The 44,159-nt window shown below is 34.9% G+C and carries 36 protein-coding genes, 4 pseudogenes and 4 other annotated features; of the genes and pseudogenes, 26 read left to right on the forward strand and 14 right to left on the reverse strand.

All coding sequences use genetic code 11. The annotated features are described in order from the left end of the window. Positions 1–115: 115 nt before the first annotated feature. A complete protein-coding gene (locus AC1DIT_RS10520; RefSeq protein ID WP_016132751.1) occupies positions 116–325 on the reverse strand; it encodes a DUF3925 family protein in 210 nt (69 codons plus the stop codon). A 224-nt stretch (positions 326–549) separates the two neighbouring features. On the opposite strand from AC1DIT_RS10520, the gene AC1DIT_RS10525 reads away from it, so the two are divergent. After that, on the forward strand, positions 550–1,026 hold the full coding sequence (locus tag AC1DIT_RS10525; RefSeq protein ID WP_016114652.1) for a glutathione peroxidase: 477 nt from the start codon (positions 550–552) through the stop codon (positions 1,024–1,026). Positions 1,027–1,126: 100 nt separating this feature from the next. Here AC1DIT_RS10525 and AC1DIT_RS10530 read toward each other — a convergent pair whose 3' ends face one another. Continuing rightward, positions 1,127–2,131: a sunset domain-containing protein gene (locus AC1DIT_RS10530; protein WP_016114653.1), complete on the reverse strand. Its 1,005-nt coding sequence runs from the start codon at positions 2,129–2,131 to the stop codon at positions 1,127–1,129. 463 nt (positions 2,132–2,594) lie between these two features. Continuing rightward, the gene (locus tag AC1DIT_RS10535; protein WP_016114654.1) at positions 2,595–3,239 is read right to left on the reverse strand and encodes a hypothetical protein; all 645 of its coding nucleotides are present in this window, start codon (positions 3,237–3,239) and stop codon (positions 2,595–2,597) included. Positions 3,240–3,348: 109 nt separating this feature from the next. Between AC1DIT_RS10535 and AC1DIT_RS10540 the strand changes: the two genes are divergently transcribed. The 4 genes from AC1DIT_RS10540 (at position 3,349) to AC1DIT_RS10555 (ending at position 7,188) form a co-directional block, all read left to right on the forward strand. Further along, on the forward strand, positions 3,349–3,996 hold the full coding sequence (locus tag AC1DIT_RS10540) for an HD domain-containing protein (RefSeq protein ID WP_016114655.1): 648 nt from the start codon (positions 3,349–3,351) through the stop codon (positions 3,994–3,996). Further along, positions 3,993–5,885 (forward strand): ABC-F family ATP-binding cassette domain-containing protein, encoded by a 1,893-nt coding sequence (locus AC1DIT_RS10545; RefSeq protein ID WP_016114656.1) that lies wholly within the window; start codon positions 3,993–3,995, stop codon positions 5,883–5,885. Before AC1DIT_RS10540 ends, AC1DIT_RS10545 begins: the two co-directional genes overlap by 4 nt. 75 nt (positions 5,886–5,960) lie before the next feature. After that, positions 5,961–6,692, forward strand: coding sequence for a Bax inhibitor-1/YccA family protein (locus AC1DIT_RS10550; protein WP_016114657.1), 732 nt, complete (start codon positions 5,961–5,963; stop codon positions 6,690–6,692). A 157-nt stretch (positions 6,693–6,849) separates the two neighbouring features. Next, a complete protein-coding gene (locus AC1DIT_RS10555) occupies positions 6,850–7,188 on the forward strand; it encodes a single-stranded DNA-binding protein (protein ID WP_476998180.1) in 339 nt (112 codons plus the stop codon). A 200-nt stretch (positions 7,189–7,388) separates the two neighbouring features. Here the strand turns inward: AC1DIT_RS10555 and AC1DIT_RS10560 are convergent, their stop codons facing one another. After that, entirely contained in the window at positions 7,389–7,754 is a 366-nt protein-coding gene (locus tag AC1DIT_RS10560; RefSeq protein ID WP_016114659.1) for a TetR/AcrR family transcriptional regulator, read from the reverse strand. 423 nt (positions 7,755–8,177) lie between these two features. Here AC1DIT_RS10560 and AC1DIT_RS10565 point away from each other — a divergent pair, with 423 nt between their 5' ends. From AC1DIT_RS10565 to AC1DIT_RS10615, 11 genes are all read left to right on the forward strand, one after another. Then, entirely contained in the window at positions 8,178–8,534 is a 357-nt protein-coding gene (locus tag AC1DIT_RS10565) for a lmo0954 family membrane protein (RefSeq protein WP_003197275.1), read from the forward strand. A gap of 44 nt (positions 8,535–8,578) precedes the next feature. After that, positions 8,579–9,229: a PspA/IM30 family protein gene (locus AC1DIT_RS10570; protein ID WP_016132752.1), complete on the forward strand. Its 651-nt coding sequence runs from the start codon at positions 8,579–8,581 to the stop codon at positions 9,227–9,229. Between the two features lie 354 nt (positions 9,230–9,583). Continuing rightward, positions 9,584–10,711: a conserved virulence factor C family protein gene (locus tag AC1DIT_RS10575; protein WP_476998181.1), complete on the forward strand. Its 1,128-nt coding sequence runs from the start codon at positions 9,584–9,586 to the stop codon at positions 10,709–10,711. 4 nt (positions 10,712–10,715) lie between these two features. After that, a complete protein-coding gene (locus tag AC1DIT_RS10580; protein WP_016114662.1) occupies positions 10,716–11,099 on the forward strand; it encodes a thiol-disulfide oxidoreductase DCC family protein in 384 nt (127 codons plus the stop codon). An 83-nt stretch (positions 11,100–11,182) separates the two neighbouring features. Then, positions 11,183–11,617: a BrxA/BrxB family bacilliredoxin gene (locus tag AC1DIT_RS10585; RefSeq protein WP_016114663.1), complete on the forward strand. Its 435-nt coding sequence runs from the start codon at positions 11,183–11,185 to the stop codon at positions 11,615–11,617. A 48-nt stretch (positions 11,618–11,665) separates the two neighbouring features. Further along, on the forward strand, positions 11,666–12,442 hold the full coding sequence (locus AC1DIT_RS10590; RefSeq protein ID WP_016114664.1) for a class I SAM-dependent methyltransferase: 777 nt from the start codon (positions 11,666–11,668) through the stop codon (positions 12,440–12,442). Positions 12,443–12,482: 40 nt separating this feature from the next. After that, positions 12,483–12,697, forward strand: a binding site (T-box leader). Positions 12,698–12,742: 45 nt separating this feature from the next. Further along, positions 12,743–14,431 (forward strand): arginine--tRNA ligase, encoded by a 1,689-nt coding sequence (gene argS / locus AC1DIT_RS10595; protein ID WP_016114665.1) that lies wholly within the window; start codon positions 12,743–12,745, stop codon positions 14,429–14,431. A gap of 270 nt (positions 14,432–14,701) precedes the next feature. After that, positions 14,702–15,331: a Type 1 glutamine amidotransferase-like domain-containing protein gene (locus AC1DIT_RS10600; protein ID WP_016114666.1), complete on the forward strand. Its 630-nt coding sequence runs from the start codon at positions 14,702–14,704 to the stop codon at positions 15,329–15,331. 175 nt (positions 15,332–15,506) lie between these two features. Beyond that, positions 15,507–16,388: a methyltransferase domain-containing protein gene (locus AC1DIT_RS10605; protein WP_016114667.1), complete on the forward strand. Its 882-nt coding sequence runs from the start codon at positions 15,507–15,509 to the stop codon at positions 16,386–16,388. 280 nt (positions 16,389–16,668) lie between these two features. Next, positions 16,669–17,496 carry a DegV family protein gene (locus AC1DIT_RS10610; RefSeq protein ID WP_016114668.1) on the forward strand — a complete coding sequence of 276 codons (828 nt, stop codon included), beginning with the start codon at positions 16,669–16,671 and terminating at the stop codon, positions 17,494–17,496. Positions 17,497–17,746: 250 nt separating this feature from the next. Next, entirely contained in the window at positions 17,747–18,607 is an 861-nt protein-coding gene (locus AC1DIT_RS10615; protein ID WP_016131361.1) for an MBL fold metallo-hydrolase, read from the forward strand. Positions 18,608–18,700: 93 nt separating this feature from the next. On the opposite strand, the gene AC1DIT_RS10620 is transcribed toward AC1DIT_RS10615, so the two are convergent. Next, complete coding sequence (locus tag AC1DIT_RS10620; RefSeq protein WP_476998185.1) at positions 18,701–19,663, reverse strand: MFS transporter; 963 nt, start codon at positions 19,661–19,663, stop codon at positions 18,701–18,703. Positions 19,664–19,768: 105 nt separating this feature from the next. Here AC1DIT_RS10620 and AC1DIT_RS10625 point away from each other — a divergent pair. The 4 genes and pseudogenes from AC1DIT_RS10625 to AC1DIT_RS10640 all read left to right on the forward strand — a co-directional run. After that, a pseudogene (locus AC1DIT_RS10625) lies at positions 19,769–22,468 on the forward strand (tetratricopeptide repeat protein); the annotation flags it as partial. A 123-nt stretch (positions 22,469–22,591) separates the two neighbouring features. Further along, positions 22,592–22,831, forward strand: a binding site (T-box leader). 54 nt (positions 22,832–22,885) lie between these two features. Then, positions 22,886–25,987, forward strand: coding sequence for an isoleucine--tRNA ligase (ileS, locus tag AC1DIT_RS10630; protein WP_476998182.1), 3,102 nt, complete (start codon positions 22,886–22,888; stop codon positions 25,985–25,987). Positions 25,988–26,480: 493 nt separating this feature from the next. Next, positions 26,481–26,711, forward strand: a complete 231-nt coding sequence (locus AC1DIT_RS10635) for a hypothetical protein (RefSeq protein ID WP_016114674.1) — start codon at positions 26,481–26,483, stop codon at positions 26,709–26,711. A gap of 177 nt (positions 26,712–26,888) precedes the next feature. Further along, positions 26,889–27,137: pseudogene (locus tag AC1DIT_RS10640) on the forward strand (sensor histidine kinase); the annotation flags it as partial. 22 nt (positions 27,138–27,159) lie between these two features. On the opposite strand, the pseudogene AC1DIT_RS10645 reads toward AC1DIT_RS10640, so the two are convergent. Next, positions 27,160–27,690, reverse strand: a pseudogene (locus AC1DIT_RS10645) (DUF418 domain-containing protein); the annotation flags it as partial. Then, the gene (locus AC1DIT_RS10650; protein ID WP_016114675.1) at positions 27,666–28,271 is read right to left on the reverse strand and encodes a TetR/AcrR family transcriptional regulator; all 606 of its coding nucleotides are present in this window, start codon (positions 28,269–28,271) and stop codon (positions 27,666–27,668) included. The gene AC1DIT_RS10650 and the pseudogene AC1DIT_RS10645, both read right to left, overlap by 25 nt. Before the next feature lie 389 nt (positions 28,272–28,660). Between AC1DIT_RS10650 and AC1DIT_RS10655 the strand changes: the two genes are divergently transcribed. Continuing rightward, the gene (locus tag AC1DIT_RS10655; protein ID WP_016114676.1) at positions 28,661–30,172 is read left to right on the forward strand and encodes a M36 family metallopeptidase; all 1,512 of its coding nucleotides are present in this window, start codon (positions 28,661–28,663) and stop codon (positions 30,170–30,172) included. A gap of 120 nt (positions 30,173–30,292) precedes the next feature. Here AC1DIT_RS10655 and AC1DIT_RS10660 read toward each other — a convergent pair whose 3' ends face one another. Continuing rightward, positions 30,293–31,786 carry an NAD(P)/FAD-dependent oxidoreductase gene (locus AC1DIT_RS10660; RefSeq protein WP_016132755.1) on the reverse strand — a complete coding sequence of 498 codons (1,494 nt, stop codon included), beginning with the start codon at positions 31,784–31,786 and terminating at the stop codon, positions 30,293–30,295. 317 nt (positions 31,787–32,103) lie between these two features. Next, entirely contained in the window at positions 32,104–32,583 is a 480-nt protein-coding gene (locus tag AC1DIT_RS10665; RefSeq protein WP_016114678.1) for a hypothetical protein, read from the reverse strand. Positions 32,584–32,853: 270 nt separating this feature from the next. Then, positions 32,854–33,065: a binding site (T-box leader), on the forward strand. A 105-nt stretch (positions 33,066–33,170) separates the two neighbouring features. Between AC1DIT_RS10665 and aspS the strand changes: the two genes are divergently transcribed. Both aspS and AC1DIT_RS10675 read left to right on the forward strand, forming a co-directional pair. Next, the gene (aspS, locus tag AC1DIT_RS10670) at positions 33,171–34,469 is read left to right on the forward strand and encodes an aspartate--tRNA(Asn) ligase (RefSeq protein ID WP_016131363.1); all 1,299 of its coding nucleotides are present in this window, start codon (positions 33,171–33,173) and stop codon (positions 34,467–34,469) included. A gap of 474 nt (positions 34,470–34,943) precedes the next feature. Continuing rightward, positions 34,944–35,193: a binding site (T-box leader), on the forward strand. Positions 35,194–35,310: 117 nt separating this feature from the next. Continuing rightward, complete coding sequence (locus tag AC1DIT_RS10675) at positions 35,311–36,651, forward strand: sodium-dependent transporter (protein WP_016131364.1); 1,341 nt, start codon at positions 35,311–35,313, stop codon at positions 36,649–36,651. 105 nt (positions 36,652–36,756) lie between these two features. Here AC1DIT_RS10675 and AC1DIT_RS10680 read toward each other — a convergent pair whose 3' ends face one another. From AC1DIT_RS10680 to AC1DIT_RS10690, 3 genes are read right to left on the reverse strand one after another with little or no spacing between them, the layout of a single operon-like run. Further along, positions 36,757–37,458, reverse strand: a complete 702-nt coding sequence (locus tag AC1DIT_RS10680) for a DUF4097 family beta strand repeat-containing protein (RefSeq protein WP_476998183.1) — start codon at positions 37,456–37,458, stop codon at positions 36,757–36,759. A 30-nt stretch (positions 37,459–37,488) separates the two neighbouring features. Beyond that, entirely contained in the window at positions 37,489–38,421 is a 933-nt protein-coding gene (locus AC1DIT_RS10685; RefSeq protein WP_016131366.1) for an ABC transporter permease, read from the reverse strand. Next, on the reverse strand, positions 38,414–39,331 hold the full coding sequence (locus AC1DIT_RS10690) for an ABC transporter ATP-binding protein (RefSeq protein ID WP_016131367.1): 918 nt from the start codon (positions 39,329–39,331) through the stop codon (positions 38,414–38,416). Before AC1DIT_RS10690 ends, AC1DIT_RS10685 begins: the two co-directional genes overlap by 8 nt. 172 nt (positions 39,332–39,503) lie before the next feature. On the opposite strand from AC1DIT_RS10690, the gene AC1DIT_RS10695 reads away from it, so the two are divergent. Together AC1DIT_RS10695 and AC1DIT_RS10700 are read left to right on the forward strand one after the other, a co-directional pair. After that, a complete protein-coding gene (locus tag AC1DIT_RS10695) occupies positions 39,504–41,282 on the forward strand; it encodes a response regulator (protein ID WP_476998184.1) in 1,779 nt (592 codons plus the stop codon). Between the two features lie 144 nt (positions 41,283–41,426). Continuing rightward, a complete protein-coding gene (locus AC1DIT_RS10700) occupies positions 41,427–42,341 on the forward strand; it encodes an alpha/beta fold hydrolase (protein WP_016131369.1) in 915 nt (304 codons plus the stop codon). 50 nt (positions 42,342–42,391) lie between these two features. Here AC1DIT_RS10700 and AC1DIT_RS10705 read toward each other — a convergent pair whose 3' ends face one another. Together AC1DIT_RS10705 and AC1DIT_RS10710 are read right to left on the reverse strand one after the other, a co-directional pair. After that, positions 42,392–42,913 carry a nucleotidyltransferase family protein gene (locus AC1DIT_RS10705; RefSeq protein ID WP_229161609.1) on the reverse strand — a complete coding sequence of 174 codons (522 nt, stop codon included), beginning with the start codon at positions 42,911–42,913 and terminating at the stop codon, positions 42,392–42,394. A 214-nt stretch (positions 42,914–43,127) separates the two neighbouring features. After that, positions 43,128–43,901, reverse strand: a complete 774-nt coding sequence (locus tag AC1DIT_RS10710) for a lipid II flippase Amj family protein (protein ID WP_016132756.1) — start codon at positions 43,899–43,901, stop codon at positions 43,128–43,130. Between the two features lie 107 nt (positions 43,902–44,008). Between AC1DIT_RS10710 and AC1DIT_RS10715 the strand changes: the two are divergent. Further along, positions 44,009–44,159: pseudogene (locus AC1DIT_RS10715) on the forward strand (IS6 family transposase); the annotation flags it as partial.

Consider the following 44,159-nt stretch of genomic DNA (forward strand, 5'->3'; position numbering starts at 1 on the left):
GGAGGATAATTGTTCTACCTTTTTCATACTAATCACTCCTTGTAGTCTTATATTCTTTTATTATAAAAGAAAAGGCAGAAAACGAAAAATCGTTTTCTGCCTTTATGTAATGTTATTATTTTGTTTGTTCTTTACTAATTGACATAATAAAGAATCCGACAAGACCACCAACTAGTGGAAGAGAAATCATTCCTGCAAGTGTAAAGTACTTGCTTAAAAATAGTCCATTTACATCCATAAACCAACCAGCAACAAATAGTAACATCATGTATAATACGAAGTAAAACTCGGGATTTGAAATCATTTCACGTTGTGCAGTTTTCATTATCAACACCATCCTTTATTCATTATAATGGAATTGAAAATGTCACAATTTAGAAGATAAACTGTCACATTTTGTTCACAATTTAATTGTAAAACTTTCCAAGCTATTTGTCTAGTAGTTTGTGTCGAATTTTTGAACAAAAATAAAGCGCTCTCATTAGACGAGGAAGTTAAATACATATATGATGAGAATAAGTATGAAATAATAGAGAGGGGCAGATATATATGAAAGTTTATGATTTTTCTGCAAAAACAATTACAGGGGAAGAAAAATCGTTACGAGAGTATGAAGGTAAAGTTCTTCTCATTGTAAATGTTGCAAGTAAATGTGGATTTACACCGCAATATAAAGGGTTACAAGCCATTTATGAAAAGTATAAAGAGCAAGGATTCGAAATCTTAGGTTTCCCATGTAACCAATTTGGAGGACAAGAACCAGGTACAGAAGAGGAGATTACAAGTTTTTGTGAATTAAATTACGGTGTATCCTTTCCGATGTTCACTAAAGTTGATGTAAAAGGTGATAACACGCATCCACTATATACATATATGACGGAGCAGGCACCGGGCATACTTGGTATGAAGGCAGTAAAGTGGAACTTTACGAAATTTTTAATAGGGCGTGATGGGAAAGTAATTGATCGTTTTGCGCCGCAGACGAAGCCGGAAGAGTTAGAGAAGGAGATTGAAAAGGTATTATAAGTTACTATTTTCTATAAAGAGTGGGAAGGAGTTTGTTCGAAAATAGCATGTTTTGTTTTTTCACCTTCCTAGAAAAAGTATTTGAAATAAAGAAAAACGTTTACTTTTTTGATTTTACATAACCAGCTGCTTGAGCATCAGCTTCTGAACAGAACCAAACGATATTATCTTTTGTAGAATCATAATATTGACCTCCAGGAACATGATATTTTTTAGAATTAGCATTTCCTTTAATTTGACCTTTACAAGAAGTGTTTGTTTCTTTATCATCACTAGGATTGTTTTGGAAAGGTTGACCATTAGATCCACCATGATTGCTAGTAGCTGAGGACGCTACAGTACTTTTCTTTTGTGAAGCTTGCTCAGCAGCTTGACGTTGTTGCTCTTCCTGCTGTTTACGAGCTTGTTCCTCAGCTTGACGCTTTTGCTCTTCCTGTTGCTTTTGAGCTTGTTCCTCAGCTTGACGCTTTTGTTCTTCCTGTTGCTTTTGAGCTTGTTCCTCAGCTTGGCGCTTTTGCTCTTCTTGTTGCTTTTGAGCTTGTTCCTCAGCTTGGCGCTTTTGCTCTTCTTGTTGTTTTAGAGCTTGTTCTTCAGCTTGACGCTTTTGTTCTTCCTGTTGCTTTTGAGCTTGTTCCTCAGCTTGACGCTTTTCACCTTCTTGCTTACGAGTCTTCTCGTCTGCTTCTTTCTTTTCTGCATCTTTTTTATCTTCTTTTTCAGTTGCAATTTTTTTATCTTTTGCTGTTACTTTCTCAGCAGAAGGAGTTGCGATACTTGTAAATACCCCAAAAGCTATAAATAAAACAGCTGTAATTAAAAACTGTTTCTTCGCCATACCAGTTTTCTTAATGATAGATAAGATTGCTAAGACAAGAAAGAAAATAAATAGGATTAAACATACATTAGCGAAAAAGTTAATAATAGGATGATCTGTTTTTTCAGTGCTTGTTATCATGACTAAAAATGAAATAATAAAACAAATAACCGCAGGTCTACCATATGTCATTGCTTTACCATCTTTCTTAAAGAATGAAATAATGCATAAGGTCAGTAGAATAAGAGCTATTAAAAATAAAATTGTACCGATATTACTCCAAAATGTCATTTTTATCCCTCCGTTTGTAAGATTTTCTTTATTGATTATATAGGAACTTAGTAGAAATTATATGATTTTCATTTAAAATAAGAAAATTAAATTAATTTCCAGGGATGTGTAGTAAATTCGTAGATTATCTAAAGGGAGGATAAATGAAATTACAATTGTAAGGTGATAATAAAGTCATTTAATAATAGACACTAAAGGATTTAGTATCGGTCTTTCTAACTCATTTATAATAATGAGTTAGAATATTCGGTAATCAAATATGTAACTAATATGCAGGTGAGTGATAAATTTGATAAAATTAGAGTATTTTACAACCTAGAAGAATTTCCGTGGGCCCCAGCAGATATACCAAATGTAGAAAAGAGAAAAGTTAGTATAAGGATATTGTTTCATATAGAGAAATAAAAAGTGCCACCTCGTACTTGATAAAGGGTGGCACTTTTGTATGTTTTATCAAACACCTTTAAAACTGTTCATTCTTCTCCCAAGATTCCACAATATAATGAGCAATTGTCGGATTAAATCCTTTTCCAACTAAGAACATAATTGCAGCAACCTCTGTCATAGCATGTTTTGCTGATGTATGTTTCGCCTCATTCATTCCATACTCTACCCATGGTTTTACGAAGTCTAACACAGGTTTCTTTAAAGATAAAAATTGTGTACCGACAACTTGTTGGATTTGTTGTTGTGTTGGCTCAGTAGGAATAGCTGTAGTAGGAGCTGGTGGCAAGATTTGTGGTTGGGTTGGATCTAATGTTGGTGTTGGTGGTGAAACGCGTGTATCCTGGTATGGTTGATACATTTGTGGTTGCTGATATGGAGCTTGTGGAGCTACGTAAGGATTCTGTTGGTACTGAGTTTCCTGACCTGGTTGTGTTACGTATGGATTTTGATGGTGTTGAGTTTCATGAGGTTGCTGAGCTGTATATGGATTTTGATGGTATTGAGCTTCTTGAGTTTGTTGTGCTAAGTATGAATTCTGTTGATATTGAAATTCTTGTTGTTGTGGTTCTTGTTCTTCAAAATGCTGCTCTTGATATCGTTGTTCTTGATTTTGAGGATAGTATGGTTGCTCTGGATAAGAGTATTTATTATTGTAGAACATTTTTATTTCCTCCTTCATGATCGTACGTACAAAACAGTCTATGGGCGGACAAGAAAATATGTGATGAAAAAATGAGAGCGTGTTACAATAAGAAATTGGGTGAAGATAAATGAAAAAACAAGAAAAAATACAAAAAACAGTTGCTTTTGTAAGGAATATTTTAGAAACAGATGCTAGTGGACATGATTGGTATCATATTGAACGTGTACATAAATTGGCGATTTCTTTGTCTGAAAAAGAAGGTGGGGATCGTTTTGTAATTGAGATGGCAGCTTTACTTCATGATGTAGCGGATGAGAAGTTAAATGAAAGTGAAGAAGCTGGTATGAAAAAAGTTTCTGATTGGCTAGAAGGATTGAATGTTACTGAAGAAGAAAATGAACATATCCTTCATATTATTACGAATATGTCATATAAAGGTGGACATGGTGGTAATATAGAAACTTTGGAAGGAAAGGTTGTTCAAGATGCGGATCGATTAGATGCACTTGGTGCAATTGGTATTGCTCGTACGTTTGCTTACGGCGGTGCAAAAGGTCGTTTAATGTATGACCCAAATATTCCACCCCGTGAAGTAATGACGAAAGAAGAGTATCGAAAAAATAATGATCCATCGTTAAATCATTTCTATGAAAAGCTTTTGAAGTTGAAAGATTTGATGAATACAGAGGCTGCAAAAAAAGAGGCTGAAGTTCGTCATCGCTATATGGAAGAGTTTATCGAACAATTTATGAAAGAGTGGAATGCACAAATATGAAAATGCTAACAGTAGAAAACGTATCAAAATCATATGGGGATAAACCATTATTTGATGGATTATCATTTAGTATTGCAGAGGGACAACGTGCAGGGATTATTGGTGTAAACGGTACAGGGAAATCTACATTATTAAAAATTATTGCGGGGATAGAGATTCCTGATACAGGTGATATGACGCATACGCGTGGGTATACAATTAGCTATTTATCACAGCAACCGGATTTTAATGAAAATTTAACAGTGCTTGAGCAAATATTCCACGGTGATACGCCGCTAATTCGCCTTCTTCGTGAATACGAACAAGCGTTATTAAACATAGAAAAAGACCCGAGTAATGAAAAAGTGCAAGAACAATTATTTGCAGTGCAGCAACGTATGGATGCGATGAATGCATGGGAAGCAAATGCGAATGCGAAGTCGCTTTTAACGAAACTCGGAATTACAGATTTCACTGCAACTGTGGGGAACTTATCTGGTGGACAAAAAAAACGTATTGCAATGGCACAGTGCTTTATTGAAACACCTGATTTATTAATTTTAGATGAGCCAACAAACCATCTTGATCATGAAACAGTCGAATGGTTAGAAGAATATTTAGCACGGTATACTGGAGCAGTTTTACTTGTAACACATGATCGTTATTTTTTAGACCGTGTTACAAATCGTATTTTTGAGCTAGATAATGGTAATTTGTATAGCTATGAAGGAAACTATAGTACATTTTTAGAAGCGAAGGCACTTCGTGAGGAACAAGAGTTAGCACAAGAATCAAAGCGCCAAAATCTATATCGCCGTGAACTTGCTTGGATTCGCCGCGGTGCGAAAGCTCGTTCTACAAAACAAAAAGCACGTATTCAGCGGTTCGAAGAGTTGAAAGAACAAGAAGGTCCAGCAGCGAAGCAATCTGTTGATATTTCACTCAGCGGGAGTCGCTTAGGAAAGAAAGTGCTTGAGTTAAAAGATGTAACGAAGAAATTTGGTGAAAAAACGGTATTACATAATTTTAATCATATTGTGAAACCAGGCGATCGAATTGGTATTATTGGGGCTAATGGTAGCGGGAAATCATCTTTATTAAATATGCTTGCAGGCAAATTATCACCTGACAGTGGTGAAATTGAAGTTGGACAAACTGTGAAAGTTGCTTATTATACGCAAGAAAATGAAGAGATGAATTTAAATCAACGTATGATTGAATATATTAAAGAAATTGCAGAAGTCATTCATACAACAGATGGTAAAGTCATTGGAGTATCCCAAATGCTTGAGCGTTTCTTATTCCAACCGCATTCACATGGAACACCACTTGGTAAACTATCTGGTGGTGAAAGAAGACGTCTGTATTTATTACGTCTTTTAATGGGAGAGCCGAATGTACTTCTATTAGATGAGCCGACCAACGATTTAGATACACAAACGTTAACAGTACTAGAAGACTATTTAGAAGATTTCCCAGGTGTCGTTCTTACGGTATCGCATGATCGCTACTTCTTAGATAAAGTAGTAGATGAATTATTTATCTTTACTGGTGGCGGAGAAGTTCGTGAATTCCTAGGAAGCTATAGTGATTACCTAGATATACAAAAGGCGCAAGAACTATTAGAAAAAGTAGAAGTACAGAAAGAAAAGAAAGTGGAAGAAGCTCCAAAGCAACAACGTAAACGTAAACTTTCCTATCACGAACAACGTGAATGGGAAACCATTGAAGATACGATTGCAGGGCTTGAAGAGAAGCTTGAAACGATTGGAGAAGAACTTGCGAATGTAGGTTCTGATTTTACAAAAGCACAGGAGCTTTCTGAAGCGCAGCAGCAAACAGAAGAAGAACTGGAAAAAGCAATGGAACGCTGGAGCGAACTGTCTGACATCGTTGAAGGTTTAAAATAAAAACAAGCTGCATATATTGAAATGTAAAGAGAAAAACTTTACACTATTGGTAGAACATATTTTAGGAGGGAAAAAATGAGAACATCTAATCCAATGTTGAAAAAAGAAAACTTTCGTAAACAAGGAGCAAGTACGTCTGCGATGACAATTGGCGGAGCTGTAGGCAAAACATTTATTATGCTTGTCTTGCTTCTTGCAACGTCTGTCTATTCATACATACAGATGTATACGGGGAAAATGCAAATGCCAGTTTTAATTGGAGCATTAATTGTGGCTGCAATTATCGCATTTGCGGCTATCTTCTTCCCGAAAATGGCACCTATTACAGCACCTATTTATGCAGCTGTTGAAGGGATTGTCTTGGGAAGCATTTCAGCGGTATATGCGATTCGTTTTGACAACTCTATTATTTTAAATGCTGTATTACTAACAATTTCAATTTTATTTGCAATGTTAGTTTTATACGCAACTCGTGTTGTAAAGGTAACGGATAAGTTCCGTACAGGCATAATGGCCGCAACGCTTGGGATTTTGGTTATGTACTTGATCGTTTTTCTATTAAACATGTTTGGTGTTACTGTTCCGTATATTCACCAAGGTGGAACAATTGGCATCATCATTAGTGCAGTTGTGATTATCGTTGCTGCATTAAATCTATTACTAGACTTCGATTTAATCGAAAATGGCGCACGTAGTGGAGCTCCAAAATATATGGAGTGGTACAGTGCGATGGGTCTAATGATGACATTAGTATGGTTGTACTTAGAAATTCTTCGTTTCGTTTCTTACTTTGCGAAAAATGACTAATTGAAAGAAATCCTGCATGATTGAAACATGCAGGATTTCTTTTTGTATTTTTTTAGATTTAAAGTGATGATTTCTTTTTAGAAATATATTATTTTGCATTTTTTACCTATCTTCTATTTTTTTCTACAATAAAGAAAAAATGTGAGGTGGTATAAATATGATGAATCGAGTTGTATTAATCGGAAGATTGACAAAAGATCCAGAACTATACTACACAAAGCAAGGGATTGCTTATGCACGTATATGCGTTGCGGTAAATAGAGGGTTTCGAAATAGCCTAGGAGAGCAGCAAGCAGATTACATTTACTGCGTCGTCTGGAGAAAATCGGCTGAGAATGTATCAGATTATTGTCAAAAKGGATCGCTAGTTGGGATTACAGGCCGTATTCACACGAGTAATTACGATAATGAACAGGGGAAGAGAGTGTATAAAACAGAAGTTGTGATTGAAAGAATTACGTTTTTGGAGCGGAAGAAAGAGGAAGCTTCACGGTAGAGAAAGGAGGTATAAACAAAAACTTGGTGTAATTACCAGATAACTATTATTTTTCATTAATCCCTTCCTATAAGTAACTGTCGAGAGATAAAAATATCGTTTTTGGGATGCTTCAAAACCTGAGATTAGTGGGCATATGAGATGATTCCTAGTAGAGAAAATCTAACCCCCTTGTTCAATATGGACAAGGGGGTTTTTGTTTAAAGAAAGTATAACTTTTCGATTGCTTTTGCAAGATGTACTGGCGGAAAAAATGACATACGTAGCCAAAACTTTAATTGTTCATTTTTTTGAAAAAAATCGACTTTCAATTGTAGTAGCCTGTATAAATCTTTTTCAGGATTTTGTGAATCAATTTTACTTAAGTATTGAAGTTTTGAAGCTAGTTCAGTTTCTTTTGTATCACGTAACACATGAAGAAAAAGGTCATCTTTTCCTTTAAAATGTGTGTAAATGGATTGCTTTTTCATGCCGGCTTTTTCAGCTATTAAAGAAAGGGGTGTTCCTTCATAACCATGAATTGTGAAATATTTTAGAGCTGCACCCTTAATTTTATTACTGTTCAATAAAATCACCTCAAATTTTACGGACATTCGTCAGTTATGTTAGCGAATTAAATAAATGTATGTAAGCGGAAATTCTATTTTGATATCTAAACAAATAATTTTAAAGATTTATATTCAATCTAATTAGGAAAAACTTTAAAAGAAGGGGAAAGGATGTTAGGAGGCGAATGGCATCTGCCCGTATTGTTGTTATTTATATGGTGTCGAAGGGTACGGTTTCTTAAATATAAAAAGAGTGCATTCTAAGAAGAAACAATATTGCATTAAAATTTTAGCTCTTCACTTCGTTTTATATACATCGTAATGTGGGTCTAACCTGGAATAGGTCTTAAGTCTGATTTGAAAACGGTTCTTAAGCTCGTTATGGAAAACTAAAAAAATAGTTAAGATAAGAGTATCAAATCGAAGGGAGGCAAGCACAAGATGAAACAATTTCTAACGTTTATCGCAGCCGGTATTTTGGCTTTAATTGCTCTTGGTAGTCTTGCTGGTATTGTAGGATTCGCAATTGGAGCAGGGATTGCGTACTGGAGCTATAAATCATTTGTGCGAGCACAATCATTTTTTGGAAAGTTAGCTTGGGGTATTTTCGGTTTAATCGGCTTGTCAATCGCCCTTTCTCATTCCCCAGCATTGATCGGTATTGTAGCAGTAGTAGTACTATACTACGGATACCGTGAGTGGAAAAAAGAAAAAGATGTAGTAGTTGATTCTGCTTCAGAAAGTTCTAAACGATATAGCAACTTTGAAGATGAGTGGAACAAGTTAATGAAAAACTAATATAAAATAACTGAAATCATAAAGTAGAAGAGAGGAAGATTAGAATGAAACAATCTTTATTCAGACGTGTACGCGATGCAATTTTAGCAGATTTTCATAATGTATTAGATGAGAAGGGAAGAAAAAATCCAATCGCTATGTTAAACCAATATTTACGCGATAGCGAGCGTGAAGTAACAAAAATTGAGAAATTAATCGAGCGTCATAAAACATTAAAATCTAACTTTGCTCGTGAACTTGAGCAGGCTCGTTATTTCGTAAATAAGCGATCAAAGCAGGCGATCATTGCACAAGAAGCAGGAGAAATGCAATTGCATGAACGTGCATTAGAAGAAGTAGCATACTATGAAGGGCAAGGATCACGTTTAGAAGAGATGTATGCAGGTGTAGTGGAGCAAATTGATGAGTTAGAACGCCGTCTTTCTGAAATGAAAAATAAGCTAAAAGAAATGAATGCAAAGCGTATGGAATTGATGGCACGTGAAAATATGGCCCATGTGAACCGTCGTATGAATACGGCTCTTCATAAAATGGATGAGAATAATCCGTTCTTACGATTTGAAGAAATTGAAGATCACATTCGTGATTTAGAGCTTCGCATGAATGAAGATCATGAACGTGATACATTTGATATGAAAATTGCAAAACTTGAGCGCGACATGAAAGAAAAGGATGAAGTATCTTTAACAAAATAATTGTAGTACATCATAAAATGAGTTTATGGTGGTAGAAAAAAGGTGTTGCAAAGCAATACCTTTTTTTATTTATCCCGTATTAACGGGCAGTAAGACCCTCATCCTAAAATTCAGCGAAAGCAAGAAAGGTAGGGGCTGATTAAAGTTATTATCAATCTACCTTTTTTGAGCGGAAGAGAGAAGGAACATGATACTAAAAAGGGGTATATCAATAGGGGCAGTTGTTACATGATATTCACCAATTCTATTAAGACTATAATTGTGATTAGAAAAAGCAAGCGTCTCAGTAGGAGTATAGCGATAGAACATGTTACAATACAGCTAAGAACAAGCAATAAAGGAGAGTTTATTTACGTGAAGATTAAAGCAATTGAACCGACGCCAAGTCCAAATACGATGAAAGTTATCTTAAATGAAGTGTTACCATCAGGAGCACGTAATAATTATACAAACGAAAATGCAGAACAAGCACCAGAGCAAGTGCAACACATTTTAAAAATCGAAGGTATTAAAGGTGTATACCATGTTGCGGACTTTTTAGCGGTAGAGCGAAATGCGAAGTATGACTGGAAAGTACTTTTGCAACAAGTTCGCGCTGTATTTGGAGAAGAAGTTACTGAAGAAGATGAGAGGGAACAACTTTCGCATTTTGGTGAAGTGAAAGTATTCATTCAAATGTTCTTTACAATTCCAATGCAGGTGAAATTAACAGATGGAATAACGGAAGAACGAGTGGGATTACCAGACCATTTTAAAGAAACGATTATGAAAGTACAAATGTCTGCACCTAACGTTGTCAAAGAGCGTAAATGGGTGGAACAAAGTACACGTTATGGCAATTTTGAAGAAATCGGAAAAGAAGTTGTGGAAGAAATTGTAGCTGCTTATCCAGAGGAACGCGTTGAAAAAACTGTAAAAGAATTATTAGATCAAGCGGGCGCTAAAGAAGTAACGATTGCAAAGCGTGAACCATATAAAGTAACGGAGGAAATGATGGTGGATCCTGATTGGAAAAATCGTTATGCAGCGCTTGAGCAAATGGATCCAACAGAAGAAGATATTCCTGTATTGAAGAAAGCGCTAGAAGATGAGAAAGTATCTATCCGTCGTTTAGCAACAGCGTACTTAGGTATGGTAAAAGGTGATGAAGTATTACCATTACTGTATAAAGCTTTACTAGATCGTTCTGTAAGTGTACGCCGCACTGCGGGTGATTGCTTATCAGATGTAGGAGATCCAGCAGCGATGTTTGTTATGATTAAAGCACTTAAAGATCCAAGTAAATTGGTGCGTTGGCGTGCGGCGATGTTCTTATTTGAACTTGGTGATGAAAGTGCAATTCCAGCACTACGCGTAGCGCAAGATGATCCAGAGTTCGAAGTAGCAATGCAATCTCGTCTAGCATTAGAACGTATTGAAGGCGGAGAAGAAGCGAAAGGATCTGTTTGGAAACAAATGACGGAGTCTCGCAAAGGAGAATAATCATATGATCGTTTTCTATGATAGTAGGTGTCCGATGTGCACGGCAGTCGCAGAGCGTACAAAGAAGCTTGATAAAAAAGATACGATGAAGTTTGCCTCTTTTCGTGATAAAGATGTTGTAGAGGAGTATCAACTTTCTACAGAGTTACAAGAGAAGATGGAACAAAGGCTTTACATTTTAAAAAATAACAAATGGTATGACGGGATTGGTAGCGTATATGTTTTAGCAAAAGCTGTGCCGTCATACTGGTTTGTGGTTCCTTTTATCAAGTTATCTATTTTGCTTGGATTTGGAAATAAAGTGTATGATTATATTGCAAATAGAAGAAAACTTGTACCAGTTGGTCACTGTCGCGGGGGGATTTGTGAAATTCCATCAAAAAAATGATGGTAACGCTATCTTTCTTTTGCACCTATTATAAGAGCGTGATATGATGAATTTGGAATGAAAGTTGAAGGAGAGATTACAAGATGTCAAATGCATACGAAGAATATATGCGTCAAATGGTAATTCCAATGCGTCAAGAGTTAGTGCGTGCTGGATTTGAAGAATTAACTACAGAAGAAACTGTAAAAGAATATATGGAAAATGCGAAAGGTACAACATTAGTTGTCGTAAACTCTGTTTGCGGATGTGCAGCTGGTTTAGCGCGTCCATCAGCTGGTCAAGCGGTTGTACGTTCCGAAAAACAACCAGACCATCTTGTAACTGTATTTGCAGGACAAGATAAAGACGCAACAGCTACAATGCGTGAGTACTTCGGAGATATTCCTCCATCTTCACCATCTATGGCGTTACTAAAAGGAAACGAAGTTGTTCACTTCATTCATCGTCATGAAATTGAAGGAGCAACAATGGAAGAGATTATTAATAACTTAGAACAAGCTTTTGAAAAGCATTGCTAAAAAGGGGGAGTGATTCTCCCTTTTTTCTTTATATATTGAGGTGAAAAGATGATTGTGACAACAGCAGGACGAACGAATAAGGAAATGACAACATATGCAAAAGAGGTAGCGGAAGAATTACAATGCTCTTTTGTAGTACGGAATGATATATCGGTATACAAGCTACATGAGCGGTTTGAACAAGATGTACTCGTTGTAGGAAAGAATCGATTAGCAATTTATCCAAAAGGTACAGAAGAATCGTTCTTTTTTCATCCTAATTCTGCAATGTTTCGTGTGAAAAGATTAATGCGGGGAGAACATGATCCATTTGTACAAGCTGCAAAATTAGAAAAAGGAATGACGGTGTTAGATTGTACGCTTGGTATGGCATCAGATAGTGTTGTTGCAAGCTATGTTGTTGGAGAAGAAGGAGCTATAACGGGGCTTGAGGGAAATTGTTACATGGTTTATATAATGAATAAAGGTTTAAAGCAGTGGTGTGCGGGTATTTCAGAAATCGATGAAGCGATGCGTAGAATTAGAGTGAAGAAAACCGAGCATTTTGATTTCTTAAAGCGCTGCGAAGACAACAGTTATGACGTTGTTTATCTGGATCCAATGTTTGAAGAAACGGTAATTGAATCAGATGGGATTCGTGGCTTAAAACACTTTGCTTTATATAATGATGTCACAGATGAAACAATTGCAGAAGCAAAGCGTGTTGCTAGAAAACGTGTTGTCTTAAAAGATCATTTCCGTAGTACACGATTTGAGCGACATAACTTCTTAGTATATAAGCGAAAAAGTGCGAAATTCCATTTTGGTGTAATTGAACCTTGCTAATTATTTGAAAAGATGTATAATAAGCAATAATCAATTATATATGATGTCGTAGATGAAGAGAGTAGTCCTTCTTCAGAAGGAAAGCGAGCTAGGGATGGTGAGAGCCTAGTACGGAGAAGAGGATGAAGCGCACTTCGGAGACGCTGCTTGAAATGAATAGTAGAGTAAGCTGGGGCCCCCTGTCCTCGTTATAAACGGGAAAGTGGTTCTTCGGAACAACAAGGGTGGTACCACGGGTGATAACTCGTCTCTTTTTTAGAGACGGGTTTTTTGTGTTTAAAAAAATAAGGAGGGAGTAACATGGAATATAAAATTCAATTAGCAAAAAGTTTATTTGAAATATTAAAATCAGAATTATCATTGGAACAAATTACAGGTTTAATTGAAACTCCGAAGCAAGATGAATTTGGAGATGCAGCTTTTCCATGCTTTATGCTTGCAAAGCAATATAAAAAAGCACCAGCAGTTATCGCAAAGGAAATCACGGAGAAATTAGATAATCCATTCTTTACGAAAGTGAAGGCAGTTGGACCGTATGTGAATGTATTTTTCAACCGTGACATAGTAAGCGATGAAGTATTAAAAACGATTTTAGCTGAAAAAGAAGAATATGGACAGGGGCATTTTGGGCGAGAAAAAACAGTGGTAATCGATTACTCTTCACCAAATATCGCGAAACCGTTCTCCATGGGGCATTTACGTTCAACGATGATTGGGAATTCTTTAAAACATATTGCTGAAAAGTGTGGATATGAGGTTGTAGGAATCAATTATATTGGTGATTGGGGAACGCAGTTTGGGAAATTAATTACTGCATATAAAAAATGGGGAAATGAAGAGCTTGTAAAAGAAGATCCGATTCGCGAACTATTCAAATTATATGTTCATTTCCACGAAGAAGTGAAAGAGCATCTAGAGCTAGAAGAAGAAGGTCGTGCATGGTTTAAGAAATTAGAAGACGGTGATGAAGAAGCAGTTTTTTTATGGAATTGGTTCCGTCATGAATCTTTAAAAGAATTCTCTCGTATTTATGAACTTCTTGGTGTTGAATTTACAAACTTCCAAGGAGAGGCTTTCTATAATGATAAAATGGACGGTTTTGTTGAAATTTTAGAAGGAAAAGGGTTATTAGAAGAATCGGATGGAGCGCAAGTTGTTAATTTAGAAAAAGAAGATATGCCGCCATGTTTAATTAAAAAATCAGATGGAGCTACACTTTATGCAACGCGCGATTTAACAGCGGCACTATATCGTCAAAACACATATGAATTTGATAAAGCGCTGTATGTAGTGGGAGCAGAACAAAGCTTACACTTCACACAATTTTTCACTGTATTAAAGAAACTTGGTTATAACTGGGTAGATGGTATGGCTCATGTACCATTTGGACTCATTTTAAAAGATGGTAAAAAAATGTCCACACGTAAGGGGGAAGTAGTATTACTTGAGGAAGTATTAGAAGAAGCGATTACGCTTGCAGAGCAAAATATTGAAGAGAAAAATCCGGACTTAAAGCAAAAAGAGGAAGTTGCTAAGCAAGTTGGTGTCGGGGCAGTCATTTTCCATGATTTGAAAAATGAACGTATGCATAATATTGAATTCTCTTTAGAAAAAATGCTGAAGTTCGAAGGGGAAACAGGACCATATGTTCAATATACACATGCACGCGCTTGCTCCATCTTACGAAAAGAAAATGCTGAATTTGAAACAGAAGCGTTTCAATTAAACGATGATCATAGTTGGAGTACGATAAAATTATTAAATAGATTTCCACAAGTCGTTGAAACAGCCTTCTTTAAAAATGAACCGTCACATATTGCGAAGTATTTGTTAGATGTAGCACAAGCATTTAATAAATATTATGGAAATGTTCGTATTTTAGAAGAGGATAAAGAAAAGGAAAGTAGACTTGCACTTGTTTATGCAGTAACGATTGTGTTAAAAGAAGGATTGCGTTTACTTGGAATGGGTGCTCCGAAAGAGATGTAAATGAGTACAATTTTATCGTGCTATTTGTGGACAGTAAAACTCCGAAGAAATAAGAGGTGGGAGATAAACTACCCGTAAAAGCCAAATTGATGAAGGCTAATAATCGGAGGGAATGAAGGAAACCTTCACTTTATATTATTTACAATATATCTAAAAAAGATAGAGATATATTGTAAAATTAGTATTAAGCTTTACAAGTGAAAAAGGTCAAAAAGAAGCTTAGGAAACTGAAAATTAAGAAATTACAAACTGGAAAATAGGGGGACTTTAATGAGAAAAATGATATTATATAGCGATCAAGTACAAGAAGATAGAAAATTGGATTATGAGCTTTTAAGGTTATTAAATAAAGAAAATCCTTCAATAGCATATCTTCGATCATCTTCAGATGAAACAGGAAAGTATTTTAATAATGTAGTTAAATATTATAGAGATTTAGGAATTAGTAAAGTAGAATATTTTGATTTAGATAAAGAATACGATGAAAGAAAGGTTAATAACATATTTAATTATGATGCAATACATCTTTCAGGTGGAAATACATTTCGCTTTTTAAATTCCCTAAGAAAAAGAAATTTATTGCATTCATTAAAATCTTATGTGGAAAATGGTGGGGTTTTAATTGGTGTTAGTGCAGGTAGTATAATATCTACTAAAAGTATTGATACAGCTCAATTTGTAGACCAGGATAGTATAGGACTAGAGGATAGAAGCTCTTTAGGTTTTGTAGATTTTGATTTTATGCCTCATTGGAGTGAGGAGCAAAGTGAAAAATATTTAGGATTATTAAAGGATTATTCTAAGCTGGAAAATAGGACAATTTATGCTTGTAAAGATGGTGATGGGATAGTTATTGATGGAGAAGATATTAAATTGATTGGAAATGTTATAAAAATCTAATTTGGTTTCAATTTATCAAATACATTTTGTCTAAATAAGCTGAACAAATTTCTAGATACATTAAGAACTTATGGACATGAAAAAATGTTTTTATATCTAGAAAATATTTTTATCATTTGCTCAAAGAAGGGAACGAAATCAGCACTTTCAATATAAACAGAAGGAGGTAGCTCAATTGAAAGAGTATGATTGGGATAATAAGTTGGAGTATTTGAGAAATACAAGGGATCTATATTATAACGATGATTATCTAAGTTTTTTGGTGAATTCAGTTTGGAAAATCTCTAAACCAGTTCATATTGTTGACTATGGTTGTGGATATGGTTATTTAGGTCTGAAACTATTACCTCTGTTACCAATAGGGTCTAGATATACAGGAATTGATAAGGGGAAGAAACTAATTAATAAAGCAAGAGAGTTATTCCGAATTCTTCCATATGAAGCAGACTTTCTTGAGGCAGATGTTACTGAAATTGAATTAGAAAGTAAGTATGATATAGCAGTATGTCATGCTTTTTTAATACATATGAACGATCCAAAGACAATGTTACAAAAAATGATAGACTCGGTCGTTGATGAAGGTAATATCATATGCTTTGAACCACATTGGATTTCGAATATGTCTTCGTATAGTCTTAACAATCTAGAGCAATCAGAAATTGTTCAGATTGGTGTTCTTCAAAAATTATTTGAAAAAGATGCAAAGCGAAATGGTAAAGATGGAAACATCGGTATTAAATTACCAACATATCTAAGTGAGCTAGGGGTAGAAAATATTGAGTGTAGAGTTAGTGATAAGATTAATTTTCTTAATGTTAATGAGGATCAAAGAGATAAACAGCAATTGTATCAATCACTCAAGGAAGAGGGAATCGGTAATACTCCTGCTGAAAAAGAAGAATTCATTGAACGTTTAGTAAACCGAGGATTGGCATATAATGAAGCGATGGCGCAATACGAAGCAGAATTACAACTCTCTAAAGAATTCACTATAGATTCTTCTTTAGTATATGCTCCAAGTATGAAAATTACTTTTGGCATAGTGAAAAGCAAGTAATGTAAATAAAGAAATGAGTTAGGACTTCTAACGCTGTATACATGTTAGAAGTCTTATTTTTTTAGTTTGATAGTATTTTCTAAAAGAAAATATGTCAAAATCGTGTACGAATGAAAATAGATTCGAAATTAATTTTGAAAACCTTGCTTAAATCACCCATCTCCTATGGAAAAACAGAGATAGTCTTGTTATGATAACAAGCATAGTCCTTTTTTATAACTCGAATAGATAGAATTGTGGGAAAAGTTAGAGAAAAGGACACGCACAAGGGAGGAACAACATGAAGCGTGTTGCTTGGTTTACTGATAGTACAACTGCAAACTTTACAACAAGTACAGATAATTTTGTTATACCGATTGAAATTGTTATTAATGGAACGGCTTACAAAGACTGTGAAGAAGGTGTTCGTGAACGTGTCTACGATGCATTAAAACAGGGTATAACTGTAACTACGTCACAACCTAATTTTGGAGATATGGTTGCACTCTTCTCTAAATGTAAAGAAGAATATGAAGAGGGATTTGCAATCACAATTAGTGGAAAAGTAAGTGGCACTTATCAAAATATGATACTTGCAGCAGAAATGGCAGGATTTCCTCTAGTTGTAATAGATAGTGAAACAACGAGTTATCCAATGGATGAAATTTTAACAAAAGCGCAAACGTTATACCGTAAGGGTATGACTTTACAAGATATACAAAAGACAATACAACATGTGGAACGTAGTCCTTATTATGTATTTCCAAAGGATTTGAAAGGTCTATATGCAAGTGGACGTGTGAAAGGTGTACAATTTATACTAGGCAGTCTACTAAGTGTAAACCTAATTCTAGAAGTAAAACATGGCGAACTTGTGTTGGAGAAGAAAGTTCGTAAAATACAAAAATGTAAAGAATATATGCGAAGCGAACTTGAAAAAGAAATACCGAAAGTAGTCCATGTTTTCCATGCGAATGATGAAGAAGGGGCAGAAGAATGGATTGCTGATTTCAGAGCAGTATTTCCTGAAATGAAGTTTTTAATTTACCCACTTCCTATATCTTTTGCTGTTCATGCAGGTGCTGGAACAATTGCGATTAGCTTTTCGAAAGGAAAAAACCGTGAATAATTCACGGTTTTTTTGATGCTTTCGTTTTTAGTTTTATGTAAATGGAAATAATTCAGAGAATAAGAGATGAAATGTTTTAGTAATAAGTATAGGATGAATTTGTATTCATATAACGAAAAACACGCTATTCTTTTTATAGAAGTATACAGAAAAGATGGTGTTTTTATAAATCTATTAAATTCTGATAAGCTACAATTATTTTCTAAAGAATTAGAGCAACATATGTCACCATATAAAGGAGAATAGGAACTTGCAAAAAATCGAAAGAATATCAAATCGGATTTTATACTTACCACCGTATCAAGAAACGGATCGACCAATTTTAGCAGCAGTTACAGGAGCAAAAAAGACATTATTAATTGATGCTGGAAACTCACCTAAACATGCTAATTTATTTCTTAAACAATTAGAAGAAGTACATATTAAAGGCGACTTTCTTGTTCTCACTCACTCAGATTGGGATCATGTATTCGGGATGAGCGCAATAGATATACCAATGATTGCTCATTATAAAACTCACGAAAAAATTAAAAGGCTTCAGAATTTATCATGGGAAGATAAATACTTGGATCAGCGCGTTAAAGAAGGAATAGAAATTCCATTTTGTGCGGAAGCAATAAAGAAAGAGTTGGGTCATCAGAGAGAGGTGTTTCTTCCAATACCTGATATTACATTTGATAAACAAATGTCTATTAATTTAGGAGAAGTAACTGTTGTAATTGAACATGTGGGTGGCGATCACGCTGATGATTGTATTGTTATTTATATTCCTGAAGAAAAAGTTCTTTTTCTAGGGGATTGCATGTACGCAAATCTCTACTCAAAAAAATGGAGTTATACCATTAAAAATACCTTGCAGCTAGTTAAGCAGCTTGAAAAATATGACGCAGACATTTTTTTCTTATCTCATCACGATAAGCCCGTTTATAAAGAGGAATTCCAATTGAAAATTAATTTTTTAAAAGATACAGCATTTCTGACGGGAAAATATAAGGGGAATGAAAAAGCCATTATTAAAGAGCTTGCAAAGGGGCTGCAAAGAAAATTAAATGCTGAAGAAATTGAAACTATCAATTTTTTTGTTAATGGATACTGTATAGAAAGATTTTAATAGAAAGCATGTTAAAAAGCCCAGGAATTTTTGTTTCTGGGCTTTGTTTCTTTACTTGTTTATTAAAGTGTTGTATCTTTTCATGGCTATAACCTAATTTTGTTTTTTCATTTTCCACAAAAACAAGCACAGATAACATAAAAGAAGAACACTGAATATGTAGAAAGTATTTGTTAATCCAAATAAATCGGATAAACTTCCGCTAAGCATCGGTCCGAAAAACATACCAATTGAGTAGGCTGTATTATAGATTGTAAAAAGTATTCCATATGCATGAACTCCATTTTTGTCTGCGAGATATGTAAGTTCTGGTAAAGCAGGTGCGAGTAAAAGGCTAAAACTAATTCCAAGGATAGCAAGTACAAATATTTCAAGGGCGGTATGAGAAACAATCACTGTAAATGGGAAACATAAAGCAGCCAAAGCTATGCCTACTGCCATCGTTTGTTTTCTGCCAATTTTAGTTGAAAGTGTGCCAATGATTGGTGCGGTAAATCCATATGCGAGAGTTGGAACGGCAAATAGGAGTCCGATTGTCCCAGGGCTAAGGTGTAAGGTGTCTTGTAAGTAGAGAGGAAGAGTTGGCTCTAAAGCGCTAGGTAAGGCCGATCCTAGAATAATAATACCGATCATAATAAATAGGGAACGCATATTCAAGATAGATCGATAGCTAATTCGTTGGTTTGAGCTGGATGTTGGTTCATTATGAAGTAATGTTATTCGTAATATACCATCAATGAGTGCAATACTGGCAGCTATAATAAAGGGAAGATGATACCCTCCCCATTGATAAAGTGCCCCGCCGATTGTTGGACCAAGGAGCATCCCAGCTGCTTGTCCCGATAAAGCGAGACCCATGGCCTTTCCGCGTTCTTGCAGAGGGAACACATCTGCTAGAAGTGCTAATCCAGCTGTCCATGTTGCCGCTGCAGATATACCTTGTAGCATTCTTGCGAGTACGAGCAACCAGAAACTATTTGCAAGTCCGAATAATAGAGTCGCKTTTCTTATTTTTAAAMAATAATTTAAATAATATTGCCTATTTTCAAGATTTATATAAGATTTTTATTGAATACATGATATAAGCTGTGTAGAATCTAAGCAAGTAGATAAGAATACTACTTACCGATAGAATTAAAAATAATTACTTGAGGTGAATACATGTTAGAATTTAGGCGATTAGAGATGTGTTTGAAGGAGAAACGATTTGTAGATGGATTACAGGATGTAAATAACGAAATTGTACATATAAAAGAAACCAATACGTTCTCCTATGTGAAGGCGTGGCTTTCTTCGATTTCAGGGCATGAAGAATTTGATACGCTAATCCGTCTTACAGATGAAGGGCTTATGCATCAATATAGTGCCTTCCTAATTCGCTATTCATATAAAAAATTTCCAAATATGAGAACGCTCTCTTTATATTGTGATGAGCTAATTGATGACCGAAAAGTACTTGATGCTGAAAAGTTATTAAAAGATGCTTTGGACGATATAAAGGCAGAACAAATAGATTCTGATATTTTATCAAAAGCCTACTTTACATTAGTAAGATGCCTTTTAGAAATGAAACGAAATGAAGAAGCATTCCAATATATGAAAAAAGCTGAGAGTTATAGTACACTTCCAGTCTTTGGTAAATGGGGCTATTTTTATATACAAATAGGAGAATGGAAGGAAGCGGAGCACTCACTTTTAGCTGGGATGGAACATAAGGAAAATGAAGAACTAGCGGTTTATTTATTATCACAGCTATATGCATATAAAGGTGAACAGAAACGAGCATTGCAATTGATTAATGATGCGATAGATCAGTTTCCGCAAGTACCGTATTTTTATTTCGAAAAGGTGAAACATTTACTAGATTTACAGTGTTATGAGGAAATGTTAACTGTAATAGATAAAATCGATCAGATATTACCGTACCATTCGTATAAAGCCTATTTTACATATTTACGTGCAGAAGCATTGTATAAAATGAATAAGAACGAGGAGTTACTTGCTCTATTAAAAACGGAAGTATGTTTAAAGGAGTCACTATATCATAATATAGAAAAATACCCGAATGGGAAAAAAGTAAGATTACCATTAGTACCAATCGTACAAAAAGATAATTATTGTGTTCCAGCGAGCTTGGAAATGATGCTTCGCTTATGGGGAGAAAGTCGTACACAAGATGAAGTCGCAAATCATATATTTGATGTAACAGGATCGAAATTTTCAGATACGGTTACTTATTTAGAAGAATTGGGCTATGTTTGTCGTTATTTCAAGGGGAACGAAAAGAACTATAAATCATTACTCGATCAAAATATTCCGGTTTTATTAAGTATAGATATTGAACATGCATCCCATGTTCAAGTTCTTTCTGGATATGATGATCAGTTACAATCTTTTTTTGTTCAAGATCCTAATTTCTTGGAACCGCTTTTTGTTGAATATGAGAAGTTACAGGAAAGATATCGCTACACCGATGGTTTATCTATCGTATTTGTTCCTAAGGAGAAAAAGGAACAATTGTCATTTTTAGTAGAAGAGGAAGATGTATACTTCCGAAAGCTATTCTCTCTGACAGATCATTTAGAAGAACAGGATAAAAAAGGGATTGAAAAACTCGTATCATTTTTGCAAGAGACAAGTGAAAATCCTTACACGTGGTTATACACAATCAAACATATGGATGTTGAAGTAAATCAGGAATTTATTCTTTTTTGTGCGGAAAGGTTAATAGAAAGATATCCAGGTTCAGACTTTGTTAAGTTGCATAGTGCACAATGCTTTATCCGTATTCAAGATATGGAGCGGGCTAGTGATATCTTGCGAAGTGTCAAGAAAAAGAATAATCAATCATTGTATCATTTTATACATGGGCGTTATTGTTTAGAGGAAGAAGAGTATAAAGAAGCAATTTCTAGTTTCCATTCATCGCTACAATTAGATGCCGATCAGCCAATCGCATGGAGTTTTCTAGCATTATCATATATGTATATAGATCAGTCTGAACAGGGATTAAAAATGTCAAAAATTGCATTGCAACGTCATCCTGACAGGTTTGTTCTTGTAAATCATGGTTTGATTTTAATGGATTTAGGGCGTTATGAGGAAGCGTATGAGGTGTTTAATGATTTATTGAAAGAATATAAGTATGAAGCACATATATGGTATGAAAGAGCTAAATGTGCGCATCAAATGGAGAAATTGCATTTAGCAATCAAAGGACTTCGCATCGCAATTCAATTAGACAAAACGGTACCATATTCATATGTGAAACTCTCGGAAATATATGAATCAGATCTAGAAGATAAGAAGAGTGCAGAAGAAATTTTATCGCAGGGCATCGAAAATTGTGAAGAATCATCATCATTATATACTCGATTAGGGGGTTTGCATTTTCAACATGATGAATTTGAAGAAGCTGAAAAAATATATAAACGTGCTTTAGAAGAGAATAATAGGGACGTTTATTCTCATTTTGGTTTAGTTCAAATTTATATGGCAAAAGGACAGTATAATGATGCAAAGCATTATATTTTCAGTATGGAAAAGAAATTTGAACAAAATGATGAGTTTCTAATGAATGCAGGGATGGTATTATGGGATGCTGAAATTGAATTAGGGGCTAATGAAGAACAATTAAAGATAGCGTTGTCGAAGTTGGAAGATGGTATTCGCTGCTTGAAAAATAATATAGCAAATATTTTAGAAGAGTATGTAAATAGAATTGAAGGAACACTATTTATACAACGCGGGATAGCATTTTTAAGAAAACTAGAAAAAGAAAGAGCGGATATTACCGAGTATGGCTGTTATGCTGGTATTTTATATGAATCTCTTGGACAATACGATCAAGCAATCAAGCAATAAAGCAATAGCAAACTTTTGCGATGTATAAAATTCGAAAAACGGGCCGAAAATAAAAATATATTTTCTAATTGTTTGACAATTATCTGTTTCATGGAATAAAATAACTGTTAATAAAAGTATACAAATCTGAAGACGAGAAAGAGTAAAATATTGTACTGTTCCCCAGAGAGCCGGTGCCATGCTGAAAGCCGGTGTACAGACTTTATTTGAAAATCATCTCCGAGGAGCCGTGGCTGAATAAAGTAAGCTCGGACGGATGTCTACCGTTACAAAGAACGCGTATGTTAGTACGTTGCTAAGTGCTATTAGTTAAGATGCTAATAGAATTAGGGTGGTAACGCGGGTAAACCCGTCCCTATTTATAGGGACGGGTTTTTTGTGTGCTTTTACAAATTTTCAAAGGAGTGATTGTAAATGGAGAAGGTAAATGTAAAAGAATCAGCTGTAGGGAGAGAAACACGAATTCGCAAGCAGTGGAATAAGCAGAATATCTTTGAACAATCCATTCGAAATCGTGAAGGCGCACAATCTTTCGTTTTTTATGAGGGGCCACCAACTGCAAATGGACTGCCGCACGTGGGGCATGCGCTCGGACGGACGATTAAAGATTTAGTAGCGAGATATAAAACAATGACTGGATATAAAGTACTTCGAAAAGCTGGCTGGGATACACACGGATTACCCGTAGAATTAGGAGTTGAAAAACAGCTTGGTATCTCTGGTAAACATGAGATTGAAGAATACGGAATTGAACCATTTATTCAAAAATGTAAGGAAAGTGTATTTACGTATGAGAAGCAGTGGCGTGAATTTACTGAGAGCATCGGATATTGGGTCGATATGGATGACCCGTACGTAACGTTGGAGAATCCTTATATCGAAAGTGTATGGCATATTCTTGGAACGATTCATGAAAAAGGGCTGCTATATAAAGGACACCGAGTTTCACCATACTGTCCAAGTTGTCAAACATCACTTAGTTCACATGAAGTAGCGCAAGGATATAAAACAGTAAAAGATTTAAGTGCAACGGTAAAGTTTAAAGTATTGAATAGTCAAAATGAATACTTTCTTGGATGGACAACAACGCCATGGACTCTTCCAGCCAATGTAGCACTTGCTGTACATCCGAATATGGAATATGTGAAAGCAGAGAAAGACGGGGCCGTTTATGTTGTTGCAAAAGAGCGAGCAAGCAATGTATTAAAAGAAGATTATCAAGTATTGTCTATCCATAAAGGAGAAGAATTAGTAGGTACTTCATATGCAGCACCATTTCCTATGAATGAAGTTACGAATGGCTATCGTGTTATTTCGGCAGACTTTGTTACGGGAGATAGTGGTACGGGGCTTGTTCATATCGCGCCAGCGTATGGAGAAGATGATTATAAAGTTGTACAGAATCAAGGATTATCATTCCTTCATGTTGTGGATGAACAAGGTAAGTATACGGAAGCTGTTCCATTTTTACAAGGGAAGTTTGTGAAAGAATGTGATGTTGATATTGTTCGTTATTTAGCGCAGGAAGGCTTGCTATACTCTAAAGAAAAATATGAACATAGTTATCCGCATTGCTGGCGCTGTGATTCACCACTCTTGTATTATGCTGGAGAAAGCTGGCTCATTCGGACAACTGAGATCAAAGAGACTTTCTTAAAGAATAATAATACAGTCACATGGTATCCAGATCATATGAAACATGGGCGATTTGGAAAGTTTTTAGAGAATATGGTGGACTGGAATATTAGCCGAAAACGATACTGGGGAACACCGTTAAACGTATGGGAATGCAAAAACTGTGATCATCAATTTGCACCGAAGAGCATCGATGAATTGAGAAAACATAGCGTAGGGCATACAGCAGAAAATTTGGAACTGCATAAACCGTATGTAGATGAAGTGAAGGTATGCTGTGAAAAATGCGGTAGTTCGATGACTCGTACGCCAGAAGTAATCGATGTTTGGTTTGATAGCGGTTCGATGCCATTTGCACAGTATCATTATCCGTTTGAAAATAAAGAGCTTTTTGAGGAACAATTTCCAGCTGATGTAATCGCTGAAGGTGTCGATCAAACGCGTGGTTGGTTTTATAGTTTATTAGCAGTAGCGGCTTTATATACCGGAAAAGTACCATACAAACGTGTATTATCTCTTGGGCATGTGTTAGATGAACAAKGACAGAAAATGTCTAAAAGTAAAGGGAATGCATTAGATCCAGTAGAATTAGTCGAGAAATTTGGTGCAGATGCATTAAGATGGGCACTTCTTGTTGATAGTGCACCTTGGAATGCAAAGCGTTTTTCTGAAAGAACTGTGCAAGAGGCGAAGTCAAAACTTGTAGATACACTTGTGAATGTATATAGCTTCTATGTTTTATATACAAACTTAGATAAATACAACCCAAAAGAAAAGTATGAGGTCAAGCGGACGAAATTAGATGAGTGGGTATTATCACGTCTTCATAGTACAGTGAAACAAGTAAGAAATGCATTAGACGAGTATCAATTTACAAATGCAGCGCGTGAAATTGCGGTTCTTGTAGATGAGGTTAGTAACTGGTATGTAAGACGTTCGCGCAATCGTTTTTGGGAGTCTGGCATGAATCCTGAAAAGGCAGCTGCATATGAAACGCTTCATGAAGTGCTTGTTACGCTTAGTAAATTACTTGCTCCGTTTACTCCATTTGTCGCGGAAGATATTCATCTTAACTTAGAAGGAAATAGTGTTCATTTAACAGATTATCCAACAGCGGATGAAAAGCTTATTCAAACCAAGTTAGAGCAAGAAATGAATGCCGTTTTACAAGTTGTTGAGCTGGGACGTAGCAACCGAAATCAGCATGGATTAAAAGTGAAGCAACCATTAGCAGAGCTTGTATTACTTGAGCACCATGAGCAGAAAGTGGACTGGGAATCCTATCGTGATATTGTTATGGATGAACTGAATGTAAAAGCATTTCATGTAGAATTAGATGAAACACAGTATACATCGTACCAATTAAAGCTCGATTTTAAGACTGCAGGACCGAAGTTCGGGAAGAACGTTAACGCTGTAAATCAATGGCTAAAACAATTATCGCAAGAAGAAGTACAAAACTTTGTTTCGACTGAAAAAGCATTGTGTAAGCTTGTATCTGGGGAAGAAGTTGTTGTAACGCTTGAAGATGTATTAGTAGAACAAGTACCCAAAGTAGGGTTTTCTAATACTACAAATGGACAATATACGGTAATGTTAGATACGAATGTGACAGATGAACTATTACAAGAAGGAGTGGCGCGAGAATTTATTCGAGCTGTTCAAGAGTATCGAAAACAATTGAATTTACCAGTTAATTTACGAGTAGATGTTATTTTGGATACAGAGGATGAATTACAAAACACTCTAACAAAGCATAAAGATTTATTAGAAGAAAATTTATTAGTAAAACAATTTACGTTTAAAGCATTGTCACAAGAAGATGATGAAATTTCGTTAGGTGAGAAAAAGGTTCGTATTAAACTGAGTCCAGCTAGCTAAATAAAAAATAGGATATAGATGGAAAGTTCGGATTTTTTACAAAAGTAACTTGAGAATGGATCGTAAAAAACTACAAGAATCCCTGCGGAATGTCGAGCAGGGATTCAGGGGTAAAGAGGGCTATTTGTATTTGTCGAAACATGTCGTTTTCAACAAGTTAATATTACCACCAATTTTCAGAAACTCATCATGTTAAATGTGTCTGAATTGTATATAAACTGTGTATAAATTTAAACAAAAAGGCTATTTTAATCAGAACCGAGGGGTATAAATGAAACATACTAAATCAAAACTTCATTTGAGTAGAAAGGGAGAATAGATATGGAGTATAGAATGATGTTCACCGAAACAAAAGTATATGGAGGAATTATAGAAGCCCTTAAATAATTCATACAGATACGTAATCAAGTGTTCGTAAAGGTATAAGCTTACATAAAATAGAAATACTATCGTTGTGTATGGTAAGCATTTCATTATACAGGAGAGATGTTGTATGACTACTAATAAGCGAAATGATTCAGAAAAGGAATTTGAACCTTCAATAATTAACTTAAATGATGAGTTAAATATAATTGATAATGGGGTTACAGAGAGAGTAGACGCTTATCAAAATTTGCAAGCTGAAGATACAGTTACACTTTTTTGGGGAGATGAATGGAATATAGAAGAAGCTGAGAAGAAAAAGATGCATTGTAATCGAGCAAATGACGTTAAACAATATTAATTAATATCGTGACTTAACATCATGGAACATCTGTCAGTCAATCATACAGAAACGATTTTAGGAATGTTATGAATAAAGAAACTGATGATTTCCTCAGACAAAAAAAAGCATCTCATTACTATTGAGATGCTTATTCAAATCAAGCATGAATTAACTATTATTATTTAAAAGAAATATAACGATTTATTTGATCATTCAAAGTTAGAAAGTGGACAAGGAGATTTTCATCCAAGTTTAACACATGTGGACAGATTTCTGTTAAGAGGTATTAGAAGCTCATTCGGTCTTATTAGCGAACAAACGTATCGAATTAAAAGTGCAAGTCTCCGATACATTACCTCAACTTTGGATTATGCCATGTGAAAAATAGTACGTGTTATCAGTAATTTATTACATAATGTTATTCGTCATTTCCTTATATGTGGAAAAAGGGTGATAAATTAATAACTTATCCAGTGATCTTTCTCATAACCCACTCTATAGGTCCTCTAGAAAATTTATTTCTCCATAAACCACTAAATAATATACTAAAAATGAAGAAACAGATAGCGAATATTAATACGAAAGATAAAGATTGATTTTCAAGTCTGTTTAAAAGGATCAATGTTCCGATGCCTAAAATGACGTGACTTACATAATGAGTTAAAGTTAATTGTCCGGTTTTAACGATGGTCCCAATAAACCAATTTGTTTCATGCCTTTCAATAATAAATAAGCAAAGGATCAAGATTATTAAAGAAGATCCGGTGGCAGATAAGATGTATAAAATGTTTGGTAAAATAGGTCCTGTATTAAATAAAAAGGTAGAAGCTTCTTTTCCGATATGGGGGATAAAAAAGTAAGTCAATGCTTTTGATAAGAATTCAGCAGTTAATGTAATGGTTAGACTGAATATTAATAGTTTTTTTCTAATTTTATGATCATGAAGATCCATTCGTCCAATCAACATACCAACTAAGAAGAACGAGAACCATGGGAAACACGTCCTTTAAATATGCTGTGCACAGCTTCAACCCATATTTGTTTATAGTCCATATTCGTATCAAACATCATGAAATTCCCTATATTATCAAGTACCAATGCAAGCATATGAGCTTTGGCTGTCAGATTATCATCCTCAATAAGCTGCAATGAATTTGCTTTAGTAAGAAGTGCTTCAAATCCCTTTAAATATTCTCTTTGTATGGAAAGGAGCCGTTCATTGTAATTGTTATTTCTAGATGCAAGTAACAAGTATTCTTGTAGGACACGGTTAAAATAAGGATCTTTATCTTGTTCATCGATTATGTTTACACCAATTTCAATACATTTTTCAATGAAATTGCTCTTTGTAAATTCATCAGTCTTAAAGAAGGTTGAAAATGGAACTGCTTGACATAGTTCATCAAATAAACCTTCAATTAATGCATCTTTAGATTTAAAGTAATAATAAATAGATGGTTTTGCGATTCCGACTTCCTCGGCAATCATTGTGTATGTGGTCTTAGCGATTCCATACTCCGCAAATAAACGATAACTTGCCTCGATTATTGCAGAAAGGGTTTCCTCACTTTTACTCATAATTGAGCCTCCTAACATGTAAGATTATATTCAGAATAGCATTCATTAAAATGTTTTTCAACCTATCGTTAGGTAAAAAATAGCCCGTTTTTTAATCCCGCTTAACGAGCAGTAAGATCCTCACCTCAAAATTCAGCAAAAGCAAAGAAGTTAGGCGTGGGATCAACTACCCGTAAAAGACCGTTGGATTACGTATGATTAATAATTAAATATTATAACCTTCTACTAATAGTGAGTTATATCTTTCGAAAGTATTTATCATTTTGATACACAAATATTGAGAAAATATTACGTTATCTATTAATTTAAAAAAGAGAAAGGTAATATAATAAGCCTTATAGAATTACTCGTACATTCAAAATTTATTAAGAGAGTGGAGAGTGGTTCTAATGTTCAAAAAAAGAGTAGTGGCAATCGCTACAGCAATACCATTAGTGTTAGGCACAATATCTACTACTGCTTCAGCGGTAGAAGAGAAACAAGTAAAGATAGACCGGTATTCTCCTCAAGGAAAAGCAGTCGAATATTTAAAAGCGAATGCCGCGCAATATTCATTAAAGCCAGATCTATCAGACCTACAGTATATTTCAACTACTGATACACAGGTAGCATCATATGTTAGATTTCAACAAGTAGTAAATGGTTCCCCCGTATTTTCAAGACAGGTAACCGTTACACTAAATGGAACTGGACAAGGAATGCTTGCCGTTTCTGATTATCAACCTGTTCAAAATGTGAAAGAAATAAAGCAAAAAATTAGTGAAAAAGATGCAGAGCAAAAATCAAAGGCATATGTTGGTGGAGAAAGTGAACAAAATTTATGGGCTCCAACGATGAAAGAATTTGGCTATATGATTGAAGAGGGAGTTGCCATTCCTGTATACCGAGTTGTAGTTCACTCTAATCAACCATTTGGTGCATGGGAAACATTCATTGACGCTGAAAATGGAAAGCTACTAAAAAAGGTAGATATAAACCGTAAAGCGGAGGGAACAGGCAAAGTATTCTTGCCTAATCCTGTCGTAACAAGCGGCAGTGTAACAGGGTTAAAGGATAATAATGATGCAGATTCAGCGGCATTAAATAATCAATTAAAAACAGTTACTTTAAAAGGTTTAAATGGAACGGGCTTTTTAGTTGGAGATTATGTCACAATTTCTTCAAAGGCAAAAACAAAATCTTCAACTCTTCAATTTAATTACACACGTTCAAATGATAGTTTTGAAGATGTAATGGCATATTATCATATTGATACTTTACAACGTTACATTCAACAAATAGGATTTAAGAACATTAACAATCGTTCTATTAAAGTAAATGTGAACGGAACGAGAGATGATAATTCTTTCTACTCTCCGTCAACGAAAGATTTAACATTCGGAACTGGTGGAGTAGATGATGCTGAGGATGCGGGAATCATCGCACATGAATATGGGCAYTCGATTCAAGATAATCAAGTTCCGGGTTTTGGTAGTTCTCCAGAAGGTGGGGCGATGGGAGAAGGATTTGGAGATTTCTTAGGTGCAACTTATGAAGATGCTACATCAACTACAGGATATGGAAAAGCATGTGTAGGAGAATGGGATGCGACTTCTTATTCAAGTTCAAACCCAACATGTTTGCGTCGATTAGATAATAATAAGGTGTACCCAAGAGATGTGCAAAATGAAGTACATGCAGACGGAGAAATTTGGTCCCAAGGAGAGTATGAAATGGCACAATCCTTTGGCCGTGATGTAGCCACAAAAATCATTTTACAATCGCACTGGTCATTAACGCCAAATGCTAAATTCCGTGATGGGGCAAAAGCGATTAAACAAGCAGATGCTCTTCTATATGGTGGGCAACATGCAGCGGAAATTGATCGGATTTGGGCGGCAAGAGGAATCAGTACAAATTAAGAATATGAATAAGAATGAAAACCCGACATAATTGATGATATGTCGGGTTTTCATTTTTTATTTGTACCTACTATCAAAAATGTAAATTTAACTTTCTATTAATTTAGGAGCTTTACAGGTTTATTGATTTACTGACGCAAAGGCTGTTTGAGAGAAATTAGGTACAATTTGATTTAATACTTCTTCTAATGATTGATTATAGGTTAGTAAAAGTTCATCGAGGAAGTGCTGCCCTTCATTAGATGAAGTGAGAATGGTCTTTACTAGTTGTGGATCAAATATAGTATGTGGTGAGATTGCTAATGAGTTTACTGCCCAATACATTCCGTATAATTTGAAATCACGTTCGGTTGTGGCATATTTAAGAAATAAATCCATATATTTTTGGCCAAAAGAAATCCCTTTTAATTGTTGTGAACTCACATATTCTATACCTTTCCACTGCAAATCGGTAGCGCAATTGAGCCACCAAGCTGGTTCGATTACATCCTGCATTTTTTTGAGAACTCTTTGTTCAAAAAAAGGAGTAGGATTATTTTGTTGTTCTTGCAAGCAGGACTCGAGTACTTCTACTTCAATTGCAGCAACGGTCATTCCTTGACCGAAAATTGGATCGTAAATACAGAATGCGTCTCCCAAAACTAACAATCCCGAGGGCCATCGATTCATTTGTTCAAAGTGATGACGAAACAGTTCTGGGACACGATAACTCCGGGGAGAGGATATCGGTTCAAATTCGTGCAAAATTTCGCCAATTATCGGACTTGGGAGCTGGGAAATAGCCTGTTCAAACTCTTCAGAATTTGTAGGAGGATAATGTCCACCTGGACTATAGAGTAATACCTCGGCAATATTATTTTCAATAAAGGAAAAGACGCCTGTAAAAGTTCCGTTAGTGGGCTGCCCTGCAATATTGATTGTGTCCCATTTTTCTGTGAGATGTAGTAGGTGGGAGGGAACCTTATAGCGGCGAGTACTATATCCAAGGGAGACTTTCAAGCGATCTGAATCTGGCACATCATAACCCTGATCTTGAAGCCAATTTACGAGTTTAGAGGAACGACCACTAACATCAACTATCAAATCAGCATTTAGTGTTCGTACTTGTTCAGATTTTCCGCGTTCTGAGACTTGGACGCCTGTAACAGTTGTTTGATCAATCGTCATTAATAAACCAATTACGTTATGATTTGTGAGAAAACTAATATTAGAAATTTTTTGTACTTGTTTACGAAGTGTCCATTCAAGCAAAGCTCTACTGAATTTGACATCATTCCGTGGATATTGCATTTCTATCGTACCGTATTGATTCATGTTATGGATGGTTTTGTTTAGTACTGAGGGTGCACCTTGTGCTACTAAATCATTTTCATAGCCTGGAAAGAGTCGTTCTGTAATTAACTTACCACGCTGGATAAAACGATGTGGATGGAAGGCTTGTGGAGTGCCAGAGCGATTGTTAGGTCTTTCTGGAAAAGCATCTTTATCGACTATAAGCACTTCTTTATAGTAGGTAGAAAGTACTCTTGCAGTTAGTAATCCTCCAATACCGCCCCCAATGATAACCACTAGCTCTGTTTTTCCTGTTGTTAGTGCATAATTGGTATGAGTCATAATCGTAAACCTCCACTTATAAGATGAATTTTAATCAGTATTTTTTCATTACATACTGGTYATTAGTGATTGACTTTGATTTTTCCTGCATGCTAAATCGAATACTATGCATTAAGGTCATTTGATGGAGCCATGCTGAGAAGTTGAAAGGTAGTTAGAGTTTTAAAGGAAAAAAGAATGATACAAAAAAGCGTCATTCTTTCCTAATATTTTTTAGAAAGAACAACGCAATTTTACATTTAATATATTTGTTTTATGAGTTTGAAGATACAGATATGATTATTGCAAGGAATCTTTTCTAATCTAGTAGAAGAATTTTATTTTTGAGATCCCTTAAAAACAAAATGTTCTTTAAACTTTCTTCCCTCAACTTTTTGACCATTTCGCATTGCACGGAAAGGATGTTCTTGCCATGTAATCATGACATCTACTTCGCTTGTTTTTACGGAAACAGGAAAATTCGCATGTTCAAACCCTGTTTTCCCACTTGCTAATCGAGCTTCTTTTAAAGAAAATAGTTCATATTTTGTTTCCGTGTTTGATTCATTTCGGAATACTTCTACTTGGACGTTATATACTTCATCTTTTCCGATATTTTGTACTGAGAAGTGATACGTGTGAAAAACACCTTTTTTAGGTGGTAACATGTTTTTGTCTGTTTTCTTTACTTCGTCAATATTGACTTTCCATTGTTTTGAATTCTGTGAGATGGGTAATGATTGTGGGGAATAAGCGTATGCTTGATTTGTCATTATCGTGCATAATAGTAAGAGTAAGAAACTTATAATTTTTCTCATGTATAGACCTCCAGAAGAAATTTACTAATAATATGCCTAGGAAAACAAATTGCTATGTAATGAAATAGTTTCTTTCTGAGTGGGAGGGGAAGTCATGATGCAAAAGAACTTGAAGAATTGGCAAACTAAACTGATGTTGTTTTAGTGAAAGGTTCGCGAGGAATGACATTAGAAGAAATTGTTTCAGAATGGACTTGAGATTGAAATCAGAAAATAAAGAAAAAACATCTTGCATTTTCTCTCTTAAAGGAATAGAATACTCTGTAAATATAAAAAGTGATGAATAGGAAAAGTACATCATGTAAGGGTCTACAGAGAGCAATCGACTGCTGAAAAGATTGCGATACCGCATGATGGAAAGACACCTGTGAGCGTTGCTTTGAACGTGAAGATTAGTAAAAGCAAACGGTACCTACCGTTATCAGGTTTAAGATGGTCAGTATGACAATTTGGGTGGTACCGCGGAAAAATCCGTCCCTATTTATAGGGGCGGATTTTTGTATTCTTTGAAAGGAGGTGAGTGGCCGTGGATGATGATGATGACAACAATCATGCAAATAAATATGAGAACATGGGAGGGAAAAATAATGGACCAAACAATGAAGCGGTCACTCGTTTGTGAATGTAAAACAGCTAGTAAAAAGGTGGTCTTACTACAAGGTTGGGTGAAAAAAATTCGTCATTTGGGGAATATCAGTTTTTTATTATTACGTGACCGAACAGGTGTTATTCAATGCGTGTTAGAAAAAGAATTAGCGGGATATAAAGTAGACGTAGAAAGTGTTGTTCAAATTATTGGTGAAATTGTGGAAACCACAAAAACAGAATTAGGTGTGGAACTGCTTGTAGAAGAAGTAAAAGTGTTAAATACTTCTGAGCCACTTCCTTTTGAAGTGAATAAAAGAAAGTTACAAGTTGGTTTAGATCAAATGTTAAATGAGCGCGTCATATCGCTTCGGCATGAACGGATACAAGCCATTTTTACGATTCAATCTACGCTCGTACAGGCATTTAGTGATTTTTTAATAGAGAACGATTTCACACGTGTATTTACACCGGAAATTGTTTCGCAAGGAGCAGAAGGGGGAGCAAATGTTTTTAAGCTTCCATATTTCCAAAAAGAAGCGTATTTAGCTCAATCTCCACAGTTTTATAAACAAATGATGGTCGCAGGTGGATTGGAACGTGTTTTTGAAATTGCCCCTGTTTATCGTGCTGAACATCATAACTCTTCCCGTCATTTGAATGAATATATATCACTCGATGTAGAAATCGGTTTTATTGAAGATTTTTATGAAGTGATGGAATTAGAAAAGGATGTTCTACATTATATGTTTGAAAAGGTAGAACAAAAGTGTGAAAAAGAATTACAGCTATTGCAAGTTACGGTTCCTATCATTACGGAAATTCCAAAGGTTACACTGGCAGAGGCGCAGCGTATTTTGAAAACAAAGTATCGAAAAGGATCACCGGTAGGGGATTTAGATACAGAAGGTGAAAAGTTACTTGGAAAATATGTGAAGGAAACATACGGTAGTGATTTTGTCTTTATCACACATTATCCGAAAGAAGCAAGGCCGATGTATACGATGCCGAATAAAGAAAATCAAGCTGTTACGGACTCTTTTGACTTATTGTATAAAGGATTAGAGATTACATCAGGTGCGCAGCGAATTCATGAGTACGATATGTTACTTACTTCTTTTAAAGAAAAAAGATTACATTATGAAAAATTCCAGTCATATATCGATACATTCCGGTATGGTTGTCCGCCGCATGGGGGATTTGGAATTGGACTTGAAAGACTTGTATATAAGTTTCTAGAATTATCGAATGTTCGGGAAGCAGGTGCATTTCCAAGAGATTGTACGCGTCTCATACCATAAAGTGAAAAGAATCTTCGCGCTTGTTGCGAAGATTCTTTTTTAGTGATAGAGGCGACTAGGAAAGCGCCGATCATAATTGGTAATGTATGTAGATAAGAATCAAGTAAATATGGAAATAAGTCAAGGTCAGGTGATTGAAAGTTAGAACTAACTTTGTAAGTTATTTTAGTGGGATTAAATAAAGAAGAGATGACGTTTAGTATTGAGTCTACGTATTGACTCATATTAAATTGTAATAATGGCGGGGGCTCCATTCCTTGTATAGTTAATGGTTTTTGAGATACTCCTAAAAATAATTTTGGTAAGCCACAAATAGAAATAATGCCAATGATAATGAAAATAGATCGAATGATAAAGAAACATATTTTTTTAAAAAACCTCTTTTTCGACAAAAAAATAAATAACTTACTTGACAGTCATAAATATAACCGATATAATTCGTAGTAATTTCAAAAGAAATTATATTCAGAATATTAGAGTGCGTTGAATAGGAGTAGTAAGGTCATGTGTTTGTAAAGAGAGCTATGGGTTGGTGTGACATAGTCAAATGACATCCTGAACTCGCCTAGGAGCAGTAAGGTGGAACAGAAGTCTAATTCTTAGTAAATCTTAACGGTTAACCTTCGATAWYAGGTTTGTAATCAAACGATTACTACTAAGGTGGATTCATAATGGAATCAATAAGGGTGGTACCGCGTTAAGTAAATGGCTTAGCGTCTCTTTATATAAAGAGATGCTGGGCCATTTTTTATTATATATAGGAAGAAATGGAGGTTTTATTTGGATTGGTCAATAATATTTATTTATTAATATAAAAAGATGTAATTAGGAGGAAAATAGGATGAAACAGACGGAGCAGTGGACTTCGAAATTAGGTTTTATAATGGCTGCAGCAGGATCGGCAATTGGACTTGGGGCAATATGGAAGTTTCCTTATATTGCTGGAAAGAGCGGGGGAGGAGCATTCTTTTTAATCTTTATATTGTTTACGGTATTAATAGGTCTTCCGTTATTGATAGCTGAATTTATGATAGGGCGCAGTACACAAAAGCAAGCAATTGGAGCATTTAAAAGTATCGCACCAAATACAGGCTGGCATTGGATTGGACGTCTTGGCGTTGGAACCTGTTTTATTTTGTTATCATTTTATAGTGTTGTTGGTGGTTGGGTATTAATCTATTTATTCAGAGGGATAACTGGGCAACTGATTATACCGCAGCAAAATTATAGTTCACTATTTACAGAAACAATTGGGGATCCAGTTTGGGCAATTGTTGGCCATTTTGCTTTTATGTTTATTACGATTTGGGTTGTATCAAAAGGGGTACAAAACGGAATCGAAAAAGCGAGTAAATATATGTTACCAGCATTGTTCATTTTATTTGTTGCTCTTATTGTACGCTCTTTAACACTTGATGATGCGATGAAAGGAGTCAAATTCTTCTTACAGCCGGATTTCTCAAAAATCACATCAGAAAGTATTTTGTTTGCAATGGGGCAATCATTCTTTGCTATTAGCATTGGGATATCCATCATGGTCACGTATAGTTCTTATTTAAATAAAAAAGAAAGTTTGCCACGTTCAGCGGTAACAATTGTTGGACTAAACTTATTTGTTTCTTTATTCGCTGGTCTAGCTATTTTCCCAGCAGTATTTTCACTAGGAATGAAACCGACAGAAGGACCAGGGTTACTATTTATTGTGTTACCTTCAGTTTTTAGTCAAATTCCATTTGGTAGCTTTTTCTTAACAGTATTTCTTGCACTATTCACATTTGCAACATTAACATCTGCGTTTTCACTACTTGAAACGGTTGTTTCAGCACTAGCGAATGGACAGCAAGAAAGAAGAAAGAAATTGTCATGGATCATTGGATTTTTAATTTTCTTAGTTGGTATCCCATCTGCACTTTCATTTGGTGTATGGAATGATATTACAATCTTCGGTAAAAATATTTTTGATGCGGTAGACTTTTTATCTAGTAATATTTTAATGCCACTTGGAGCTTTGTTTATTAGTATTTTCGTCTCATTTAAAATGGAGAAAAAGGTATTAGAAGCAGAATTTTTTGTTGGCGGTAATTACGGGAAAGCATTATTCACTTGCTGGGCATTCTTGCTTCGATATGTTGCGCCGATCGCAATTGTCATTGTCTTTTTGAATGTGATTGGGATTATTTAAATATAGATGATTGAATATTTAGAAATTATCTAACGTATTTAAGAAAAAACCAACCGAATTATTAAAAAATGCGGTTGGTTTTTATCCTGTATAAGTAAATCAATTTTATTTATTAAAAGTTATTTTCCCTGTAACATTATGTACTTTTAKTTTATCGCTTTTTGCACCTAAGATGGTAACATTCTTTTCGATATTATTGATATCGGCTGAACCATCACCAATTTTGGCTCTTATAGATCCTTTTATATCTTTAATAGCGACTTTGCCGTTGTTATTATCAAGATTAATGTCAGACTTTGTATGCACAATATCTACATTTCCATCTCTATTTGTTACACTGACAGTTCCATTAACGTTGGAAATGTCAATATTACCGTTGACATTAAGTATATTTATATCTGAATCGAGGTTAGAGACTCTGATATCGCCGTCTCTATGAGTTTTTTTAAATTCAACTTTTATGTTTTTAGGTAATGATAGTTTGACATCAACCCAAGTTTCGCTATTGCTAAAAAATTGTCCATCAAAAGAAGTGTTTAAAGTTGCAATTCCATTTTTGGCTGAAAGATCTAGTTTTAATTTATCCATGCTGATACCTTTAGCCTTTGCAGTAATAGAAGCTTCTATTTTATCTGATTTAAGGTTTGTTGAAATATGGATATTACCGTTACGGTTATCTAGTTTTAAAGTTTTAACATCAGTAGTGGGTAGCTCTAGTTGTTGTTCCATTGTTTCACCTTCGGAATTTGAACAACCAGTAAGTATAAGAGTTATTAATATACAGAATTTAATCCATCTTTTTTTCAATGTATTTTCCTCCAGTCTTTAATAAAAAATTTAAGCGACATCTTTTTTTACGAATATGGGGTATGCAATTCCATGCATGATGAATATATGAATTAAGATAAATAGTATAGAAAAACTGAAAGTCATGCCTTCTACAGGGGGATTCTCATATACGAAACTTGATAAATCCGTATGAGAGAAGATGAAATATTTTGTCCAGCTGAAACCTTTTAATGAGATACTCATGACAAAACCCGCAATTGCTACTAAAAGAGAAAATACGATAGAGAATGTAGTGCTTTTAAACGTCGCTGAAATCATAAATGCTAAAGTTGCAACAATAATTAAGTAAGGCATCTTAAATAATAAGCTACCAATTAGTGCCTGAAGGACGCTTGTTTTTTGAACGGCATGATCTTTGACAAATAAGTATTCACCATTTATTCCATCAAAGCCTAAAAGAATGCCACTAAATAGAATGGAAAGAAGGAACGTTATTACGATTAAGAAAAATCCAAATAATAAAGTAGAAATATATTTAGAAAAGTATATTTGTGTGCGAGTAGCGGTTCGTGTTAATAAAAATTTAATTGTACCGGATTGAAATTCACTTGCAACAATTTCACCAGCTATTATGAGTGTAAGAATGGAGAGAGCTATTAAAAAATTTGTACTTTGTCCAATCGTAAAGAACCATGCATTGTTTGTTGGCTTTATATTACTGTCAATGTAATAATTATTTAGTAAAAGTTTTTTTTCATTTTCTATTTTTTCAATAGGTAATTTTAGAGATTCTTTTTCAACTTGAAGTAATGCATTTTCTTCAATAAGAGATATCTTCCAGTCATCCCCATAATTAACTTGGCTGGAAAGCTTTACGTTTAGGAATTGAATGAAAATAAATACAACCATAACACCTACCATAATCCAAGTTCTTTTTCGTTTGAAAATTTTCATATTTTCATTTTTTATTAGATTAATCATTGTGCACTCCATCTCCAGTCATTTCAATAAATTTGTCTTCTAAAGTTGTTTTAATGGTTTGAACACCATAAACATTCACTCCATTTTTGGCTAATGTATCGCAAATTGCAGGTATATGTTCTTTACTTATTTTGATCGTAATGACATTTTGATTTGTTATGATTTCTTCACCTATTACTAATTTTTGTAAGAGTGGGATTGCTAAGTCTGTCCGATCTACTTCAAATTGTACAGATTGTATCTGTTCTTTTGTAATATCCTTTATATCATGTATACCAATTAGATTTCCTTTGTCTAAAATAGCGATGCGATCACACATCATTTCCATTTCGGCCATTAGATGGCTTGAAACAACAATTGCTACATTTTCGTCTGCGGCTAGTTGCTTTAAATGAAGTCTTAAATCACGAATGCCTTGAGGGTCCAGCCCATTAGTAGGTTCATCTAAAATGAGAAGGGAAGGTTTGTGAACTAAAGCGATTGCAAGAGCAAGCCGTTGTTTCATCCCGAGAGAAAAAGTGGAAACTTTATTATGAATACTTTTTTCTAACCCAACTAAAGAAATAACTACATCTAAACGTTCTTTAGGAACATTCGGTGTCATTCTAGAGAAGTGAAGGAGGTTATCATAGCCAGATAAAAAGTTGTATAAATCAGGATTCTCAACAATCACTCCAACATGTTTCATAGCTTCTTTAAAGTCTTTGCTTGTGTCTTTTTTGTTAATTGTGACTGTTCCACTGGTTTTAGAGATCAAGCCAACAATCATTTTAATTGTAGTTGTTTTTCCAGCGCCATTTGGGCCTAGAAGACCAAGAATTTCTCCTTTTTGAGCATCAAATGATATTCGATTAACAAGTGTGCACTTTCCAATTTTCTTAGTTAAGTTCTGTACTTTTAAAATACACATATTTTGTTCACTCCCTTAATATTAGTGATACCTTTCGGCTACTAACATAGCAAAAAGAATGTAATATAAGGCAGTGACAAAGTGTCATAACCTTGCTATGATGAAAATGAAAATATAGGAAAAACAGGGAATATATATATAATGTTCATTTGGATAGGGGGGCATATGAAAGTTGAACGACATAAAAAATAAGTTACTTTGGCAGGAATGGGGAATAATACTCATTCGGATTACTTGGATTGTTGCAATTGTTACTTTGACATATCAAGATAATCCAAACTTTCCACTTGAGATTGTTTTTATAAGTACATTTTTGTCTTATGTCATACCTGTCATATTATATAAATTACAAAGTGAGTTATATGTAGTAACAGAAATTATTTTAGTGGGGGGACTTTCACTTTATTTTGCATATACGTATCATTTGGCTCAATTTTTATCTCCTGCAATTTTAACGCTTGCATTTTTTTGCCGTGGAAAAGTAAACTTCTATGCATTACCTGCAATGATAATTATCTATGTATTGGGAGTTTTCTTTAATTTTGGGTTTAATCGCAATAAGCTGCTTCTAAGTATATTTGATGTTCTTTTTATATATGGTGTAGGGCATTTACTACAAAGAGCTGTTTATTCTATGGATGCTATTAAGCAAAAATTGAATTTGATTAAAGATAAGAATGCGATTTTAGAACAATACTCGTCCCAAGTAGAAAGAATAACTTTGCTTGAAGAAAGAGATAGGATGGCAAGAGAATTACATGACACGATAGGTTATAAATTTACTTCGGTTATATTGAGTATGGAAACATTACGACCACATCTAACAACGCAAGAGGGAAAAGAAAAGTTACAAGAAATATTAGATATATCACGATCTGCATTAGATAATATTCGAAGACAGGTTCATGAAATGGATCCTCAAGAAGAATCAAATCTAGATGTGTCTTTATTGAACTTAATAGAAGAGTTTAAAAGTACTACAAATGTTCAGGTAGTATTTCGTACAGTTGGAGGATATTATCCAATTGCTAAAAAGTTGAAGAGGATTTTCTGTCGTTGTTTACAAGAGGCAATGACAAACGCAACAAGACATGGGGGAGCAGAAACGATACAAGTACTTTTACAATATCATAAAAATCATGTAATGCTTCAAATACAAGACGATGGTATCGGAATGGAAGTCATACAAGAGGGATTTGGTCTATCGGGAATGAGAGAACGGCTAAGTGAATATCAAGGGAGCTTGAGTATTGATTCTACTAAGAATGCAGGAACAATTATAACCTGTATCATTCCTGGTTTACATAAAGAGGAATCATTTGTGCAAGATGAGATTCGCATATTAATAGTAGATGATCAACCTATCATTTCGGATAGCTTAGAGCTTTTATTGAGGGAATACGGTTTTCGCGTATCTGTTGCGAATAGTGGAGTACAGGCTTTAAAACAATGTGAAGAAAAGCAACCACATGTTGTTCTTATGGATATACTAATGCCTGAGATGAATGGGATTACAACAACGAAGGAAATCAAACATAGATGGCCAGGTACCAAAGTAATCATGGTGACAACTTTTGAAGAAACTTCTAGTGCCTCTGAAGCAATTGAAGCGGGAGTTGAGGGGTATGTTCTTAAATCCGTTCAACCAAAAGAGTTAGTAGCTGCTATTCAGTTAGTGAACTCAGGAGGGACGATGTTGTCCCATGACATAGCGAATCGTTTATTTAAAGAATATAGTCCAATACCGAAAAAGCTTCCTTATGAATTGACTCCCCGTGAAATGGATGTATTAGGTTGTCTCAAAGAAGGGCTTCGCTATAAAGAAATTGCAGCAAAGCTATTCTTATCGGAAGGAACTGTAAGAAATTACGCTTCTTCTATTTATATGAAGCTTCAAGTATCAGGAAGGGGAGAAGCTGTAAAAAAAGCATTGGATGAAGCTTTTTTATAAAAACGTAAAATTAAAATTGAATGTAGTATTTTCAAACGGAGGATAGAAAGATGTATTGTTGTATTACAGATACATAACATGTACGGATTCGTGGTCCTCCTATTTGTATATGGTGTCGAAATATAAAAATAGGAGGAGAAAGAGATGAAACAAGAAAAAGAAGTACCATTACAAGGTAAAATGGTGGAAGTGCGCGGGAAAAAGCTGTATGTGGAGATGCATGGATCACTAGAGAATCATCCTGTATTGTATCTTCATGGAGGTCCTGGTGAGATGTGTTTTGATTTTTCCTATCATCAAGCACATAGATTACAAGATTTTTTTTGTCTCATTGCCATGGATCAACGCGGGGTAGGGCGTTCAGAGGAAATTGGACAGCAAGAGCGGTTTGGACTACGAGATCTTATTGAAGACTGCGAAGAGTTAAGGAAGATGTTAAACACTGAGAAATGGTCTGTTATTGGGCATTCTTTTGGAGGATTTTTAGCATTGTTATATGCAGTAATGTATCCACAATCTATTCGAAAAATCATTTTTGAAGGACCCACTTTTGATTTTTCCTTAACAAGTAGAGCTTTATTAAAAAAGACAGGAGCCCTGTTAAAGAAGTATGGAAAAGAACAGCAGGGGAAAAAATGTATAGCTATTTCAGAGAGTAATGCTAGTTCAGAGGAATTACTAGAAGCATATTTAAGATTGAGTGATGAATTAGAAGAACACAGAATAGAAATCTATAATAACGTTGAGGATGAAACAGATTATAGTTTGTATAGTGAGGAAGAATGGGGAAAGTTTTATGATCGTTCCGATATTCATTTTACAAGACTGAAAGAGGAAGGGAAAATTCATCAATCATTATTATCAAAATTAAAAGATGTGGAGAATCCGATGTTGCTCATTATGGGAAAACACGATGTGGTAACCTGTAAAAAACAAATCGAAACATTTAAAAGAGATGTTCAAAATGGTAAAATTATTGTCTTTGAAGAGAGTGGTCATACACCGCATTATGAAGCAGCTAATCAATTTGCAGAAACGGTAATTGATTTTTTGAAGTAAATTAAGAAAAGGTGCTTCATAAAAATGAGAAGCGCCTTTTTTCTTCATGTTTAAATTTCAGGATGGAAGATTGTAATGTTAGGCCATTTACTTTGCCAGTTCTTTTTTTGTAATCTTTTTTTATACATATTAGTGCGCTCTTTCATTTCGAGGAAATGAGGTGTTGGCTTCACTTGTAACGTGAGAACATCTTCTATTCCGTGAGGGGCGGTTAATACAACATTATCTTGTTTATCTAATGTAACTCCAAGAGCAGTCGCTGTTTCTGGGAATTTAGAAATTGCATCGACTGAAGATGAATAAGGTGGCATGTTATTGACTACATGCATGCGAGCCTGATTTTTCACTGACCATGGAATAGTAGAATCTATACTTTTAAGCTTATTTTCTAATTTTTCTTCGGTGGATACACTTATATGTAATGGGTCAAAATAGATGATATCTATATCTGGCGTTAGAGTTCTTACCTCGTATCCATGAAGAACATCCCAAATCTTAGAACGAACAAATCCAGCACAAATCCACCAATCAGGTAGTTGTAGGGATTTTGCTGTCTGTAATATTTCCATCATTCAAGTATCGTTTTGTATGAGTTTAATAATATCTTGTTCTGTTTTAATATACATACATTTCCCTCCTTATTAAATGTAACTTTTCATTTAAGTAATTTAAGAATTTTTGAATATAGTATATCTTTCTCTTCATCAAGTATTGCTTCTGTTAATCGAGCTGTCATAATGAGTATCATTCACTGATCCCCACCATCAAGGATGATGTAGTGGTCATTTAATGCATGAGTTTAATAATCCATAAAATCCAATATGCGCCAGGTACAAATATGAGCTGAGCTAATAATGTACCGAGAAACCTTGAAATCATAAGCCAACCGAACATTTTCCCCATTGTATCAGCGCCGTTTTCTGATTGAAGCGCACGCTCTGTTAAAAGGGCAATACGCGGATCTAACAGTACAGTCAATAAGATTGTAGCAAATCCATTAATAAGGCCAGAAGCCGTGATTGCTTTCGTTGCAAATTTCGGGCTCAAATAAGAAGCATATAAGGCGGAAAGGACCCCTGCGGTATAAATTGCGGTTGCAAACATATTAATGAGCATAATTCGTTTTGGAATACCGCCAATTCGCATACGGTGGATCATTTCGAATTTTGGAAAACGAACATATTTTTTTGTATACTTCAATTTTTGCACATTGTTTGTTTTCATCATTCGAATGAATGAACCATCTATCTCAAAGTTTTGAATGACATATCCAAATAGCTTCGTTAAAGTCGGATATAAAATAATTGCGAGAAGTGTGCCGATAGAAGCGGATAATAAAACAAGACGCATCGTACTTTCTAAATTAACAGAAGCACCACTCTTCGCCCGATCAATAATCCCACCAAGTAAAAAAGCTTGTAGTAAGTTGGATGTTCGCGAAATGAGTAATACCATCCCAACAACGGATAATGCAACGGCAATTTTCTTTAAACGAACGCCTGCAAGTCGAATACTATAAGAACTCGTTTCGACTGCATGGATGATAATTGTAAAAGCCATTATGAAAATTAATGTGGTTCTGGTGCAAAAACTTCAGGGGAATTGCAAATAATCTCTAAATCTTGGACATACTGATACTATTACTCTAAAAAAGGTGTGTGATCGGTATGAAAAAGGAAAATTTCTTCAAATGGAAGCACTATCAACCTGATATTATCTTATTAACGGTAAGATGGTACCTACGGTACAACCTAAGTTTTCGTGATTTGGTGGAAATGATGGAGGAACGAGGTTTGTCTATTGCTCACACCACCATTA

Source organism: Bacillus sp. 05T22 (assembly GCF_056396765.1).

Bases quoted from the DNA above. Each gene is read 5' to 3' on its own strand.
- AC1DIT_RS10520 (WP_016132751.1), bottom strand. From the start codon at position 325: ATGAAAACTGCACAACGTGAAATGATTTCAAATCCCGAGTTTTACTTC.
- AC1DIT_RS10525 (WP_016114652.1), top strand. From the start codon at position 550: ATGAAAGTTTATGATTTTTCTGCAAAAACAATTACAGGGGAAGAAAAA.
- AC1DIT_RS10530 (WP_016114653.1), bottom strand. From the start codon at position 2,131: ATGACATTTTGGAGTAATATCGGTACAATTTTATTTTTAATAGCTCTT.
- AC1DIT_RS10535 (WP_016114654.1), bottom strand. From the start codon at position 3,239: ATGTTCTACAATAATAAATACTCTTATCCAGAGCAACCATACTATCCT.
- AC1DIT_RS10540 (WP_016114655.1), top strand. From the start codon at position 3,349: ATGAAAAAACAAGAAAAAATACAAAAAACAGTTGCTTTTGTAAGGAAT.
- AC1DIT_RS10545 (WP_016114656.1), top strand. From the start codon at position 3,993: ATGAAAATGCTAACAGTAGAAAACGTATCAAAATCATATGGGGATAAA.
- AC1DIT_RS10550 (WP_016114657.1), top strand. From the start codon at position 5,961: ATGAGAACATCTAATCCAATGTTGAAAAAAGAAAACTTTCGTAAACAA.
- AC1DIT_RS10565 (WP_003197275.1), top strand. From the start codon at position 8,178: ATGAAACAATTTCTAACGTTTATCGCAGCCGGTATTTTGGCTTTAATT.
- AC1DIT_RS10570 (WP_016132752.1), top strand. From the start codon at position 8,579: ATGAAACAATCTTTATTCAGACGTGTACGCGATGCAATTTTAGCAGAT.
- AC1DIT_RS10580 (WP_016114662.1), top strand. From the start codon at position 10,716: ATGATCGTTTTCTATGATAGTAGGTGTCCGATGTGCACGGCAGTCGCA.
- AC1DIT_RS10585 (WP_016114663.1), top strand. From the start codon at position 11,183: ATGTCAAATGCATACGAAGAATATATGCGTCAAATGGTAATTCCAATG.
- AC1DIT_RS10590 (WP_016114664.1), top strand. From the start codon at position 11,666: ATGATTGTGACAACAGCAGGACGAACGAATAAGGAAATGACAACATAT.
- argS (WP_016114665.1), top strand. From the start codon at position 12,743: ATGGAATATAAAATTCAATTAGCAAAAAGTTTATTTGAAATATTAAAA.
- AC1DIT_RS10600 (WP_016114666.1), top strand. From the start codon at position 14,702: ATGAGAAAAATGATATTATATAGCGATCAAGTACAAGAAGATAGAAAA.
- AC1DIT_RS10610 (WP_016114668.1), top strand. From the start codon at position 16,669: ATGAAGCGTGTTGCTTGGTTTACTGATAGTACAACTGCAAACTTTACA.
- AC1DIT_RS10635 (WP_016114674.1), top strand. From the start codon at position 26,481: ATGACTACTAATAAGCGAAATGATTCAGAAAAGGAATTTGAACCTTCA.
- AC1DIT_RS10650 (WP_016114675.1), bottom strand. From the start codon at position 28,271: ATGAGTAAAAGTGAGGAAACCCTTTCTGCAATAATCGAGGCAAGTTAT.
- AC1DIT_RS10660 (WP_016132755.1), bottom strand. From the start codon at position 31,786: ATGACTCATACCAATTATGCACTAACAACAGGAAAAACAGAGCTAGTG.
- AC1DIT_RS10665 (WP_016114678.1), bottom strand. From the start codon at position 32,583: ATGAGAAAAATTATAAGTTTCTTACTCTTACTATTATGCACGATAATG.
- aspS (WP_016131363.1), top strand. From the start codon at position 33,171: ATGGACCAAACAATGAAGCGGTCACTCGTTTGTGAATGTAAAACAGCT.
- AC1DIT_RS10675 (WP_016131364.1), top strand. From the start codon at position 35,311: ATGAAACAGACGGAGCAGTGGACTTCGAAATTAGGTTTTATAATGGCT.
- AC1DIT_RS10685 (WP_016131366.1), bottom strand. From the start codon at position 38,421: ATGATTAATCTAATAAAAAATGAAAATATGAAAATTTTCAAACGAAAA.
- AC1DIT_RS10690 (WP_016131367.1), bottom strand. From the start codon at position 39,331: ATGTGTATTTTAAAAGTACAGAACTTAACTAAGAAAATTGGAAAGTGC.
- AC1DIT_RS10700 (WP_016131369.1), top strand. From the start codon at position 41,427: ATGAAACAAGAAAAAGAAGTACCATTACAAGGTAAAATGGTGGAAGTG.
- AC1DIT_RS10705 (WP_229161609.1), bottom strand. From the start codon at position 42,913: ATGATGGAAATATTACAGACAGCAAAATCCCTACAACTACCTGATTGG.
- AC1DIT_RS10710 (WP_016132756.1), bottom strand. From the start codon at position 43,901: ATGGCTTTTACAATTATCATCCATGCAGTCGAAACGAGTTCTTATAGT.